The organism is Pseudomonas chlororaphis (assembly GCA_001023535.1).
GTDB lineage: Bacteria > Pseudomonadota > Gammaproteobacteria > Pseudomonadales > Pseudomonadaceae > Aquipseudomonas > Aquipseudomonas chlororaphis_E.
This window is the reverse complement of record CP011020.1, coordinates 6,097,591-6,155,261: the sequence shown is the minus strand read 5'-3', so window position 1 is coordinate 6,155,261 and position 57,671 is coordinate 6,097,591. Positions and strand designations below refer to the sequence as shown.

The 57,671-nt window shown below is 62.4% G+C and carries 36 protein-coding genes and 5 pseudogenes (1 of these 41 running past the window's edge); 27 read left to right on the top strand and 14 right to left on the bottom strand.

Annotated features, from left to right (window positions below; genetic code table 11):
- Positions 1-6,029 (bottom strand): annotated as a pseudogene (locus VM99_26865) (peptide synthase) (it extends 3,769 nt beyond the left edge of the window).
- Here VM99_26865 and VM99_26860 point away from each other — a divergent pair.
- Positions 6,030-6,521, top strand: a pseudogene (locus VM99_26860) (transposase).
- Positions 6,522-6,611: 90 nt separating this feature from the next.
- Here VM99_26860 and VM99_26855 read toward each other — a convergent pair.
- The 6 genes from VM99_26855 to VM99_26830 form a co-directional block, all read right to left on the bottom strand.
- Entirely contained in the window at positions 6,612-7,466 is an 855-nt protein-coding gene (locus VM99_26855; GenBank protein AKK01479.1) for an integrase, read from the bottom strand.
- Entirely contained in the window at positions 7,463-7,759 is a 297-nt protein-coding gene (locus VM99_26850) for a transposase (protein ID AKK01478.1), read from the bottom strand. Before VM99_26850 ends, VM99_26855 begins: the two co-directional genes overlap by 4 nt.
- 324 nt (positions 7,760-8,083) lie before the next feature.
- Positions 8,084-9,004: a LysR family transcriptional regulator gene (locus tag VM99_26845; protein ID AKK01477.1), complete on the bottom strand. Its 921-nt coding sequence runs from the start codon at positions 9,002-9,004 to the stop codon at positions 8,084-8,086.
- A gap of 22 nt (positions 9,005-9,026) precedes the next feature.
- Positions 9,027-9,587, bottom strand: a complete 561-nt coding sequence (locus VM99_26840) for a hypothetical protein (GenBank protein AKK01476.1) — start codon at positions 9,585-9,587, stop codon at positions 9,027-9,029.
- Positions 9,588-9,625: 38 nt separating this feature from the next.
- Positions 9,626-10,429 carry a hypothetical protein gene (locus VM99_26835; GenBank protein ID AKK01475.1) on the bottom strand — a complete coding sequence of 268 codons (804 nt, stop codon included), beginning with the start codon at positions 10,427-10,429 and terminating at the stop codon, positions 9,626-9,628.
- An 86-nt stretch (positions 10,430-10,515) separates the two neighbouring features.
- Positions 10,516-11,457 (bottom strand): LysR family transcriptional regulator, encoded by a 942-nt coding sequence (locus VM99_26830; GenBank protein AKK01474.1) that lies wholly within the window; start codon positions 11,455-11,457, stop codon positions 10,516-10,518.
- Between the two features lie 251 nt (positions 11,458-11,708).
- On the opposite strand from VM99_26830, the gene VM99_26825 reads away from it, so the two are divergent.
- From VM99_26825 to VM99_26805, 5 genes and pseudogenes are all read left to right on the top strand, one after another.
- On the top strand, positions 11,709-12,950 hold the full coding sequence (locus VM99_26825; GenBank protein ID AKK01473.1) for a porin: 1,242 nt from the start codon (positions 11,709-11,711) through the stop codon (positions 12,948-12,950).
- Positions 12,951-13,124: 174 nt separating this feature from the next.
- Entirely contained in the window at positions 13,125-14,201 is a 1,077-nt protein-coding gene (locus VM99_26820) for a nucleoside hydrolase (protein AKK01472.1), read from the top strand.
- A gap of 342 nt (positions 14,202-14,543) precedes the next feature.
- A complete protein-coding gene (locus VM99_26815) occupies positions 14,544-15,986 on the top strand; it encodes an aldehyde dehydrogenase (protein ID AKK01471.1) in 1,443 nt (480 codons plus the stop codon).
- Between the two features lie 18 nt (positions 15,987-16,004).
- Positions 16,005-16,946 carry a lipase gene (locus VM99_26810; GenBank protein ID AKK01470.1) on the top strand — a complete coding sequence of 314 codons (942 nt, stop codon included), beginning with the start codon at positions 16,005-16,007 and terminating at the stop codon, positions 16,944-16,946.
- A 91-nt stretch (positions 16,947-17,037) separates the two neighbouring features.
- A pseudogene (locus VM99_26805) lies at positions 17,038-17,262 on the top strand (hypothetical protein).
- 445 nt (positions 17,263-17,707) lie between these two features.
- Here VM99_26805 and VM99_26800 read toward each other — a convergent pair.
- A complete protein-coding gene (locus VM99_26800; protein AKK01469.1) occupies positions 17,708-19,537 on the bottom strand; it encodes a Fis family transcriptional regulator in 1,830 nt (609 codons plus the stop codon).
- A 276-nt stretch (positions 19,538-19,813) separates the two neighbouring features.
- Here VM99_26800 and VM99_26795 point away from each other — a divergent pair, with 276 nt between their 5' ends.
- From VM99_26795 to VM99_26775, 5 genes are all read left to right on the top strand, one after another.
- On the top strand, positions 19,814-20,581 hold the full coding sequence (locus VM99_26795; GenBank protein AKK01468.1) for a 3-alpha-hydroxysteroid dehydrogenase: 768 nt from the start codon (positions 19,814-19,816) through the stop codon (positions 20,579-20,581).
- A gap of 105 nt (positions 20,582-20,686) precedes the next feature.
- Positions 20,687-22,333 (top strand): hypothetical protein, encoded by a 1,647-nt coding sequence (locus VM99_26790; protein ID AKK01467.1) that lies wholly within the window; start codon positions 20,687-20,689, stop codon positions 22,331-22,333.
- A gap of 18 nt (positions 22,334-22,351) precedes the next feature.
- Positions 22,352-23,713, top strand: coding sequence for a hypothetical protein (locus VM99_26785; protein AKK01466.1), 1,362 nt, complete (start codon positions 22,352-22,354; stop codon positions 23,711-23,713).
- A gap of 85 nt (positions 23,714-23,798) precedes the next feature.
- Complete coding sequence (locus VM99_26780; protein AKK01465.1) at positions 23,799-24,881, top strand: glycosyl hydrolase; 1,083 nt, start codon at positions 23,799-23,801, stop codon at positions 24,879-24,881.
- Positions 24,882-24,938: 57 nt separating this feature from the next.
- Positions 24,939-27,374 (top strand): RND transporter, encoded by a 2,436-nt coding sequence (locus VM99_26775; GenBank protein ID AKK01464.1) that lies wholly within the window; start codon positions 24,939-24,941, stop codon positions 27,372-27,374.
- 23 nt (positions 27,375-27,397) lie between these two features.
- Here VM99_26775 and VM99_26770 read toward each other — a convergent pair whose 3' ends face one another.
- Complete coding sequence (locus tag VM99_26770) at positions 27,398-28,276, bottom strand: LysR family transcriptional regulator (GenBank protein ID AKK01463.1); 879 nt, start codon at positions 28,274-28,276, stop codon at positions 27,398-27,400.
- 131 nt (positions 28,277-28,407) lie between these two features.
- Here VM99_26770 and VM99_26765 point away from each other — a divergent pair, with 131 nt between their 5' ends.
- From VM99_26765 to VM99_26755, 3 genes are read left to right on the top strand one after another with little or no spacing between them, the layout of a single operon-like run.
- Positions 28,408-29,700 (top strand): citrate transporter, encoded by a 1,293-nt coding sequence (locus VM99_26765; protein ID AKK01462.1) that lies wholly within the window; start codon positions 28,408-28,410, stop codon positions 29,698-29,700.
- On the top strand, positions 29,701-31,062 hold the full coding sequence (locus VM99_26760; protein ID AKK01461.1) for an ABC transporter substrate-binding protein: 1,362 nt from the start codon (positions 29,701-29,703) through the stop codon (positions 31,060-31,062).
- Positions 31,059-31,385 (top strand): beta-lactamase, encoded by a 327-nt coding sequence (locus tag VM99_26755; GenBank protein AKK01460.1) that lies wholly within the window; start codon positions 31,059-31,061, stop codon positions 31,383-31,385. Before VM99_26760 ends, VM99_26755 begins: the two co-directional genes overlap by 4 nt.
- Positions 31,386-31,392: 7 nt before the next feature.
- Here VM99_26755 and VM99_26750 read toward each other — a convergent pair whose 3' ends face one another.
- Both VM99_26750 and VM99_26745 read right to left on the bottom strand, forming a co-directional pair.
- Positions 31,393-31,611: a hypothetical protein gene (locus tag VM99_26750; GenBank protein AKK01459.1), complete on the bottom strand. Its 219-nt coding sequence runs from the start codon at positions 31,609-31,611 to the stop codon at positions 31,393-31,395.
- A gap of 409 nt (positions 31,612-32,020) precedes the next feature.
- The gene (locus VM99_26745; GenBank protein ID AKK01458.1) at positions 32,021-32,344 is read right to left on the bottom strand and encodes a hypothetical protein; all 324 of its coding nucleotides are present in this window, start codon (positions 32,342-32,344) and stop codon (positions 32,021-32,023) included.
- Between the two features lie 709 nt (positions 32,345-33,053).
- Here VM99_26745 and VM99_26740 point away from each other — a divergent pair.
- The 3 genes and pseudogenes from VM99_26740 to VM99_26730 all read left to right on the top strand — a co-directional run bounded on the left by VM99_26740 (position 33,054) and on the right by VM99_26730 (position 39,451).
- On the top strand, positions 33,054-36,287 hold the full coding sequence (locus tag VM99_26740) for a hypothetical protein (GenBank protein AKK01887.1): 3,234 nt from the start codon (positions 33,054-33,056) through the stop codon (positions 36,285-36,287).
- Between the two features lie 474 nt (positions 36,288-36,761).
- Positions 36,762-38,711: a hypothetical protein gene (locus VM99_26735; GenBank protein ID AKK01457.1), complete on the top strand. Its 1,950-nt coding sequence runs from the start codon at positions 36,762-36,764 to the stop codon at positions 38,709-38,711.
- Between the two features lie 113 nt (positions 38,712-38,824).
- Positions 38,825-39,451: pseudogene (locus VM99_26730) on the top strand (hypothetical protein).
- 379 nt (positions 39,452-39,830) lie between these two features.
- Here VM99_26730 and VM99_26725 read toward each other — a convergent pair.
- Positions 39,831-41,522 (bottom strand): acetolactate synthase, encoded by a 1,692-nt coding sequence (locus VM99_26725; GenBank protein AKK01886.1) that lies wholly within the window; start codon positions 41,520-41,522, stop codon positions 39,831-39,833.
- 361 nt (positions 41,523-41,883) lie between these two features.
- Between VM99_26725 and VM99_26720 the strand changes: the two genes are divergently transcribed.
- Positions 41,884-43,992 (top strand): alcohol dehydrogenase, encoded by a 2,109-nt coding sequence (locus VM99_26720; protein AKK01885.1) that lies wholly within the window; start codon positions 41,884-41,886, stop codon positions 43,990-43,992.
- Positions 43,993-44,057: 65 nt separating this feature from the next.
- Positions 44,058-45,494 (top strand): aldehyde dehydrogenase, encoded by a 1,437-nt coding sequence (locus VM99_26715; protein ID AKK01884.1) that lies wholly within the window; start codon positions 44,058-44,060, stop codon positions 45,492-45,494.
- 74 nt (positions 45,495-45,568) lie between these two features.
- Here VM99_26715 and VM99_26710 read toward each other — a convergent pair whose 3' ends face one another.
- Positions 45,569-47,437 (bottom strand): Fis family GAF modulated sigma54 specific transcriptional regulator, encoded by a 1,869-nt coding sequence (locus VM99_26710; protein ID AKK01883.1) that lies wholly within the window; start codon positions 47,435-47,437, stop codon positions 45,569-45,571.
- 309 nt (positions 47,438-47,746) lie between these two features.
- Between VM99_26710 and VM99_26705 the strand changes: the two genes are divergently transcribed.
- From VM99_26705 to VM99_26690, 4 genes are all read left to right on the top strand, one after another.
- Positions 47,747-48,253, top strand: coding sequence for an RNA polymerase subunit sigma24 (locus VM99_26705; GenBank protein ID AKK01456.1), 507 nt, complete (start codon positions 47,747-47,749; stop codon positions 48,251-48,253).
- Positions 48,250-49,176 (top strand): hypothetical protein, encoded by a 927-nt coding sequence (locus VM99_26700; GenBank protein AKK01455.1) that lies wholly within the window; start codon positions 48,250-48,252, stop codon positions 49,174-49,176. Before VM99_26705 ends, VM99_26700 begins: the two co-directional genes overlap by 4 nt.
- 132 nt (positions 49,177-49,308) lie before the next feature.
- Positions 49,309-51,708 (top strand): TonB-dependent receptor, encoded by a 2,400-nt coding sequence (locus tag VM99_26695; protein ID AKK01454.1) that lies wholly within the window; start codon positions 49,309-49,311, stop codon positions 51,706-51,708.
- A 142-nt stretch (positions 51,709-51,850) separates the two neighbouring features.
- On the top strand, positions 51,851-52,141 hold the full coding sequence (locus VM99_26690) for a hypothetical protein (GenBank protein ID AKK01453.1): 291 nt from the start codon (positions 51,851-51,853) through the stop codon (positions 52,139-52,141).
- A gap of 298 nt (positions 52,142-52,439) precedes the next feature.
- Here the strand turns inward: VM99_26690 and VM99_26685 are convergent, their stop codons facing one another.
- The gene (locus VM99_26685) at positions 52,440-53,387 is read right to left on the bottom strand and encodes an AraC family transcriptional regulator (protein AKK01882.1); all 948 of its coding nucleotides are present in this window, start codon (positions 53,385-53,387) and stop codon (positions 52,440-52,442) included.
- 172 nt (positions 53,388-53,559) lie between these two features.
- On the opposite strand from VM99_26685, the gene VM99_26680 reads away from it, so the two are divergent.
- From VM99_26680 to VM99_26665, 4 genes and pseudogenes are all read left to right on the top strand, one after another.
- The gene (locus tag VM99_26680; GenBank protein AKK01452.1) at positions 53,560-53,988 is read left to right on the top strand and encodes a hypothetical protein; all 429 of its coding nucleotides are present in this window, start codon (positions 53,560-53,562) and stop codon (positions 53,986-53,988) included.
- A gap of 3 nt (positions 53,989-53,991) precedes the next feature.
- Positions 53,992-55,284, top strand: a pseudogene (locus VM99_26675) (hypothetical protein).
- A 72-nt stretch (positions 55,285-55,356) separates the two neighbouring features.
- Positions 55,357-56,025, top strand: a complete 669-nt coding sequence (locus VM99_26670) for a hypothetical protein (protein AKK01451.1) — start codon at positions 55,357-55,359, stop codon at positions 56,023-56,025.
- A 336-nt stretch (positions 56,026-56,361) separates the two neighbouring features.
- Entirely contained in the window at positions 56,362-57,444 is a 1,083-nt protein-coding gene (locus VM99_26665) for a restriction endonuclease or methylase (protein AKK01881.1), read from the top strand.
- Positions 57,445-57,671: the final 227 nt, after the last annotated feature.

Genomic DNA, 57,671 nt, shown 5'->3' with positions numbered 1-57,671 from the left:
ACGATGGAATCGCCACCCAGCTCGAAGAAATTGTCCCGCAGGCCCACCTGCCCCAGCTTGAGCACGTCCTGCCAGATGGACGCCAATTGCTGTTCCAGCAGGCTGCGCGGCGCCACGTAGGCGTGTTGCAGTTGGCTGACGTCGGGCTTGGGCAGGTTCTTGCGATCGAGCTTGCCGTTGGGGGTCAGCGGCAGGCGTTCGAGCACCAGCAGATAGGCCGGGACCATGTGCGCCGGCAGGCTCGCCTTGAGCTGCGCGCGCAGATGTTCGGCGAACGCTTCGTCCCGAGGGGCTGGCGCGTCGGCGACCACGTAGGCAACCAGGCGCTTGCCGCTGCCGGCGGTGCCTTCCTGGGCCACCACGACCGCCTCGCGCACGCCGGCCAACGCTTGCAGGCGGGCTTCGACCTCGCCCAGCTCGATACGGAAGCCGCGGATCTTCACCTGGTTGTCGATACGATCCAGGTAATCGAAGGTCCCGTCGGCGCGCTGGCGCACCAGGTCACCGGTGCGGTACAGCAGGCCGCCGCGGCCACCAAACGGATCGGCGACAAAGCGCTCGGCGGTCAGGCCCGGACGGTTCAGGTAACCCCGGGCCAGCCCGCTGCCGCCCAGGTACAGCTCACCGGCCAGGCCTTGGGGCAACAGGTTCAGGTCGGCGTCCAGCACGTAGGCGCTGCGATCGCCGATGCGGCTGCCGATGGGCGCGTAAGCGGCGCCACAGCTCACCTCGCGGCCGGCCTTCCAGATCAGCGGCGTGACCACGGTTTCGGTCGGGCCGTAGCCGTTGATGATGCAGTCCGGGTCCAGGGCGCGCTTGACCCGCTCGAAACTGGCGTTGGGCACCGCGTCGCCGCCGAAGCAGTAGATGCGCACCTTCGGTGGGTTGCCTTCGCGCTCAGCGTGTTCGGCCAACTGTTGCAGGTACACCGGCGGGAACGCCACCACCGTCACGCCGTGTTCACGCATGGCGTTGTAGGTCTGCTCCGGGGTCCACAGGCTGTCGTCGCGAACCAGCAGCGAAGCGCCGTGGGTCAGGCTGGTGAGCCAGCGTTCATGGGCGCCGTCGAAGGCGAAGGACATGAAGTGGAACTCGCAATCGCTGGCCTGCATCTCATAGCGCTCGCCGATGGCCTGGCAGTGCATCGCCAGCGGACCATGGGCCACGCTCACCCCTTTGGGGTTGCCGGTGGAACCGGAGGTGTAGATCACGTAGGCAAGGCTTTGCGGATCGATGGACACGACAGGGGCGTCCATCGGTTGCCGGCTCAGGTCGAGGCCATCGAGTTCCAGCACCTGGGCGACGCCTTCGAGGGGCAGTTGCGCCGACACCCGGGAATCGGTGAGCAACAGCGCCAGCCCGCAATCCTCGATCAGGTAGGCCAGGCGCTCACGGGGATAACCGGTGTCCAGCGGCACATAGGCAGCGCCGGCCTTGAGCACCGCCAACAGTGCGACGATCACCCCTTCGCTGCGCGGCAAGGCAACACCGACCCGGCTTTCCGGGCCGACGCCACGAGCCATCAAGGCATGGGCCAATTGGTTTGCCCGGCGATCGATGTCGCCGTAGCTGAACGATTCGCCGTCGAACTTCACTGCCGTACGCTGCGGGCTCAACGCGGCCCACTGGGCGATGCGCTGGTGCACGGCGACGTCGGTCGGGTACGGCTGTGGCGCATTGGCCGCCAATTGTCGGGCCTGCTCTTCGGCGCTGACCAGGGCAATGTCCCCCAGTTGGCGCACGGCTGACTCGGCGAAGCGCTCCAGCAGGTGCACCAGTTGGGCGGCGATGCCCTCGATGGCGGCCAGGCTGAACTGCATGCGGTCGAAACACAGGTGCAACGCCAGCGTCTGGCCGAGGGTCACGGCCACGCTCAACGGATAATGGGTCTGCTCCAGGTGGCTGACCTCGCCGAACACCACACCGTCTCCGGCACCTTGTTGCAGGGCCTGGGCAATTGGGTAGTTCTCGAACACCAGGATGTTGTCGAACAGGGCCTCGCCGCCCTGCCCGGCCCAGCGCTGGAGATCGGCCAGGGGCGTGTGCTCGTATTCACGCAGGCTCAGGTTCTGCGCCTGCACGGCTTGCAACCAGGCCGCGACCGACTGGTCCGGGCGCGGCGCGGCGATCACGGGCAAAGTGTTGATGAACAGGCCGACCTGCTGCTCGATGCCCGGCAGTTCCATCGGACGTCCGGCCACGGTGGCGCCGAAGGCCACGCTGGCATGGCCGGTGTAGCGCTGCAGCAGCAACAGCCACGCCGCCTGCACCAGGGTGTTGAGGGTAACTTTCTGCGCGCGGGCGAATTGTTCCAGGGCCTGGGTTCGCGGGGCATCCAGGGTCAGGTAATGATCGCCATGACCGCTCTCGGCTTCAGCACCGGGCAGCACCCGCGCCAACCGCGTCGGCTCTTGCAAGGTGGCCAGTTGCGCCGTCCAGAACGCTTCGCTCTGGTGCGCGTCCTGGCGTTGCAGCCAGGCGATGTAGTCGCGATAGCGTCCGCCACTGGCCACGACTGGGCGAGCGCTGTAGCGCTGGAGCACTTCACCCAGCAATTGGGCGTTGCTCCAGCCGTCCATCAGGATGTGGTGATGGGTGTAGATCAGGTGCCAACGATCGGCAGCGGTCTGCACCAGCACCAGGCGCAGCAACGGCGCCTGGGCCAGGTCGAAACCCTCCCGGCGTTCGGCTTCGGCGCGTTCATCCAGGGCATCGGCCAGCCGCTCGTGCCCGCGCCAGTCGAGGTGCGTGAACGGCAATTGGACCTGGCGCAGGACGATCTGCACCGGCTGTTCGAGGTCACCCTGCCAGGCAAAGCCGCTGCGCAGGATGTCGTGGGCCTGGAGCGTGGCCTGCCAGGCCTGGCGAAACCGTTGCGGATCGATGCCGTGCACGTCCACCCGCAACTGGTTGATGTACGCCCCCGCCGTCTGCTCGTACAGGCTGTGGAATAACAAGCCCTGCTGCATCGGCGAGAGCGGGTAGAGATCGTCCAGTTGCCCGGCGTCCACCGGCAGGCTGTCGAGCTGCGCCTGGGTGAGGCGCGCCAGGGGGAAGTCCGACGGGGTCGCTTGCGGCGCTTGCAGGCCACAGCAATGCTCGATCAGCGCGCTCAGCTCGGCGCGATACGCCGCCGCCAGGGTTTCGATGGTCTGGTGCTTGAACATTCGCTCGCTGAAGCCCCAGTTCAGCGTCAGCTCGCCGCCGTAGACCTGGCCTTCGACCGTCAACCAGTTCGCCAGCGGCGCCCGGGCATGCTGGGCGGCACCGCTGCCTTCGCTGGACGGCACGAACAGCGCGCCGTCGTCGAACTGACGGTCGAACTGGCCCAGGTAGTTGAACGTGATGCGCGGCGCCGCCAGGGCCGCCAGCTCGGCGCGCACCGCCGGTTCGCCCAGATAGCGCAGCACGCCATAACCCAGGCCCTTGTCCGGCACGGCGCGCAGTTGCTCCTTGATGGCCTTGAGCGAGGCGCCCAGTTCGGCGGCCGGTCGCAGGCTGACCGGGAACAGGCTGGTGAACCAGCCGACGGTGCGGGTCAGGTCAACGCCGTCGAACAGGTCTTCGCGGCCATGCCCTTCCAGTTGGATCAGCGCGTGGTCCTGACCGGTCCAACGGCACAGAGTGCGCGCCAGGGCGGTCAGCAACAGGTCGTTGACCTGAGTACGGTAGGCCTTGGGGGCCTGTTGCAGCAGTTGGCGCGTCTGTTCGGCGTCCAGCTTCACCTGGACCTTGCGCTCGTCGCGAGCCTGCAGGGCCACCTGCGGGTAGTCACACGGCAAGTCATTGGCGATGCTCGCCTGGGCACGCCAGTAGTCGAGGCTGTGCATGAACCGGTCGAGGTCGCCGTGCAGCCGGCTCGACCACGCCCCGTAGGCGCTGGTCCTCGCGGGCGCCTGGAGCGGCTGGCCGGCGTGTAGCTGGGCGTAGAAACGTTGCAGGTCGTCCAACAGCACGCGCCAGGAAACACCGTCCACCACCAGGTGATGAATTGCTAGCAACAGGCGCTGGCTGCCGTCGGCCATGTCCACCAACAACGCCCGCATCAATGGCCCGTCTTCCAGGTCCAGGCTGCGCTGGGCGTCGTCACACAGGGCGTTGAGCTGTTCCACCGAGCTCGCCTGGCGTTGCCACAATAGGCTGGCCGCCGACGGTTCGACATAGGCCTGCTGCCACTGGCCATTCATCTGGGTGAAACGCAAGCGCAAGGCGTCGTGATGCCCGGCCAGGTGAGTCAGGGCCATGTCCAGTGCAGGTGCGTCGAGCCATTGGCTCGGCACCAGCAACAGCGACTGGTTCCAGTGTTGGCGCTCGGGGATGTCACGCTCGAAGAACCAATGCTGCACCGGGGTCAACGGCACCACGCCCGTGGCCGGGCCCTGCTCGACCACTTGCGGGTCGCCCGCGCCTGCCACCTGCGCCAGGCTACGCAGGGTCTGATGTTGAAACAGCGCCTTGGGGTTGAGCGTGATTCCGGCCTGCCGCGCGCGGCTGACCACTTGCATGGAGACGATAGAGTCGCCGCCCAACTCGAAGAAGTTGTCGTCCAGGCCGATCTCGGCGAGGTTCAGCACCGACTGCCAGATCGCCGCCAGGGTTTTCTCAACGGGGCTGCGCGGCGCCACGAACGCGCGCTGCTGGTCGCTGCCGTCCACGGCTGGCAGCGCCTTGCGGTCGAGTTTGCCGTTGGGGGTCAGGGGCAGGCGTTCCAGGAACACCAGGTACGTCGGCACCATGTAGTCCGGCAAGTGTTCGCGCAAGGCAACCTTGAGGGTTTCGCGCAGGTGCACCTGGGCTTCGGCCTGGGTCAGCACGGCAGCGTCGCTCGGCACGATGAACGCCGCCAGTTGCTGGCCCTGCTCGCTGTCCTGGGCCAGCACCGCCAGCTCGCGCACCTGGGATTGCTGCAACAACCGCGCTTCGATTTCCCCCAGCTCGATGCGGAACCCGCGGATCTTCACCTGATGGTCGATACGGCCCTGGTATTCGAGCACGCCATCGACGCGATAACGGCACAGGTCACCGGTGCGGTACAGCCGCTCGCCCGTGGTGGAAAACGGGTTGGGCACGTACTTCTCGGCGGTCAGCGCCGCCCGACCCAGGTAACCCCGGGTGATGCCGGCACCGCTGAGGTACAGTTCCGCCGAAACGCCTTGGGGCACCGCTTGCAGGTCGGCATCCAGCAAGTAACTGGCGGTGTGCTTGAGCGGTCGGCCGATGTTCGCCGTGCCACCGACAGTGCGCCGGGTCCAAGTGGAATAGGTGGTGTCTTCGGAAGGACCGTAGAGGTCGTAGACATGCTCAAGGGTCGGCGACTCATACAGCGCCTCCACCAGGCTTTGCTTCAGCGGCTCTCCCGCCAGGTTGATGATCCGCACACTGGCCGGAATCCCGCCGCTGCGCTGCAACGCGGCGATGGCCGACGGCACCGTGTTGATCAGGCGCACCTGATCCCGGGCCGGCAGTTGCGGCAGCTCCAGCGCATTGCGGGCGATGATCAGCGAACCGCCGTTGGCCAGGGTCACGAACAGCTCCCACACCGACAAGTCGAAGCACACCGAGGTGGACGCCAGCACGCCCTGGATATCTTCGCGACGGTACACCGCGCGCGACCAATCGATCAGCGCCAGCACGTTGCGATGGGCAATCGCCACGCCTTTGGGCAGGCCGGTGGAACCGCTGGTGTAGATCACGTAGGCCAGGTTGTCCGGGGTCACGCCGGTGCGGGGGGCAGCGAGGGAATAACCGTCCAGGTCGAGACGATCGAGCATCAGCACCGCCGTGGCCTCAGGCACCGACAAAGTCGCCGCCACTGCCTGTTCGGTCAGCAGCACCCGCGCACGACTGTCGTCGAGCATGTAGGCCACCCGCTCGGCCGGATAATCCGGATCGAGAGGCACATAAGCACCGCCGGCCTTGAGCACCGCCAGCAAGGCGATCAGCAACTGCTCGGAGCGCGGCATCGCCACGCCGACGCGGACTTCCGGGCCAACGCCCAATTCGATGAGCTTGTGGGCCAGGCGATTGGCCGGCTACAGCAGGCYTAGCTTCCGGCGGTTATCGAGGTGATCAAAGATCATATTCGCTACCTGCAAATCCAAATCAAGCAGTTTGGCAAAGCCATTAATCAAAGCATGCGTAAGCTGGATGCGGAGAAAGCCGACCGACTCACATCAGTTAAAGGGATCGGCACTGTGGCGACTGCTAGTTTGTTGGTTTACCTGCCTGAGCTCGGTGAGCTTGATCGCAGAGAGATCGCGTCCCTGGCGGGAATCGCCCCCTACAACGACGACAGTGGCAATCACAGCGGCAAACGTCAGATTTACGGAGGAAGAGCGCGGGTCAGACGTGCGCTTTATATGTCGTGCTGGGTTGTCATCCGCTATCACGCCGACTTCAAGGCCCGGTACGAAGCACTTCGAGGGCGAGGCAAGAGCGCGAAAGTCGCGCTCATCGCCTGCATGCGAATATTGCTAATCAGACTGAATGCCATGCTTCGAGACGGCACTGAATGGCGGTGACGGGTGGTAGAGGTAAGACAGTTGCTCCCACAATGATTGTGCGTCGGACTGAGGTGGTCAATTTTTTCCGGACACCTCAATCGGTGTTTTTCAGGCTGCTTGCCGCTCATACTGATTGGGCGGCAAATAGCCCAAGGATGAATGGATTCGCCTTCCGTTATAGAACCGCACGATGTAGTCCGTGATGTCTTTGATCGCTTCGCCATGGTTGGCGTAATCCTTGCGCCAAACACGCTCCATCTTCAGATTCAAGAAGAAGCGCTCCATGACCGCATTGTCCCAGCAGTTGCCCTTGCGACTCATGCTGCAACGCATTCCATGTCGCGTCAGCAAGTTCTGGTAATCCGTACCGGCATACTGGCTGCCTCGATCCGAATGAGCGATCAAGCCCGGTTCAGGTTGTCTCTGCGCGATGGCCAGTTGCATCGCACTGCATACCAACTCTGCTCGCATGTGGGGTGCCATGGCCCAGCCCACGATTTTGCGTGAGTACAGGTCCATGACGGCCGCCAGGTACAGCCAGCCGCTGCGGGTACGGATGTAGGTGATGTCAGCGACCCACGACTGGTTGATGCGCTCGGGATTGAACTGGCGATTGAGCAGGTTCTCAGCCACCGGAAAATTGTGATTGCTGTCAGTGGTATGAACGAACTTGCGCTTCCAAATCGGACGCAAATCCTGTTGTTTCATCAGGCGGCGGACCTTGTTCCGTCCAACGGAGACGCCAGTGTCACGCAGCGCTTTCACCAAACGACGGCTGCCATAACAGTGTTCATTGGACACGAAGGCAGCCTTGAGCTGAGCGGAAACCGAGCACACAGGTTTTGGCTTCAAACGCCGCTGACGAGCTTCGTAAAACCCCGAACGACTGATCCGCAACACCCGGCAGATACGCGCCACCGGGTAGGCCTTGCATTGGACTTGGTGAACCAACTGGTGGATCACTTCAACTCGCGGGCAAAGAAGGCCGTAGCTTTTTTTAATATGTCATTATCCGTCTTCAGTTCGCGGACTTGCTGTTCAAGCTGGCGAATACGCTGCTGGTCGCTGGTCAATGGTTTGCCAATCCCCGTACCGCCCGACTGCTCGGTTTGATACTGCTGAACCCAGCGGCGCACGGCGGTATCGCTCAGGCCTAAATCGGTACAAACCGAGTTCACGCTCAGACCTTGATCAACAACCATCTTGCAGACCTTCAGCTTGAACTCGGCGTCGAATTTTCTGTACTTCTTAGTCATGGAATATTCCTCAATGAGTGTAGTTTCACCCATTGAGGTGTCCGGGGCTATTAGACCAGCTCAGACATGCCATCCGGACCCGCCGAAGAACCTGTGGGAGCGGGCTTGCCCGCGAAAGCGGTGTGTCAGTCAACGAAGGTGTCGAATGTGCAGCCGCCTTCGCGGGCAAGCCCGCTCCCACAATGAATGGGCGTCGGACACGCCATCCGGACCCGCCGAAGAACCTGTGGGAGCGGGCTTGCCCGCGAAAGCGGTGTGTCAGTCAACGAAGGTGTCGGATGTACAGCCGTCTTCGCGGGCAAGCCCGCTCCCACAATGAATGGGTTAGTCGGCGGCCAGTTGGTATTCCGTGGGCAGTTCGGCGACGAATTCCGCCACCACGTCCCGGGTCAGGCTGATGACTTCTTCCACCCGCTCCATGCCCGCGCCGGTTCGCCAACTGGCAACGATGTCCATCACCGAAGGCAACGGCACGCCATCGACCCGTTTCAGCGTGCCCTGGGCCAGCTCACCCAGGACCAGCGCCGCCGGCATGGCGCCGATGCCGAAGCCGTCGCGAACCAGGCGGGTGATGGCCGACACCGAGTTCACGCAGTTGATGCGCGGCGAGACGATATTGGCCGAGTGCAGCAGGTTGAGGATGTCCTGGTGAGGCCGGGAATTGCGCGAAAAGGTCACGATGCGTTCCTGGGACAGGTCTTCCAGCGACGCGTAGTGACGGTCATAGGCCGAGCCGCTGCGCACCAGCCAATGCATCGGATAACGGGCCAGCCGTGCATTGCGTACGCTGTCCAGGCGCAGGATGTCGGTCTGGAAAATGATGTCCTGGTAACCCTTTTCCAGTTGCGAGCACAGGTTGCTCGCGGTGTCGGCCGACAGCTCGATCTCCAGCGCCGGGTAGTAGTCCATCAGGCGTGTCACCAGGGGGCTGAGCCAGGTGTGAATGACCGTGTCCATGGCGCCGATGCGAATTCGCCCGCGCACCTGGCGCGGGTCCTTGATCACGGCCTTCATGCTTTGCAGGGTGTCCATGATGCGTTCGGCATATTCCAACACCCGCTGGCCCTCGGAGGTCAGCGACACACCCTTGGCGTCACGCACGAACAGGCGCACACCCATCTCGTCCTCCAGGGCCGCGATGCGACTGGAGACGGAAGCCTGGGTGGTGAACAGTTTCTCCGCCGTCAGGCGAAAACTCTTCAGGCGTGCGACCCAGACGAAGGTTTCAAGAAACTTGATGTTCACGCGAGGCGGCTCCTTGGGTGGGTCACGGCCGTTGCGCCGCGCGTAGGTGTTCCCGGTTGGCCAGGTACTCGATCACGTCCCCAAGCTCGCCCAGGTTGGGGACGTCGCCCAGGGCGGCTTCGACGCTGCACCATGGGTAGTCCAGTCGCGAAACCCAGGCCATGATCGCCGGCAGGTTGTCCGGCGGCAGGGTTTTCATGTGTTCGAGGGTAATGGTCAATCGCTCGACCCGCTTGGACACCGGATCGAATTGCCAGTCATAGGTGCCACAGCCGACGCGCGCCTCGCCGCCGTCCTTGCCAGACATCGCCACCAGCCACGGGCATTGGAACTGGTCGAGGTTCGCTGCCGGTGGCGACCCCAGGCAAAAGGTGTAGATGTTTTCGAAGGTCTGGCCGAAACGACTGACCAGCACCTCGCCGATGGCCGCGCGGCCTTCGACGTGATCAGGAAACGAGATGGCGCCGGTGCGCACGATCATGTCGAGGATCGCCTGCGCCTCGAACGCTTGCTCCAGCAGGTGAGGGCGGTTGCCATCCTTGGCCTTGATGTACGCTTGAATCGATTGCTGGACGGTGTTCATCGTCTGTTCCTGTCAGGTGAGTGCGGCCTTCTAGACGCTTACAAGTCGCGGTTCCACAAATCGGTCACCAGCATGCAGCCAGGCGCATGGGTGATGCACAACGGTGGGCGCGACGCCTGGACCACCGACTGGGGTGTCACGCCACAGGCCCAGAACACCGGGATCTCGTCCGCTTCGACCGGCACGGCATCGCCATAGTCCGGTGCGTCGAGGGCGTGGATGCCGATCAGCGACGGGTCGCCGATGTGCACCGGGGCACCGTGGACATTGGGCATGCGTCCAGTGATCTGGATCGCCTGGATCGCCGCGGCAGCTTTCATCGGGCGCATGGTCACGACCATTTTGCCAGAGAGGCGGGCGGTGGGACGGGTGTCGATGTTGGTGCGGAACATCGCGATGTTGCGCCCCAGGTCAATGTGCCTGAGGTAGATGCCGGCTTCGAGCAACGGTTGTTCGAACGAGAACGAGCAGCCCAGGGCGAAGGCGACAAGGTCATCCTGCCAAACGTGTTCGATGTCCAGCGGCTCTTCGCTCAGTTCGCCGTGGCGATAGACCCGGTAGCGGGGCACCTCATGGCGGATATCGATGGCGGCGCCGAGGTTGCGAAAGAACGGATCACCCGGCTCTGTCACGTCGAGCACCGGGCAGGCCTGTCGATTGAGGGTGCAGTAGCGCAGGAACTCGGTGGCCCAATCACCGGGCAGTATCACGATGTTGGCTTGTACCCGACCCTGGCCCAGGCCACTGGTATGGCCTTGGTATTGGCCGGCGGCAATGCTCTGGCGCAGGGCGAGCGGGTCGTACTGGCGCAGTTGTTCGAAGGACGGGGCGGGTTGACTCATCGCGGTATCTCCAAGGGATGGGTGGCCCATTTTTTAGAGGGGCCGGGCGATGACGTCCAACAAGGAATAGTGGTACCCACAGACAACTAAACGTTATGACCGGCCAGGCCCGGTGCCGCGACCATGCGTTGCGGGCCGACATCGATAGCGTACTGACTGACAACCTGGCGACTCATCTGGACGATATTCTCGATCAGTTCCAACCCCACCCCGGCGCGCCAGGACGCCACCACGTCAAGCTGGGGCAGAGCCGTGCCGGGTTCCAGGGTGATCAATTCACCGCTGGCCAGCGGCTTGGCCACCAGGGCCGCGGGCAAGGCACCGATGCCGAAGCCGTCGCGAATCAGCCGGGTCATGGCCGACACCGAGTTGACGCAACTGACCCGCGGCGCGCCAACGCCATGGGCATACAACAGGTTGAGCACATCCTGGTGCGGCCGCGACTGCTTGACGAACGTGATGATGCGTTCGCTGGCCATCTCCAATAGCGAGGCATAGGGCCGAGCGTAGATCGAGTGGCTGGCGGCCACCCAGTGCATGGGGTAGTGCGCGAGTTCGAGGTTGCGCACGCTTTCGTGGCGGACCAGGTCGGTCTGGAACACGATGTCCAGGTAACCCTTTTGCAGTTGCTCGCAGAGGTTGCGCGCGGCATCGGCGGTTATTTCGATTTCGACGGCGGGAAAGGCCTGCATCAGCATCGACATCAACGGACTGAGCCAGGTATGGATCACTGTGTCCATCACGCCGATGCGCACCAGGCCTTGCTGAGGGCTGCGGGTGTCCAGCGATTGCTTCAAAGCGCGCTGGACCTCCAGCATCTGCTCGGCGTAGTCGAGTACCTTCAAGCCTTCGGGCGTCAGCGACACCCCTCGCGAGTCACGCACGAACAGGCGCAGCCCCAGCTCTTCTTCCAATGAGGCGATCCGGCTGGAGATCGCCGCCTGGGTGCTGAACATTTTCTCGGCGGTGAGGCTGAAGCTTTGCAGCCGGGCGACCCAGACGAAGGTTTCGAGGAATTTGAGGTTCATGAAGGCTCTCTTGGTACTTGTCGTTCTTATGGTTGCAATTGTTACTCCAGAACCGCTTGATCAGGGCATCAAATTTTCTTATGTCCGATGCGGCTTTTTTCCCGTTTGACGCTCCCAGAGCGCGGCGCAAAGAATCCGCTCCACGACGCAGGCTACTGCGTCCGTTTCCCAGCACAGCGCCTTCACAATAAAAACATCGGACGCAAACGACGCCCCGAGCGGGTTCGTTCGTGCCCGCAAAAGGAGCACCCATGCGACAGTTCACCTCCCTCACGTGGATCTATAAGCCCGTCGGTACACTGCTGGGCTTGAGCCTGGCCGGAGCGCCAAGCGCCCACGCGGATTTCATCGCCGACAGCAAAGGCAGCCTGGAAGCGCGCAACTATTACTTCAACCGCGACTTCCGCCAGACAGGGGCGCGGGACAAGGCCGAAGAATGGGCGCAGGGCTTCTTGCTGCGCCTGGAGTCGGGCTACACCGCAGGTACCGTGGGGTTTGGCCTGGACGCCCTGGGCATGGCGGGTTTCAAACTGGACTCCGGCGGCGGCACGGCGGGCACCAATCTGTTGCCTGCGGATTTGTCCGGCGGTTCTCAAGACCGTTATGGCGAACTGGGCCTGACTGCCAAGGTGCGCGTGTCCAACAGCACCCTGAAGGTGGGGACCTTGCAGATCAAGGACCCGGTGGTGAGCTCCAACGACACGCGCCTGCTGCCAGCAACCTTCAAGGGGGGACTGGCCAGCGTGCAGGAAATCGACCGGTTGAAGCTGACGGGCGGGCAGTTTACGCAGATCAATGTCGTCGACTCCACCGATTACCAGGACATGAGTGCCAACCGCATCGGCGGCAACAGCGACAAATTCCAGTTTGCCGGGGCGGATTATCAATTCTTGCCGAACCTGACGGCGCAGTACCGCTATGGCAAATTGCAGGACATCTACCAGCAAAACTACCTGGGGTTCGTGCATACCCTGGACCTGGGGGCGGGCCAGTCGCTCAAGAGTGATGTGCGTTACTCGCGCAGTACCGAAGATGGCAACTTCCGCAACCTCGACAACCAGGCCTTTGGCGCGCTGTTCACCTATGGCTTCGCCGGGCATGCACTGGGCCTGGGCTACCAGCGCATGAGCGGCGACGACCCGTTCCCCTACATCAGTCGCAGTGACCCGTACCTGGTCAACTTCGTGCAGATCGGCGACTTCGCCAACATCGACGAGCGTTCGTGGCAGGCCCGCTATGACTACAACTTTGCATCGCTGGGCGTACCGGGCCTGACCTTCATGACCCGCTACATTTCCGGCGACAACGTACAGCGCGCCGCACCCGGCGAAGGCAAGGAGTGGGAGCGCAACACCGACATTGCCTATGTCGTGCAAGACGGGACGTTGAAGGGGCTGGGGTTCAAATGGCGCAACGCATCGGTGCGCTCGAACTTCGGCAACGACCTGGATGAAAACCGCCTGATCGTCAGCTACACGATGACGCTCTGGTAAGTCGGGTCGCTCGTTGCGTGGTGAGGACGCCGGTGCCTCGTCACGTTGGTTGTCGCCCCAGGCAATCCACGCCATTAAGCGTTCGCTTTTTTCGGGAGGTGCTACTTTTAACTCGATGCCAGCATTTGCTGGCACATCAGGATGATCCCATCCATTGCCAGGAGGCCTGCCAACATGTCGGTACAACCCCTCACACACGTGCTCGTCGATACTGATGTCGACTTCGACGACTACCTGGCCATCGGCTATTTGCTCAAGCACCACGCGGTCAAGGTCGAAGGCATCACCGTCACCGGCGTGGGTGCCGTGCACCTGAGCCATGGCGTGGCGAACATCAGCCACTTCCTCACGCTGTTCGAAGACCCTGAAGTCGAGCGGATCCCCGTGGTCGCCGGCTTCCAGCGGCCCATGGTCTACAGCAACACCTTTCCATTCGAAACTCGCCAGGCGGCGGACCAGCATTACGACGCACGGTTTCCCCGGGCGAACCCCAACCCCACGAGAACGGATGCGGTGGCCTTTCTCAGGGAAACCCTGGAGAACGCCAAGCAACCCTTTACCGTGCTGATGATCGGCGGCGGCACGACCTGGGGGCATTTGTTTTTGCAGGCCAGGACGGACAGGACGCTGCGAGACCTGCTGGCCAGCAAGGTCGAGCGCATCGTCATGATGGGTGGCAACCTGCTGCCGGAGTACGTCCAGCCCGGTGCCGGAGGGAACATCATCGATACCCTGGGCGACACGCCGTACTACACCAACAAAGTCGCCGAGTGGAACATTTTCGTTGACCCACTCGGCGCGCAATACGTCTTTGGCGGCGGGAACCGGGTGCAATTGGTTGCGCTGAACGCCTGCAACCAGATCCCCATCAGCCAGGATTTCGTCGCCCAGCTCTCGCGCATCCAAAACCCGGTCGCGCAGTTCCTCACCCAGGTCCTGCAAAGTTCGACCATCGCCCCCGGCATCGGCAAGTACCTGTACTTCTGGGATCCGCTGGCGGCCGTCGCGGTCACCGATCCGCGGTTCGTGCAGTTCAAGCGGTATGGGCTGAAGGTGGAGCAGGAACTGAACGAGGAGCAGGACACGAGCGGCAAGTTGATCCCCGACAGCGTCAGCCCGCCCGTCGACGTCGCCTTGGCGACAGCGCCCGGGTTCGTGCTTGCGTTGTACCTGCAGACGCTTGCGGGGCGGTCGTTGGAAGCCACGGCTGAGCAGCAGGACCAGGCGCCGGTGTTTCCCTCGCAGCATTAGTGGGCTGCCATCCCGGCGAGGCCTCGTTGGCTTCGCTGGGTCATCATCTATGATTAATGTAATTAATCATTTATCAAGAGCTTGCGTATTGCGCCGCTGTCCACAACCCATCCGGATGGCTTCTTGCTTGCTGCGGCCACTGAACCGCGCGGCTATCCCTTCCAGCCATTAGCCTTCGTTTTATGGGGTTAAAGGCCTCATGTCGCTTTTTTAAAGTTAGGAAACTTAATGGTTTCCTTTGTCTGGTTTTTTGTCATACTCGCCCGGCGAGGCAGCAGAGGTGGCTGTCTTGCCGGGCATTTAGTACTGACTCATAACAATTAACCAGCAGGAAGATACGCCATGAGCATCCTCGGTCACCACGATACGGCCGTCAGCGCCGAACAACTCGCTGCGGCGCTCGCCCGAATGAAACGTGCCCATCTGGATGAGGGGCCGCCCAGCCTGGCGCTGCGCCGTGATCGACTTGACCGGGCGATCGCCTTGTTGCTGGACAACCGCGAAGCCATCGTCGCGGCGGTGTCGGCGGACTTTGGCCACCGCAGTCGCGAACAGACGCTGCTGACCGATATCGCAGGCTCCGTGGCAAGCCTCAAGCATTGCCGGGAGCACCTGGCCGAGTGGGCGCAATCCGAACCCCATCCGGCGCCGTTCCCGGGTTGCGAGGCACGGGTCGAGTATCAGCCGCTGGGCGTGGTGGGGGTGATCAGCCCGTGGAATTTCCCTGTCGTGTTGGCGTTCGGCCCGCTGGCCAGCATCTTCGCCGCCGGTAACCGGGCCATGCTCAAGCCGTCCGAGCTGACGCCGCGCACCTCGGCGCTGTTGGCCGAGCTGATCGCCCGTTACTTCGACGAACACGAGCTGACCACGGTGCTGGGTGGGGCCGAGCTCGGCGCATTGTTCAGTGCGCAGCCGTTCGATCACTTGATTTTTACCGGCGGCACGTCGGTGGCGCGGCACATCATGCGCGCCGCCTCGGACAATCTGGTGCCGGTGACCCTGGAGTTGGGCGGCAAGTCGCCGGTGTTGGTCTCGCGCAGTGCCGACCTGGCGACCGTGGTCCAGCGGGTGATGACGGTGAAAACCCTGAACGCCGGCCAGATCTGCCTGGCGCCAGACTACGTGCTGCTGCCGCAAGAGTGGCTGGAAGACTTCACCGTCGAGGCCATCCGCTTCGTCGCCCAGATGTACCCGACGCTGCGCGACAACCCGGACTACACCTCCATCATCAACCCGCGCAATTTCGGCCGCCTGCAAGGCTACCTGGTCGATGCCCATGCCAAGGGCGCGCGGCTGATCGAGATCAACCCGGAGCAGGAAGACCTGAACGATCGCGAGATCCGCAAGATCGCCCCGACCCTGGTGCTCAACCCCAACGAGCACATGCAGGTGATGCGCGAGGAGATTTTCGGCCCGCTGTTGCCGATCAAGACCTACCAGGATTTCGCCACGGCGATCGACTACGTCAACGGGCAACCCCGGCCCCTGGCGGCCTATTACTTTGGCGAGGACGCCAGCGAGCGCCAGCAGGTGCTGCAACGCACGACCTCCGGTGGCGTGGTGATCAACGACGTCATGAGCCATGTGCTGTTCGAGGCGTTGCCGTTCGGCGGCGTGGGGCACGCCGGCATGGGGGCTTATCACGGTGCCCATGGTTTCCGCACGTTCAGCCATGCCAAGGCAGTGGTGGTGCAAAGCCCGGTGGGTGAATCCAACCTGGCGATGCGCGCGCCGTATGGGCCGATGGTCCACGGCCTGCTGGATCAATTGTTGACGGCCCACTGAGCCGCCGGGAGCCTGATCATGACGTTGCCTCAAACCCTCAAGGCCAAGCTGTTGCGCGCCTTTGCCAAGCGCATGAAAGGCAAGTTCGTCTACGACTCGGCGCAGTACCCGCTGCGTGCGGTCGAGGCGCGGTTCATCCCGACGTCCTGGGGACCGGCGCGGGCGTTGTTCTACTGGCCGGCGACTTCGGACGGGGCGCGCTTGCCGGTGTACCTGAACCTGCACGGCGGCGGTTTCGTCGCTGGCGTGCCGGAGCATGACGACAGCTATTGTCGGCGTCTGGCGCACAATCTGGATTGCCTGGTGGTCAACCTGGACTACGTCCTGGCGCCCGAGCATCCATTTCCCGCGGGCTTGCGACAGAGCTTCGCGGTGCTTGAATGGTTGGCCGGGCAATCGGCAAGCCTGGGCATCGACCCCCAACGCATGGCCGTCGGTGGGCACAGCGCCGGCGGCAACCTGGCCACCGGGGTGGCCAACCTGGCACGGGGGCATCAGCGGCTGCGGGTGGTGCACCAGGTGATTGACTATGCGGTCCTGGACCTGCTCCAGGACCCCGGCCTGAAGCGTTCGAGCCTCGACAAACCATTGCTCGGGGCCGGGCTGGTGCGCTTTTTCAATGGCTGTTACCTGAGCGATCCCGATCACGCTCGCGACCCGTTGGTGTCGCCGTTGCTGGCGAGCGTCGAGGCATTGCGGGGCATGCCCGCGACCACGCTGATCACGGCCGAACATGACATCCTGCGCGCCGAAGGCGAGGCCTATGCCGAGAAATTGCGCCAGGCCGGTGTGGCAGTCAACGAGCGGATGTTCGCAGGCTGCGATCACATGTTCACCCACCTCGGCCCGGAGGCTTCAGCGCAGGAGGCCTGGGGGGTTATCGAAACTGCGCTGGGCGAGGCGTTTCGCGCAGCGGCGATGGCGCGGGAGGGTAGCGCTGGCGAGGGGGCCGTTGTTTGAGGGAGGGGCGCGAGCACGCGCCCTCGCCACAGGTTAGGTGCCCGATTTAACCTGTGGCAGACTCACCCGCTGCCACTCACCAGGACCCACCATGCCCGCAACCCCCTCGCAACCCGTCAAGCCCGTTCGCGGTCGTCCGCCGGTCCGCAGCCGTGAAGAGCAGATGAGCCTGTTGCTGGACGCCGCGGCGCAGATACTCGGCAGCGGTCATTTTGCCAACGTCACCATGGACGCCATTGCCCGTGCTGCCGGCATTTCGAAGAAAACCCTGTACCAACTGGTGGCGAGCAAGGAGCAACTGCTCTCGAAGTTGGTTGCGCGGGACCTGTCGACCCTTGAGCTGCTGCTGGAAAGTGGCATCGACAGCGCCGAGGATCTGCTCAGCGAGCTGCGCATGTACCTGACGTTATGGGCACGGTTGACGCTGTCGCCGTTGGCGCTGGGGCTTTACCTCATGGCCGCCCAGGGACGCGAACATGCGCCGGGGATTGCGCAAATCTGGTACCAGGAAGGGGCCGAGCGTTGCCTGGGCCTGTTGCGGGGTTGGCTGGGCAAGGCTGCGGGCAAGGGCTTGCTGGCGCAGCAGGATGTCGAGCCGGCCATCGAGTTGATCGACGCGCTGCTGATTTCGCAGCCGCTCAAGCTGTTCACCCTGGGCGTGCAACAAAGCTGGTCCGACGAGCAGATCGACCAACGGGTCGACGTGGCGCTTGGCATGTTCGGGCGTTGCTTCATCCCGCAATAAAGGGCCCTCGCCACGTTTAGTCACTGGCTGGGCGCCGCGACAAGCGATAGGACAGCTGTGCCCGAGTCAGGCCCAGGCGGCGGGCCGCTTCAGAGACGTTGCCTTTCACTTCGCTCAGGCAACGGTCGATCATCGCGTCCTCGACTTCCTGCAGCGACAGCCGGCTCAAATCCTTGCCGCCGAACAGTTGCTGGAGGGCTTCATCGCCGCTCCGGATCGGTGCGGCGGGAGCCTGAGGCGGCGCCGCTTGAGCGTTCGGTGCAGCCGCGAGTTGGCCGCGGGTGCCGATGGAGAACATCGGCAGAGCCAGGCGTTCGCCGCTGGTGAACAGGTGCGACAGGTCGATGGCGCCGCCGTCCGGGGCGCTGATCACGCCGCGCTCCACCAGGTTCTGCAATTCGCGGATGTTGCCCGGAAAATCGTAGGCCAGCAGGGTGTCTGCGGTGCGCGGGGTGAAGCCGCTGATCTGACGGCCATGGCGCTGGGTGAAGCGCTGCAGGAAATGGGTCATCAGCAGCGGGATGTCCTCCTTGCGTTCGCGCAGCGGCGGCAAGTGGATGGGGAACACGTTCAGTCGAAAGAACAAGTCCTCGCGGAACTCGCCACGCTGTGCCGCGGCGCGCAGGTCGACATTGGTCGCGGCAACCACCCGCACATCGACCTTGAGGGTGCGACTGCCGCCCACCCGTTCGACTTCACCTTCCTGCAAGGCGCGCAGCAGTTTGCCCTGGGCCACCAAACTGAGGGTGGCGATCTCGTCCAGGAACAGCGTGCCGCCATTGGCGCGCTCGAAGCGGCCGGCGCGCGATTGGGTGGCGCCGGTGTAGGCGCCGCGCTCGACGCCGAACAGCTCCGACTCCATCAGGTTTTCTGGGATGGCCGCACAGTTGATGGCCACGAAGGGCTCGTCGTGGCGCGGGCTGATGCGGTGCAGCATCCGCGCGAACATTTCCTTGCCAACACCGGACTCACCGGTGAACAGCACCGTCGCCTGGGTCGGCGCCACCCGACGCAGCATGTGGCAGGCCGCGTTGAAGGCTGAGGAAATACCGACCATGTCGCTGTCCTGGGCCGGTGTCGGGTCCGCCAGCAGGCGAGCGGGCAGGGCACCTTTATCGCCCCGGCCCTGGGGCGCCGCGCTGCGTCCGCCGGTGCTGACGAAGGGTTCGGCGTTCAGGTCGGCCAGGTCCTCTTCGGCGTCGTCCCATTCTTCGGCGGGCTTGCCCACCAGCCGGCAGATGCTCGATCCGGTGGAACGGCATTCGACCTCCCGATAGAGAATCAGCCGTCCAACCATCGCCGATGTATAGCCGATGGCGTAGCCGGTCTGCATCCAACAGGCCGGTTCGGTGCCGATGCCGTATTGGGCGATGTGTTCGTCGTCTTCGCTGGAGTGATGCCAGAGGAACTCGCCGTAGTAGGTGCCCAGGTTCATGTCGAATTCGAAATGCACCGGCTCGACCTTCACCGCGCCCTCGATGGCATGGATGATCGGGCCAGCGGCGAACAGCGCCAGGATGTCTGCTTCGGGGAAGCGCTCCTTGATCAGCGCCGCGTCCCGGGCACCGCAATGGTAGCCGGTACGCAGCATGATGCCCCGGGCGCGGGCCAGGCCCATGCTTTCGATCAGTTCGCGGCGCAAGGCACCCACGCCACTGTTGTGCATCAGCAGCATCCGCGCGCCGTTCAGCCAGATGCGTCCGTCGCCGGGGCTGAACATCAGGCATTCGGTCAGATCCTGCAGCGTCGGCGCGGCGCCGGGCGGCAACTGTTCACTGGCGCCGCGCGCTGGTTGCTTTTGCGTGCCCCGGGACAGTTCGGCCAGGGAGATCAGCTTATCTGCCATCGCAATTCCCTAATTCGATTAATCATATTGCGCATAGTGCAGCACGAAATTGCTGAAATCATCACTTTTCTAACGTCCTCATCCCTGCCCACCTGAGCCTTGATCCTTCTGAATTGCCTGGATGCCGCGTGCTTGAGCGGTCGGCGGTCGTTTGTCAGGAGATGGCATATCGCTTGCTACAACTAGTTACCGAGATTAACTAATTCGGCACAATAACAACATGGCTTGGCTGCCTCCGCCCGTACGGGCAGCACAAGCACGAATCGGGAGCCTGCTATGAAGTTGACCAACAAGACGATCGTGGTGACCGGCGTTTCCTCGGGCATCGGCGCTGAAACGGCGCGAACCCTGCGTGCTCACGGAGCGAGCGTCATCGGCATGGATCGCAATGCGCCCAACCTGAGCCTGGACCAGTTCATCCAGGCCGATCTCAGCCACCCGGATGCCATCGACGCCGCCGTGCAGTCACTGCCGGCGTCCCTCGATGGGCTCTGCAACATCGCCGGGGTTCCGGGCACCGCCGACCCGCAGTTGGTCGCCCAGGTCAATTACCTCGGGGTGCGGCACCTGTGCGCCGCGCTGCTGCCGCGCATCCGGGCCGGCGGCAGCATCGTCAACGTCGCATCGATCCTGGGGGCGCAATGGCCGCAGCGGCTGGCACTGCACAAGACCCTGGCCGCCATCGATGGCTTTGCCCAGGCCCAGGCCTGGCTGGACCAGCATCCGGTGCCGCAAGACAGTTGCTACCAGTATTTCAAAGAGGCGCTGATCGTCTGGAGCTATCAGCAGGCCCAGCCGTGGTTCTTGCAAACCTCGGTGCGCATGAACTGCGTGGCGCCGGGCCCGGTGTTCACGCCCATCCTCGGCGACTTCGTCAGCATGCTCGGCCAAGCGCGCGTCGAGGCGGATGCCCATCGCATGAAGCGGCCGGCCTACGCCGATGAGGTGGCGGCTGCCATCGCGTTTCTGTGTGCCGATGAGTCTCGCTGGATCAACGGCATCAACCTACCGGTCGATGGCGGCCTGGCGTCCACTTACATCTGAGGGAGAACGCTACCCCGCGCATTTTCGTGTAACCCGCTGCCGCTCGTGTCCCGGGCGACCCGCGTACAGAACAGGCTTCCCACAACAAGAACAATGAGGAACACCATGCACAATTCTCGATGCTATCCGGGCTTTACACGCAACGCTCTGGCCCTGTCGGTGTGTCTGGCCGGTTGGGCCACTCAGTCCCAGGCTGCGCAAATCGACCTCGGTGACAGTGACTGGCGCCTGCGCTGGGACAACACCATCAAGTACAGCCAGGCCTGGCGCTTGCAAGGTGCCGACAACCACCTGACCAATGCGTCGACGGCAGGCGGCCTGTACCCCTCGATCCAGGGCCAGGGCGACAGGAATTTCAGCCGGGGCCTGGTCTCCAACCGCCTGGACCTGTTCAGTGAAATGGACCTGAGCCGGCAGAACTACGGCCTGCGCATCAGCGGCGCGGCCTGGTACGACGATGTCTACAACAAGGACACCGACGACAGCGCCAATCCGCATTTCCTCGACGACACCCGTGAGCTGCACGGGCGTGACGCCGAACTGCTGGACGCCTTCGTGTTTCTGCGCGGCGACGTGGGAGACACCAGCCAGGGCACGGTGCGCCTGGGCCGGCACAGCCTGATCTACGGCGAGAGCCTGTTCTACGGCAGCAACGGCATCGCCGCGGCCCAAGGGCCCACCGACGTGGTCAAGTTGCTCAGCGTGCCGGGGACGCAGTTCAAGGAAATCCTGCGCCCGGTCAATCAAGTGTCCGGGCAATTGCAGATCAACCCACAATTGTCCGTCGGCGCCTACTACCAGTTCGAGTGGGAACGCTCCAACGTCCCGGGTGCGGGCAGTTACCTGAGCGACAACGATGGCATCGGCAAGGGCGCGGGTGACTGGACCGAGGTGTTCGGCAACACCACCGTGCACGCTTCGGACATCGAGGCCAGGAACTCGGGGCAGGGCGGCATGCAGCTGCGCTTCAAGCCTGAAGGCACCGAGCTGGAACTGGGCTTCTACGCCGCGAAGTACCACGACAAGACGCCGAGTGCGCTGTACGCCTACCTCGACGGCGCCGCGGCGGCGGCCACCGGATTGCCGATCCTCAATGCCTATCGCCAGGTCTACGCCGAAGACATCAAGACCGTCGGCGCCAGTTTCTCCACGGCCTATGGCCCGTTCAACTTCGCCGGTGAAACGTCGGTGCGCTGGGACGCGCCGCTGGTCAGCAACCTGCAGGTGGTGACCCCGGGCACTGCGGCGGACAACAGCGGTGACGCGCTCTACGCCAAGGGCAAGACCGCCCACGTCAACCTGTCGACGATCTACCTGCTGTCGCCCGGCACGTTCTGGGACGGCGGATCGGTGCTCGCCGAACTGGCCTGGAACCGCACCCTCAGCGTGACGGACAACCGCGCTGCCCTGGACCCCAACACCACCCGCGACGCCACCGCGCTGCGAGTGCTGGCCGAGCCGGCGTACTTCCAGGTGGCCGACGGCCTCGATTTGAGCGTGCCGGTGGGGTTTGGCGTCGGGCTTGACGGGCGTTCGTCGGCCGTCAGCAAAGGCGGTTTCGGCAACTCCCATGCCGGTGACTGGAGTGTCGGCGTCAAGGCCACGTACCTGCAGCGCTGGGACTTTGGCATCAACTACGTGAACTTCTTCGGCAAGGCCGCGGCGGGTCTGCGCGAAGACGGCAACTTCAGCTATGCGCAATCGCTGGCGGACCGCGACTTCGTTTCCATGTACGTGAAAACCACATTCTAATAAGAGGTTTCATCCGCTATGCAAAGCAAAATTTCCTTGCGTATTTCGGCCCTGGCCATTGCCTTGCTCAGTGCCGGCCTGGTGCAGGCGGCGGTGTCCCCCGAGCAGGCCGCGCGGCTCAACAGTGACCTCACGCCCATGGGCGCCGAGCGTGCAGGCAACAAGGACGGCAGCATTCCGGCGTGGACCGGGGGCTACACCACCGTGCCGGCAGGCTACAAGAACGGCGACAAGCGTGCCGACCCCTTCGCCGCCGACAAGCCATTGTTCTCGGTGACCGCCGCCAACATGGCGCAGTACGCCGACCAGTTGGCCGATGGCACCAAGGCCTTGCTGCAGAAGTATCCGGGCTACCGGCTCGATGTCTATCCGACCCACCGCAGTGCCGCCGCGCCGCAGTGGGTGTACGACAACACGCTGAAGAACGCGACCCGTGCCAGCCTTGAAGTGGAGACCGAAAAAGTCAGCGGCGCCTATGGCGGGATTCCTTTCCCATTGCCGCAGAACGGCGCCGAGGTGCTGTGGAACTACCGCCTGTCCTGGCAGGGCGCCGACACGTTCTACTCGCCGTTCGACACCTGGCTGATGACCGCGGGCGGCAAGAAGATCCAGGCCACTCGGGCGCGGTTCTGGTACCAGAATCCCTACTATTTCAAGGAAGGCAGCCTGGAGACCTTCGGGAGCAAGTTCCTGATCGGCAAACTGGCGACGGAACTGCCGTCCTCCAAGGCCGGCGAAGGCCTGATGACCCATTGGGACATGGACCCGGGCAAGCGTGCCGCCTGGCAGTACCTGGTTGGCCAGCGTCGGGTACGGCGGGCGCCGAACATCGCCTACGACACCCCGGACTTCGTCACCTCGGGCGTCGGCTTCTTCGATGAGGCGTTCATGGTCTTCGGTCCTACCGACCGGCACGACCTGAAGCTGGTGGGCAAGAAAGAGTTGCTGGTGCCCTACAACAACAACCGTGCGGCGGCGGCGAAAAGCGACGACCTGGTCAAGCCGAACTTCCTCAACCCGGACCTGGTGCGCTGGGAGAAACACCGGGTCTGGGTGGTGAGTGCCACGCTCAAGGACGGCAAGCGCCACGTGGTGCCCAAGCGCACCTACTACGTGGATGAGGATTCCTGGCAGGTGCTGCTGGTCGACGGTTACGACGCCCAGGGCAAATTGGGCCGCCACAACTACTCGCTGACCTTGCTGGCACCGGAAATGCCGGCGCTGACGGCCCAGATGTCGTGGGGCAGCTACAACCTGGAAACCGGGGCCTACTTCCTCAACTCGTCGGCCAACGACCTGAACGTGCAGTACCAGAGCTATCCGCGTCCACCAGCGGCGTTCTTCACCCCGGACGCCATGGCCAACGACAGCAGCCGCTGAGCCTTGGGGCAGGGCGCCGAGGCTGCGGCTTCGGCGCTCGCGGGCGGGCAGTTGGATCACTCTTCTTGGGCGGTTGGAGCGGACAATGATCGGTAAATTTTCACTCACGCGCACGCTGCCGGCGGCCCTGCTGCTGGCGGTCATGCTGATGCCGGGCTGGGCGATGGCGACTCCACGGGTTGCGTTGCTCGACCAGGCGGCGCTGCAAAGTGCCAAGGCAGCCCATTCGGTGTTGCTGGCGGTGACCCGGGCCGGTGAACGGTTGGTGGCGGTCGGCGAGCGCGGCATCGTGTTGCTGTCGGATGACTCCGGCGTGAGCTGGCGCCAGGCAAAGGTGCCGGTCAGCGTCAGTCTTACGGCGGTGCAGTTTGTGGATGCGCAGGAAGGTTGGGCCGTGGGCCACATGGGTGTGATCCTGCACAGCACCGACGGCGGCGAATCGTGGACCAAGCAACTGGACGGCGTCGCCGCCGCGCAGTTGGCCCTGGCCCAGGCTCGCGAAGGGGATGATCCCAAGGCGTTGAAGGATGCCGAGCGGCTGGTGGCCGACGGGCCGGACAAGCCTTTTCTCGACCTGTACTTCAGTGACCGGCGCACCGGCTACGCGGTCGGTGCCTATGGCCTGATCCTGCACACCCGTGACGGCGGCAGTCACTGGCAGCCGTGGATGCGGCAGCTGGAAAACCCCGAGGACCTCAACCTGTACGGCATTCGTGCGGCGGGGAGTGCGCTGTTCATCGTCGGCGAGCGCGGGTTGCTGCTGCGTTCACAGGACAACGGGCACAGCTTTCAGGCACTGGAATCACCCTATGAGGGCAGCTTCTTCGGCCTGCAAGGCAGTTCGACGGGAGAGGTGGTGGCCTTCGGTTTGCGTGGCAACGCCTATTGGTCGGGGGACCAAGGCGGCCGCTGGCAACCGATCGACACCGACCTGGAAGTGGCCCTGTCCGCCGCCACCCGATTGGCGGATGGCACTTGGGTCCTGGCCAGCCAGGCCGGCGACGTGCTGCTCAGTCTTGACCCGGGACGTCACTTTCGACGTTCACCGGCCCCGGCCGCGACCTCCATCGCTGGCGTGGTGGCGGCACCGGACGGCAGCCTGGTATGCGTCGGCCTGAACGGTCCGACCCGCCTCGACCATGTCCTTTTTTCTTCGGCGCAACGTTGAGCAACTCGCCAGCGCGCACTGTACCCGCGCCCCCTGTGGCCGTATTCGGAGTCCGATGTGAACGAGCATAATCCTGCCCTCGAACAGCAAGTGGTGATCGCCCGCCTGGAGGATTTCGATCCGCGTTCCGGCAACCTGGGCGAGCGGGCGATCTTCAATCACCGTCCCTGGGTGATCCTGCTCTGCCTGCTGGCGACCCTGGTGCTGGGCTACCAGGCCAGCAAGATCGGCCTCAATGCCAGTTTTGAAAAGACCATCCCGACCTCCCATCCCTACGTCGCCAACTTCCTGGAACAGCGCAGCGAACTGAGTGGCCTCGGCAACTCGGTCCGCATCGCCGTGGCGGTCACCGAGGGCAGCATCTTCGACAAGGACTACCTGGACACCCTGGCCAGGCTCAACGACGAAATCTACCTGCTGCCCGGCGTCGACAAGCCCTACATGAAGTCGCTGTGGACGCCGACCACGCGCTGGACCTCAGTGACCGAAGAAGGGCTGGATGGCGGCACGGTCATCCCCGACACCTACGACGGTTCGCCGGCCAGCCTGGAACAGGTGCGCACTAACGTGGCCCGCTCCGGCGAGATCGGCCAACTGGTGGCCGGCAACTTCCAGTCCAGCGTGATCTTCGTGCCGTTGCTGGAAATCAACCCGGAGACTGGCAAGGCCCTGGACGCAGGCGCGTTCTCGCGGCAACTGGAGGCCTTGCGCGACAAGTACCAGAACGAGCGCATCCAGATCCACATCACTGGCTTCACCAAGATCATCGGTGACCTGGTCGCCGGGTTGCTGCAGGTCATGCTGTTCTTCGTGGTCGCGGTGCTGGTGACCGTGGCCGTGCTCTACTGGTACACCCGTTGCGCCCGCAGCACCGCGCTGGTGGTGCTGTGCTCGCTGGTGGCGGTGCTCTGGCAGATGGGTTTGCTGGCCACGCTCGGTTATGACCTGGACCCTTATTCGGCGCTGGTGCCGTTCCTGGTGTTCGCCATCGGCATGAGCCACGGTGCGCAGAAGATGAACGGCATCATGCAGGACATTGGTCGCGGCACGCACCGGGTGGTCGCTGCGCGCTATACCTTCCGCCGCCTGTTCGCCGCCGGCATGACCGCGCTGCTGTGTGACGCGGTCGGGTTCGCCGTGCTGATGGTGATCAAGATCCGGGTCATCCAGGACCTGGCGATCACCGCCAGCATCGGTGTGGCGGTGCTGATCTTCACCAACCTGATCCTGCTGCCCATCCTGCTCAGCTACATCGGCGTTGGCAGCCAGGCGGCGGCGCGCAGCCTGCGGGCGGAAACCGCCGAGGTGCAGGCGAACGTCAAGCACCCGTTGTGGCGCTTCCTCGACCTGTTCACCCAACGGCCCTGGGCTTATGTAGCCTGCCTGGTAGGCCTGCTGCTGGCGGTCGGCGGGTTCGCGATCAGCCTGCACTTGAAGATCGGCGACCTCGACCCGGGTGCCCCGGAGTTACGTCCCGACTCACGCTACAACCGCGACGCGGCCTTCATGACGCAAAACTACGCGGCCAGTTCGGACATCTTCGTGGTCATGGTCAAAACCCCAGAAGACCAGTGCACCCGCTATTCGACCCTGGCCGCCGTGGACGCCCTGGCCTGGCAACTGGAGCAACTGCCGGGCGTCGAGTCGACCAACTCCATGGCCGCCCTGAGCAAGATCGCCGCCGCCGGCTACAACGAAGGCAACTTCAAGTGGTACGAATTGATTCCCAACGACGGTGCCCTGGGCGCGGTGCAGACGCGGGCGCCACGGGAGCTGTTCAACCAGGGCTGTTCGCTGCTTTCGCTGTACGTCTACCTCGCCGACCACAAGGCCGATACCCTGGAGCGGGTGGTGCAGACCAGCGAAGCCTTCATTGCACAACAGCAACTGCCGCAGGTGAAGTTCATGCTCGCCGCGGGCAGCGCCGGGATCGAGGCCGCGACCAATATCGTGGTCAAGAAAGCCATGCGCGAAATGCTGTTCTGGGTCTATGGCGCGGTCATCCTGCTCTGCTGGGTGACGTTCCGCTCCTGGCGCGCGGTGCTCGCCGCCGTGCTGCCGCTGATGCTCACCTCGATCCTCTGCGAGGCCTTGATGGTGGGCCTGGGCATGGGCGTCAAGGTGGCCACGCTGCCGGTGATCGCCCTGGGGGTGGGCATCGGCGTCGACTACGCCCTCTACGTGCTGAGCGTGATCCTCACGCACATGCGTGCCGGCGCCTCGCTGTCCGAGGCGTATTACCGGGCGCTGCTGTTCACCGGCAAGGTGGTCCTGCTGACGGGCATTACCCTGGCGATCGCCGTGGCGACCTGGGCGTTCTCGCCGATCAAGTTCCAGGCCGACATGGGTATCCTGCTGGCGTTCATGTTCCTGGTGAACATGCTCGGCGCGCTGATCCTGCTGCCGGCGTTGGCGTACTTCCTGTTGCCACAGAGGTTGTTCGCAAAAAAGCCTGAAGCCAGTGGCGCGTTGCAAACGGTGGTGCAGCGGTGAGCCTACGCCTGCATGCCTAGGCTTTAGAAAAACGCCTTGGCCATCGCGATGAACTGCTCGGCGGCCGGCGACAGCGCCTGGCCGGTGCGGGTGATCAGGCCAAGCTGGCGGGTGACGTCCGGGTGGTCCACGGGGATCTTGACCAGTCCCGCCCGGTCATCGTCCGCCGATTCCGGCAGCAGGCTCACCCCCAGGCCCTGGCGCACCAACGCCAGGACCGTCGACATGTAGTTGGCCTCCAGTCCCGGCATGAGTGTCAGGTTGGCGTCGGCGAACAGTTGCTCCACCAACTCGCGCACGCTGCTGTCGCGTCCGGTGAGGATGATCGGTTGGTTCGTCAATTCGCTAGGCTTGATCGTGCGTCGCCGGGCCAACCTGTGACCGGCCGGTACAAACAGGCACAGCCGATCTTCCAACACCGTTTCAAACGCCAACCCATGGTTCGTCCGCGCGCGCACGCCGAGGCCGAAGTCCACTTCGCCGTCGCGCACCAGGGTGTCGATCCGGCGTGCCACGACATCCCGCAAGCGCACCTCGATTCCCGGAAACTGCTCACGAAACTGTTTCAACAACGGCGGCAGCGCACCGGCACACAGCGAGGGCAGGGCGGCGAGGGTGACGACGCCTCGGCGCAGCGCCGCCAGGTCCCGGGAGGTGTTGACGATGTTGTCCAGGTCCAGCAGCAGTTTCTCCATCGGCAGCAGGTTGTTCTGCCCGGCACTGGTCAGGGCCAGGTGACGCGGGCTGCGTTCGAGCAAGGCGACGCCGAGCCAGTCTTCCAATTGTTGGATCTGCACGGTCAGCGCTGAAGGCGAGAGGTTCAGGGCCGCCGCGGCCTTGGCGAAACTGCCGGTTTGCGCCACGGCAAGGAAGGCGCGGATGTGCTGGATCGAGTTCTTCATTTTGTTTTTCCGAATGCAGGTCACCGAACATTTCAATTTACAAAGAATACCGGCAATTCCAATACTCGGGGAAAACAACAACAGCGCATCTCATCGCCACCGCGAACAGAGATGCCGAACAGGACCTCCCCATGCTCGCCATACTCGGTGTCGTCACCATCCTCTGTCTGCTCGCCTGTGTGATGAGCAAACGCCTGTCCCCCCTGGTCGCCCTGATCGCACTGCCGATCATCGCCGCGCTGATCGGCGGTTTCGGCCTGCAAACCAGCGCATTCATCATCACCGGCATCAAGAACGTCGCCCCGGTGGTCGGGATGTTCGTGTTCGCGATTCTGTTCTTCGGCGTCATGACCGACGCCGGCATGCTCGACCCGATCATCGACCGTATCCTCAAGCGTGTCGGCACCCGGCCGACGCGTATCGTCATGGGCACCGCGTTGTTGGCGCTGCTGGTGCACCTGGACGGTTCCGGCGCGGTGACCTTCCTGGTGACCATTCCGGCCATGCTGCCGCTGTATACCCGCCTGGGCATGGACAAGCGCATCCTGGCCTGCGTCACCGCCATGGCCGCCGGGGTCAACTTCCTGCCCTGGACCGGCCCGGTCTTGCGCTCCTCGGCGGCCTTGCATGTGCCGGTGGCCGATCTGTTCCAGCCGCTGATTCCCGTGCAACTCGTCGGTCTGGTCTTCGTCTTTGCCTGCGCCTGGTACCTGGGGCGTCGCGAAGAAAAGCGCCTGGGGCTGGGCGCCGGGGCAACCGTCGAGGTGGTCGCGCAGCGGGTGCTCAGCGAGGCGGAAGTCGCCTTGCGCAAGCCACGCCTGTTCTGGCTCAACCTGGTCCTGACCGTGGTGGTGATGGGCGTGATGATTGCCGGCGTGGTGGATCCGGTGGTGATGTTCATGCTCGGCACGGTCCTGGCGTTGTGCATCAACTACCCGAACGTCGATGCCCAACGCGCCCGCATCGACGCCCATGCGAAAACCGCCCTGACGATGGCGAGCATTCTGCTGGCTGCCGGGGTCTTCACCGGCATCATGCAGGGCAGCGGCATGCTCAAGGCCATGGCTGAGGTGGCGGTGGCGCAGATTCCCGCCGGGCACGGCAAATTGATCCCGATGGTCGTGGGGTTCATCTCCATGCCCCTGAGCCTGCTGTTCGACCCCGATTCCTTCTATTTCGGCGTGATGCCGGTGGTGGCCGAAGTCGGGCGCGCCCTGGGCGTTGATCCATTGCAAGTGGCCCAGGCGTCACTGCTGGGCGTGCACACCACCGGTTTCCCGGTCAGTCCGCTGACCCCAGCGACGTTCCTGCTGGTGGGGCTGTGCAAGATCGAATTGGCCGATCACCAACGCTTCACCATTCCCTTCCTGTTCGCCGCCTCGGTGCTGATGACCGTGACGGCGCTGCTCATTGGAGTCTTTTGAATGAGAACCTTACGCATCGGCTCCGGTGCCGGTTATTCGGGCGATCGTATCGAGCCGGCGATCGAGCTGGCCGAGCACGGCGAGCTGGATTACCTGGTGTTCGAATGCCTGGCCGAGCGCACGATTGCCCTGGCCCAACAAGCGCGGCTTGCTGATCCGCAGGCCGGCTACGATCCGTTGCTCAGTGAGCGGATGCTCCGGGTGCTGCCCTTTGTCGGCCGTGGCACCGAGGGTCGTCGCCGATTGCGGGTGATCACCAACATGGGCGCGGCCAATCCCTTGGACGCGGCCCGGGAAGTACGGCGCATCGCCCGGCAGTTGGGCTTGTCGGGGCTGAAGGTGGTCGCGGTGACCGGCGACGATGTGCTGGCCACCGTGCTGGAAGATTCGAGGCAGACCCTGGATAACGGCCAGACCTTGGCGTCATTGGGCAAGCGCCTGATATCGGCCAACGCGTACCTGGGGGTGGACGGCATCATCGAGGCATTGCAGGCCGACGCCGACGTGGTGATTACCGGTCGGGTGGCCGATCCGTCGTTGTTTCTCGCGCCGCAGGTGTTCGAGTTCGGCTGGGCGGCGGACGATTGGACCCGGTTGGGTCGCGGCACCCTGGTGGGGCATCTGCTCGAATGCGCGGGGCAGCTCAGCGGAGGCTACTTTGCCGATCCGGGGTTCAAGGACGTGCCTAACCTGGCGCGCCTGGGCTTTCCCTTGGCTGAAGTGGACGCGACGGGCCATGCAGTGATCAGCAAGGTCGCAGGTTCAGGTGGGCGCATCGACCCGGCGACCTGCACCGAACAGATGATTTATGAAGTGCACGACCCCGCCGCGTACCTCACCCCCGATGTCAGTGCCGATTTTTCCGGTGTCTCGTTCACGGCGCCCGGGCCGGACCAGGTCGCCGTCCAGGGGGCTGATGGCCAGGCGCGACCCGCCGATCTCAAAGTATCGGTGGGTTACCTCGATGGCTGGATCGGCGAGGGCCAGATCTCCTATGGCGGGCCGGGGGCCCTGGCGCGCGGCCGTTTGGCCCGGGAGGTGGTGCTGGAGCGCTTGAAACTGACCGGCGTGGTCTATGAAGAGATCCGCGCCGAGCTGATCGGGGTCGACGCGCTGCACGGCACCGAGCTGGGCGCACGCTCGGACAGCGAGCCTTGGGAAGTGCGTTTGCGGGTCGCGGCCCGTTGCGCTGACCGCGCCGCGGCCGTGCGCATCGGCAACGAAGTGGAAACCCTCTACACCAATGGGCCTTACGGCGGTGGCGGGGCGAACAAATCGGTGCGTCAGGTGGTGGCGGTGGCTTCGTTGTTACTGCCGCGCGACGCGGTCAGCGTGAAGATTCATTCGGAGGACCTGCAATGAGTCGCCTCAAACTGCGAGACCTGGCCCATTCCCGCACAGGGGACAAGGGCGATACCTCCAATATCTCCGTGATTGCGTTCAACGCCGAAGATTATCCGCGCCTCTGTGAGTGGCTCACGGTGGAGCGCGTTGCCGAGCATTTTGCCGGGCTGCTGGACCCGCAAGGGCCGATGATCCGTCGCTATGAACTGCCCAATGTGCGGGCGCTCAACTTTGTCCTGCCTGGCATCTTGCGGGGTGGGGTTACCCGTTCGCTGGCGCTCGATGCGCATGGGAAGGCACTGGGGGCGGCGTTGCTGGACCTGGAGATGCCGGGCTCCTGAGGAACGATCACGGGTGCGCCTTGACGTCGGTCGAGACGACACGCTCCTGGCCGCTCGCGCCCGACGCAGTGCTCGGCACCCACGACCGCTCGCTGCGGCATTTGAACTTCACGCCTTTGCGCGCCGCCATGTGCCTGGCCGATTCCACGCACATCGCTTTAGTGGCGTAGGTGGGCTCGTGCTTGCGTTCTTCCACGCAGCCTTCGCCGCCGGTGCAGATGGTCATAACCATAACGTAGACGGTCATCATCCTGATATTGCTCCCATCGAAACGATGCGATTGATGCACCTTGCATTGGCCCCGAAAGGCCCAGGCGAGAAGCAATGACAAGCGGATGATGAGCCTTCCCTCAAACCTCCAGCAATGGCACGGCGATGCCTTCCGTCGGAAAAATGTCACTTATTGTCTGCGTTGATGATTTGGTCAAAATCGACGCCATTATGTTGGCGTTTCTGCAAGGCGGAGCGATTAAATGCTATTGAGAAAATCGGGCACGGCTGGTGCTACGCCTATTCGTGACAGTTGAGGTGAAATGGGCGAGCTCCTATCGCATAATTGGCCGCCATACGCAGCATTGAATGCCTTTTGCGCGGAGGGAAACGTATCGTCCAATCAAAAGGGAATTTCACTCGTGTCAGAACCACGCATTCGCCCCCTCGCTCTGTGTATCTTCCATCACCAGGGAAAGATACTGGTCAACCAGTTCTACGACGCCGTTGCACAGCAGACGCTCTTTCGCCCTGTTGGCGGCGGCATTGAGTTCGGTGAAAGAGGGATCGAAGCCATTGCCCGAGAAGTGCAGGAAGAACTGGCGCTTTCGATCAGTGATGTTCGATTGATCGGCACGTTGGAAAGTATCTTCACCTACGCAGGCAAACCAGGGCATGAGATCGTCCAGGTCTTCGATGCAAGGTTCGATGATAAAAGCGTCTATGAACGTCCTTGGCTGGATGGCCATGAAAGCAATGGTGCTCCGTTCAGAGCCAAATGGTGCCTGGGCTCCAGTTTTACCGCGACATCCCCACTGGTACCTGAGGGGCTTTTCGAGCTGCTCAAACAGGCTTCGCTGTTGGATTGAATGACTGATGTGAGGGGGTAAACGTCCTCACAACGTTGCCCTGGCGACTCGAAACTCTGAGTGATCACGCTTTCTACCTGTCACGCTGGAGGCGGAGCGGCTCAGCTACAATGCTGTAGACCGCGCCCAGCCCCCACATACAGCGGTTTGAATATGCAAGCGGACAAGCTGGTGAACGGTTTCGATTCGATATGAGGCGCGGTGCTACGCGTCTACAAAATCGAACGGGAACCGACTCCGGATGTCATGGCTTACATTGCCTCAATGAATCACATTTATTTCAGCCAGTCCGGGAAGAGAACACTTGGCCGGCATTTGGAGACTCAGTTTGTCTACTGTACCGGTTGATTTGGAAGGCGAGGACCGCCTGTTTCATGTGCTCGATGCCAGTGAGCGATTGGCTGCCGCTGGATCGGTAGAGGACGTGGTTGCAGTGCTCCGCGACACCGCACGTGCCGCCGTCGGGGCTGAGGGCATCGCGGTCGTCATTGAGCATGACGGGCGTTGTCATTACGTCGCGGAGGATGCGGTCTCTGCGCTTTGGCAGGGCCAGAGCTTTGCCGCCGACCAGTGTGTTTCAGGGTGGGCGATGCACCATCGCGAGACGGTCGTCATCCGTGACGTGCTACTGGATCCGCGCGTTCCCAAGGACGCTTACGCCGCGACGTTCGTCCGTAGCCTCATCATGGTGCCCATTGGCCGGCCCGTTGCGGTTGCAGCGCTGGGCGCGTACTGGTCGCAGGTTCACACCCCCGATCGCGATACGATCAAGCGGCTGGAAAGCCTGGCGAGCCTGGCGACGATTGCGCTCGAGAACGCGCGCCTCACCCAGGCACGCAATCGTGCGGCGGCGCTTGGGGAGGCACAGAACCGCATTTTGAAACTGTCTGTTGAAGATACCCCCCTCGACGTCGCGCTGGATGCGATCGTTCGCGAGGTCGAGGCGTTGTCCATGTCCCGATTTCTGGGAAGCATCGTGGTTCTCAACGACGATGACCCGAATCTGCGGTATTGCGCAGGTCCCAGTCTTCCCCGCGCCTACAATGACGAGGTAAAAAAACTGATCGCGGGCTTGAGCGGTGGCGCCACCCGTATCTCGCCGTTGCCGAGCGATATCGGCCTTTTACCTGGGGCACTCAACGATCTGCTTTCGGCCAAGTTACAGGCGCTGGCTACCGCTTATGGCCTGCACACGTGCTCCTCATTCCCGATTCTTTCAGCCCAAGGCGCTGTGCTGGGTGTTTTCATGTTGTATCACCCTGAACCACATGAGCCTTTATCGACGGATGTCGAGATCCTCGGCTTCATTGTCCAGACAGTCGGGCTGGTCCTGGACCGTGAGCAAACAAAAGCCAAGATGCGCATTAGCGAGGCGCGCTATCGCCAGATCGTCGAGGGCGCGGAAGACTTCGCAATTATCACGTTCGATGCGCAAGGCACGGTCACGAGCTGGAGCACCGGTGCACAGCGCATCGTCGGCTACGTCGCCGAGGAGGTAGTGGGGCGTAAGGGTGACCTCTTCTATACCGCCCTGGACCAGGCCGAGCGGGTGTTTTACGGCGAACTCCACATCGCCCAGGATCACGGCCGGGCTGTCAACGAGCGCTGGCACGTGCGCAAGGACGGTACGCGTTTCTGGGGTTCGGGGCTGATGATGCCATTGGCCCTGGATCACGGCGGTTTTGTAAAGATCTTCCGCGACCGTACGGTCGAGCATCAAGCGGAAGCGGCGCTGGAGAAGAGCGCGTCGCGACTGCGCTTTTTCGATGAACTCGATGGCCGTCTCTTTCACGTCCACCAGGCCGAAGACGCGATGATCGCCGCGACCGGCTTGCTGGGCGAGAAGCTCAACGTATCGCGCTGCGCTTATGCAGATGTCGATGGCGATCATGACCGTTTCTGGATTCGCAGTGACTACAGCGCGCCCGGCATCGAGAGCTCGGTCGGGACGTACAGCCTCGATGTTTTCGGACCACGGGCTGCTGCCGACATGCGCGCCGGGCGGACCTTGATCATACGTGACGTCGCCGCGGAGCTGACTCACGGCGAAGGGCTGGAGACCTTTCTGTCCATTGGCATTCACGCGATTATTTGCTGCCCGTTGGTCAAGGACGGTCGTCTGACCGCGATGATGGCCGTTCATCAAAATTCGCCCAGGGATTGGTCACAGTCCGAAATATCGTGGGTGAGGGAGGTGGCCGAACGTTGCTGGGCGCACGTGGAGCGGGTAGGCGCCGAAATGCGCTTGCGTGAGAGCGAGGAGCGACTGCGACTGGCCGTCGAGAACGCCGATATCGGCTTCTGGGACGTGGATATCGTTCACAACACGCTGATCTGGCCCGCTCAAACCAAGGCGATGTTCGGCATCTCTGCTGATGTGCCAGTCACGTTGCAGGATTTCTATGACGGCTTGCACCCGGCGGACCGAGAGGCAACGATCGAAGCATTCGCGGCGGCCATCGATCCGCAACGGCGTGCACTCTATGAAGTCGACTACCGCACGATTGGTCGCGAGGATGGCATCGTTCGCTGGGTGGCGGCCAAGGGCCGAGCCGTATTCGATGCGTCCGGCCGCTGCTTGCGCTTCACCGGTACGGCGGTAGATGTCACCCCTCGCAAGGTGGCCGAAGAAGAACTGCGCGAGCTCAACGCCACGCTTGAATTGAGGGTGGCCCATGCCATCGCCGAGCGGGAAGAGGTCCAACAGGCATTGCGTCAAAGTCAGAAAATGGAAGCGATGGGACAGCTCACCGGCGGTGTGGCCCATGACTTTAACAATCTGCTGACCCCGATCGTCGGCACGCTCGACATGCTCCAGCGCAGAGGTGTGGGCGGGGATCGGGAACAGAGGCTGATTGGCGGCGCGCTGCAATCGGCTGATCGCGCAAAAACCCTGGTGCAGAGATTGCTCGCCTTTGCCCGCCGCCAACCACTCCAAGCCGTTCCCGTGGACGTGGCAAAGCTGGTTGGCGAAATGGGTGATCTGGTGGCCAGCACGACCGGGCCACAGATCAAGGTGGTCGTCGAAGCGCCAATGGAACTGCCGGCGGCAATGGCGGACCCGAACCAGCTCGAAATGGCGATTCTCAATCTCTCCGTGAATGCGCGCGATGCGATGCCGGAAGGTGGAACGATGAGGATATCGGCGAGCACCGAGGTGGTGGGTAACGGCCACCGTTCGCATCTTCCTGCAGGTCACTACGTCTGCCTTTCGGTGGCGGACACGGGCATTGGCATGGACGCGACCACACTGGCCCGGGCGGTGGAGCCGTTCTTTTCGACGAAGGGGATCGGAAAGGGCACGGGGCTCGGCCTCTCGATGGTCCATGGCCTGGCATCCCAGCTGAACGGCGCGCTCACGATTCAGAGTTCACCCGGCTTAGGGACAAACGTCGAGCTTTGGCTCCAGCGCAGCATGACCCTGCCGACAGCGGCCTTGCCTTATACCGAGGCCCTGGATCGACAATCGGTGCGAGGCACTGCGCTGCTAGTCGACGATGAGGAACTGGTACGCGCAACGACCTCGTACATGCTGGCAGACCTTGGTTACCACGTCATCGAGGCCGCATCAGGCGAAGAGGCTCTGCAATTGCTGGAGGCGGGGCAACAATTCGACCTCATTGTCACCGACCACCTGATGCCTGGTATCAGCGGCACTGAACTGGCCCGGGCGGTCCGCGTTTCGCGGCCCGGTACTCCGATCCTGCTCGTTTCTGGTTACGCCGAACGCAGAGGACTTGACCCGGATATCCCGCGCCTTAACAAGCCGTTTCGCAAGGATGAGCTGGCGGCAAGCCTGTCCAGGTTGGGTGGCTTGTTCTAGAAGGGCCGTCATATTCGGTACGCCTCGCCAGGATGGAGCAGGGAGGGGCGTTTTTTGCGACGGGATCAATGATGTCGTTGTGCCTGCTTTCCATTCATCAAACGTGCTAGATTTCACTCGGCGGTGCGAGCCAGAGCTCGCGGTCCAGAGCGATTTTCAGCGTTGGCTGGATGGCTGATGGATCTTTATGCCTTCTAAAGTTAAAAGGAACTGACTTTGAGATTTGTATGGCGGGATCCCAGCAGTACACCTGTTTCGCTCACAGCCGAGGCGTTGGTCGATGAAATGGCGCTCCTGCGGGAGCACTTTGATATGGCAACTGCCTCCCGGTTGACCCGACGCCCAAAGCTGAACCGACGAAAATGGAGTTCCCGGGAAGTAAAGTCAGCGCTGGTCGCGGCCTTCCAGGAGAAGTGCGGTTACTGCGAGAAGGACACCGGCCCCTTCGATTTCGAAGTCCATCACCACCGTCCAATGCTCAACGCCAAGAATCGGTTGGGTTATTCGGCCACTCCGAGCCCTGACCATTACGCCTGGTATGCCTATGAATGGGCCAACCTGGTATTGGCCTGTTCCGTGTGTGCGCGCTACAAGAGTTCACAGTTCCCCACGCAACACGAGCGTGTCGCGCCCTTTACCCCGCTGGCGCTGGCCGATCAAGAACGCCCCGTCCTGATTGACCCCTCGAACGACCAGCCTTTTGAGCACCTGGCATTCACCGTCGAAGGGATCTGCCTGGGCAAAAACGACCGCGGCAAGGAAACGATCGACGTCTTGAAGCTCAATCGAAGCGAACTGGTCGGTCGACGTGCCGCCATTTTTTCTGAATGGGTGGTCTTCTTCGAAAAGCTGCGCGGCAAGGACTATGCACTAATCCTCAGCGAGATCGAGAACCGGCTGGATGATCGCCGTGCTCATGTCGGGGCGGTCAGGATTTGGATCAGTGACTCGTTGCTGGCGACCTCAGAGAGGAGCACACCGCCACGCGAGGCTGAGTTTTTCAGTGAGCTGGCAGGTTTCATCAGCCTCTGCAATCCGCCGATGTGGCGCCGGTTCATCGATCACCTCAAGGGTGAACACGTGCCCCGGCGCATGCTGCGGTCGGATCTCGTCGACGCGGTGGGCGAGGTGCAGACGACCAAGTTCGCCCGTATCCGCTCGATCGATGTCAAACACTTCAAAGGGTTCAAACGCTTTACCCTGGATTTTTCCAGTCGGTCCGTGGCCGAGCAGGGCATCGCGCCGGCGGTGGTGCTGCTAGGGGAGAATTCGGTGGGCAAAAGCTCTCTGCTCCAGGCCATTGCCTTGGGCACAATGGGTCGGCATTTGCGCAGCCAGGTCAAGACAGACTTCGATGCCTTTCTTCGAAAGCCGCAAGGCCGCGCAGACCAGGTTTGGCAACAGCTCTCCGGCAACAAAGGCGCGACTCAGGCCAGTATTCGGATCGAATTTGACGACGGCAGCTTCAATGAAGTGCACATCCTGCGGGGTGGCGAGATCCATGACGTGTCTTTCGAGAGTGCGCTGGTGCTTGGTTATGGGGCCCATCGACAGTTCAGCGAACAACCGACGAACTACAAGAACATCAAGCCAGTCTCGAGCATCGTTTCGTTATTCAACAAACAACGCGTGCTACCACATTCGGCCGATTGGCTCGAATCACTTGACGAGAAAATCTTTCCAACGGTGGCCCGAGCACTTCGGGAAATCCTCAACTTGACGGACGAGGACGAGATCATCCGCACGGAGCGCTCCGGGCTGATGATCAGCAAGCACGGCGAAGACATACCACTGTCGAGGTTGAGCGATGGCTACCGATCGTTATTCGCCATGGCGCTGGACATCATCCGCAACATGGTGAAGCGATGGGGTGACCTGGAGAACTCACGGGGCATCGTGTTGATCGACGAAATCGAAATCCATCTGCACCCACGCTGGAAAATGCAGGTAGTCGGCGCCTTGCGTCGTGCGTTGCCGCAGGTCCAGTTCATCTTCACCACCCACGATCCGCTTTGTTTGAGGGGGATGCTCGATGGTGAAGTGCATGTACTGGTCCGCGATGAGGACCGGGCCGTCGTTGAAATGACCGGGTTGCCCGATGTCAGTGCCATGCGGGCCGAGCAACTGTTGACGTCCGAATACTTCGGCCTCGCCAGTACCGCCGAGCCCGAGACTCTTCGGCGTATCGATCGGTTGCTGCTTTCCGAATCCCGTAGCCTTGAGCCACAAGAGCAGTTTTCCGAGCGGCTGGACGCGTTCTCGATGATTGGCGACACCCCGGAACGCCAGGTCGTGAATGAAGCGTTGCGCCGGCACATCGTCGAACAGTTTCACTCCAATCGGCTTGACCGGGCAGAAGTGCGTGAGGAATCGGTCCGCCTGATCCTGGAGACGCTTCGCGAAGCTGGCGAGGCCGGACAATGATTTATGTTAAGCGCGAGGATGTCGACGAGCCCTTATCGCTTGCCGAATTGAACAGCCCGGCGGCCAAGGAGCGTACCCGAGCGGCCGCTTTTTATGCGGCCCGAGCCACTCAGCCGGCGCCTCCGAAAACGAATGCCAAAGCCAAGGGGAAGACGGCCAAACCAGCTAAAAAAACCAAGAAATTCAACTTCAAGGCCTATGGGGCAAAAGACGTAAGGCAGGCGTTGAATACGCTGTTCCATAAAAAATGTGCCTATTGCGAATCCAGTTACAAAGCGGTGGGCCCCGTCCAGGTCGAACACTTTCGGCCCAAGAACCGGGTGATCGACCATCCTGGCCATACGGGCTACTGGTGGCTGGCGTCCGATTGGACCAATCTGCTGCCCAGCTGTATCCACTGCAATAGTTCCGAGTACCATGAAGTTCAAACCTTCACGGCTGAACAGCCCTACACGCAAAAAATGCAGGGGAGCGCCTATAAGCTCGGCAAATATGATGCCTTCCCGATTCGTGGGCAGCGTGCCATGGCTAAAGGCGATGATCTGAAGGCCGAGGATGCCTGCCTCATCGACCCCACTCAACGCAACCCGGATATGCACCTGCAATGGATCGTCGAACGGGGCCTGAGTCTGATTGCTCCGCTGAAAGTGGGGAATGACTGGGACCCTTACGGACTTGCCACCTATCAAATATTTGGCTTGAACCGAGTGTACCTGGTGGAGGCGCGCACCGAGCTGATGCTGGAGGTTCAGAACCAGTTGATGAAGGCGGAAAACGCGCTCAGGAAAGCAGCCCCAATGGATCACAGGGAACCATTCTTCCAACACCTGCGCAATGAAGCCAAGACCATTTTCGCTGAACTGCAAGCCCGGGCTGCACCCTCGAAACCCTACTCGGCCATGGTCAAGAAGCTGGTCACTGATAATCGCGACCGGATGATCGCCGAGTTCGAAGCCGCGGTGCTTGGGGCATCTCGCAGCTCCCATCCCCCAGGGAAATCGACTCACTTTTGGGATAGCTGAGGGCCGTAAGGGCTTCACCAATAAAGGTCGGGGTGCGCCGCCTGCCGCTTGATGTCGTTTTCTTCAGCGGTGGATTCGCTTCGAGGTTGGGCAATCTTCAGGCCATGATCGGCAATTCAATGAGGTTCGGGACGCCTGAACGAATGCCTTCTTCCACCGCGCCGGCAATATCGCTGGCGCGCTCGATCCTGCGCGAAGCGATCCCCAGGGAGGAGGCGAGGGCCAGGAAATCGATCGCCGGATCGCGCAGGTCCATGCCGATGAACTGGTCAGTGCTCGCATTCAGGTAGTGCGCCTGGCCACGAGCGTAGTTCTTCAAAATGTTGTATTCGCCGTTGTTCATCACAACGAACGTGACCGGCAGCCGTTCATGCGCCGCCGTCCAGAGTGCCTGCGGTGAGTACATGGCAGAGCCATCACCGACCAGACAAACGACCGGGGTTCGGTCCAGGCCAAGCGATGTTCCGACAGCCGCCGGCATGCCCCAGCCGAGGATGGCGCTGCGGGTAAAAAGATATTGGCGGGCCGAATGGGAATCCAGGCAGGCGCGGACATGGGGAATCGTGGCGGGGGCTTCGTCGACAATCCAGACGTCTGGCCCGATGGCCCGGACGGCCTCGTGGGCAGCCACGAAAGGTGTTGTCACCGGCGCGCTGAATTCGCGACTGAAGCGAGCGGCGACGTCGGCGCGACGTGCATCGCGTGCTTGGCTCGCGACGTGTCGCAGCGTCGCGATGGTCTCCCGGTGTGGGGCCAATCGCTTGTCCAGTATCGGCAACAGCGTTTGCAAGGAAAGTCTTACATCGCCGATCAGCCCTAGCGCGGTCTCGTGGACTCTGCCCAGTTGGTGTCCATCGCTGGTCAATTGGATAAGGCGACAGTGAGAAGGGATAGCGGGGCCCTGGGAGTATTGATAGCTGATCAGCGAATGGCCGCCGAGCAGGAAGACCGCGTCGAAGTCGGAGAACGTCTCCCTGATGTCGGAAGCTTTTGCAGGCAGCGTTCCCCGCCACTGCGGATGGGCCGTCGGGAACGGAATATGCCCGGGCCAGGAAGGCCCGTAGACCGGTGCGCCGAGTGCCTCGGCAAGCCTCACGGCTTCAACTTCCGCGCGCGACTGGATCACTTCTTCTCCAACGAGAATCGCCAGGCGACCGGGGGTGATGTTCGCCAGGGCAGCGGCCAATTCCTCAATCGCCCCGGTCACGGCACCGCGCTCGATTCGCGATGGCGGGCCGACCGTGACATCCGTGTGTTGCTCCATCACGTCAATCGGCAGGGAAAGGAAAACCGGGCCGGCCGGCCCCGTGCGACAGTCCTGAAACGCACGGCGCAGCAGCATCGGAATATGTTCGGGATGATGAATTTCCTCCGCCCATTTGACGCTCGGTCGGGCGAGAGCGACGAGGTCTCCGTGGAGCAGCGGGTCGGTCACGCCATGTCGCGTGTCTTGTTGACCGGCGGTGATGACAAGCGGGGTGTTCGCCATCCTGGCGTTGAGCATGGCGCCCATGGCATTGCCCAGTCCACCGGCCGTATGGAGGTTGACGAAGGCGGGGCGACCGGATGCCTGCGCATAACCGTCGGCCATCGCGACGACTGAGGCCTCCTGCAGGCCGAGGATGTATTGGAGGTCCGGGGCGCCTGAGAGGGCGTCGAGCAAAGCCAGCTCGGTTGTTCCCGGATTGCCGAAGACGTAGCGCACACCTTCGCTGCGAAGCACTTCTACGAACAGGTCTGCGCCGCGTTGCCCGCGGCGGTTGAGAAAGACATCGGACTCTAAAGGCATGACGCAGAACCTCATCAGGTCTGGAGGCGCTAATTTAGCGGGTTCCTGTGGCGACTGTCGTGGGGCGATCGGATTTTAACCACATTCCTATTAATAAAACCCAAGTGTGCCAAGGGTGGGACAGATGCCCCATGGGTGCGACACCTGTCGCAGGTTGACGCAGTCAGCGATCCGGCTTGCAAGCCTTGTAGGGCGTGGCTTGCAGGTCTTTGGCGAAGGCTGGCACAGGGGTTGCTCTTGTCCCCCTGCGCAGCGCAATGGCTTCGCTACTAATAAGAATCAGGAGTTCCCCATGACACAGTTTGGTCTCGCCGTGCCTCCCGCCCCCCGAACCGCGCCCATCGGCGCTCCGCTCAAGAGCCTGTTCGTCGCGTTAGCTCTGAACCTGAGCGTCATGCCGGCCTGGGCGCAGGACATGCCGGCCAATGTCGATGGCAAGCGGATCATTGCCGCCAACCAGGAACCCGGTAACTGGATGAGCACCGGTCGTACCTACGATGAGCAACGCTACAGCCCGCTCAACAAGATCAGCGACCAGAACGTCAGCCAGCTCGGCCTGGCGTGGAGCTACAAGTTGGATCTTGACCGTGGTGTCGAAGCCACGCCCATCGTGGTCGACGGCGTGATGTACACCACCGGGCCGTTTTCGGTGGTGTACGCCCTGGATGCACGCAATGGCAAGCTGATCTGGAAGTATGACCCACAGTCCGACCGCAACCGCGCCGGTGAGGCTTGCTGTGATGCGGTCAACCGCGGTGTTGCGGTGTGGAAGGGCAAGGTCTACGTGGGCGTGCTCGACGGGCGCCTGGAAGCCATTGATGCGAGGACCGGCCAGCGCGCCTGGTCGGTGGACACCCGGGCCGATCACTCGCGCAGCTACACCATCACGGGTGCCCCTCGGGTGGTCAACGGCAAGGTGGTGATTGGCAACGGCGGCGCTGAATTCGGCGTGCGTGGCTACGTCACCGCCTACGATGCAGAAACCGGCAAGCAGGCCTGGCGCTTCTATACCGTACCGGGCGACCCCAAGCTGCCGCCGGAAGACAAGGCCATGGCCATCGCCGCCAAGACCTGGCACGGCGACGCGTTCGTCGAGCAGGGTGGCGGCGGCACCGCCTGGGACTCTTTTGCCTTCGATCCTGAGCTGAACCTGTTGTACATCGGCGTGGGCAATGGTTCGTTGTGGGACCCGAAATGGCGCAGCCAGGCCAAGGGTGACAACCTGTTCCTGTCCTCGATCGTCGCGGTCAATGCCGACACGGGAGAATACGTCTGGCACTACCAGACCACGCCGGGAGATGCCTGGGACTACACCGCCACCCAGCACATGATCCTGGCGGAACTGCCGATCAATGGAAAACCGCGCAAGGTGTTGATGCAAGCGCCCAAGAACGGTTTCTTCTATGTGATCGACCGCGCCACGGGGGAGCTGTTGTCGGCCAAGGGCATCGTGCCGCAGAGCTGGACCAAGGGCATGGACATGAAGACGGGCCGGCCCATCGTCGATGACGAGAACGCCGCCTACTGGAAGGACGGCAAGCGCAAACTGGTGACGCCTGCGTTCTGGGGCGCCCATGACTGGCAGCCGATGTCGTTCAACCCGAACACGGGGCTGGTGTACATCCCGGCGCACATCATGTCCGCCTATTACGAGCACATCCCCGAGGCGCCGAAGCGCAATCCATTCAAGAGCATGTACCAGTTGGGCCTGCGCACCGGGATGATGCCGGAGAACGCTGACGGGCTGCTGGAAATGGCCAAGGGCTGGTCTGGCAAGCTGATCGCCTGGGACCCGGTCAAGCAGCAGCCGGCCTGGGAAGTGCCCTATGTGACGATCTTCAACGGCGGCACCTTGAGCACTGCCGGCAACCTGGTGTTCGAGGGCAGCGCCGATGGCCGGGTAATAGCCTATGCCGCCGATACCGGCAAGAAGCTGTGGGAACAACCGGCGGCCAGCGGCGTCATGGCCGCGCCGATTACCTACAGTGTCGACGGTGAGCAATACGTCACCTTCATGGCCGGCTGGGGCGGAGCCTTCTCGACCTTTGCCGGTGCCTTGTCCCTGCGCGCCGGGGTCCGTCCGTTTTCCCAGGTATTGACCTACAAACTGGGTGGCACCGCGAAACTCAACGAACCGGCACCGCTTGCCGAGACCCCTAAGCCGCCGCCGTTGACCGGTGACACCGTCGCGGTGGACGCGGGTGGCAAGCTCTATGACGGCTACTGCTCGCAGTGCCATGGCATTCATGCGGTCAGCGGTGGCGTGCTGCCGGACCTGCGCAAGCTGACGCCGGAAAAACACCAGATGTTCCTCGGCATTCTCTACGGCGGCCGGGTGCCTGACGGCATGCCGTCCTTTGCCGACGCCTTCACGCCGGAGCAGGTGGAGCAGATCCACCAATACCTGATCAAGCGCGCCCACGACCTGCAGCAGGAAGGCGGCGTCTGGAAGACCTTCAGCGCCCAATGAATACCCGTGATGCAGGGGCGGGGCGCCGCTGCATCGTTTTCGACACTGTCCGCGAGAGCAAGCACATGACCGAAATCATCCATTACCAGAACTTCATCGCCAATGCCTTCGTTCCCAGCGACCCCAGCATCGAAGTGCGCAACCCGGCCAACAATCAACTACTGGCACGCGTGCCCGAAGCCAGCGGCGAGCAGGTTGAAGCGGCCATTGCCGCGGCGCGCCACGCGCAGAAAAATTGGGCGGCCCGTCCGGCCATCGAGCGCGCAGGTTACCTGCGCAAGATCGCCAGCAAAGTGCGCGACAACGCCGAACGACTTGCCCACCTCATCACTGCCGAACAAGGCAAAGTGCTGGGACTGGCGCGGGTGGAGGTGAACTTCACCGCCGATTACCTGGATTACATGGCCGAATGGGCACGGCGTCTTGAAGGGGAGGTGCTGACCAGCGACCGTGTCGGCGAAAACATCTTCCTGCTGCGCAAGCCCTTGGGCGTAGTGGCCGGCATTCTGCCGTGGAATTTCCCGTTCTTCCTGATCGCTCGCAAGATGGCGCCCGCGCTGGTGACCGGCAACACCATCGTGATCAAACCCAGCGAAGAAACCCCCATCAACTGCTTCGAGTTTGCCCGCCTGGTGGCCGAAACCGACCTGCCGCCCGGGGTATTCAATGTGGTCAGCGGTACGGGAGCGACGGTCGGGCAACGCCTGACCCGTCACGCCGGCGTCGACCTGATCAGCTTCACCGGCAGCGTCGATACGGGCTCGCGGATCATGGCCGCGGCGGCGCCGAACATCACCAAGCTCAACCTGGAGCTGGGTGGCAAGGCGCCGGCCATTGTGCTCGCGGACGCCGACCTGGAACTGGCGGTCAAGGCCGTCACTGCGTCGCGGGTGATCAACACCGGACAAGTGTGCAATTGCGCCGAGCGGGTGTACGTCGAACGCAAGGTCGCCGATCAGTTCATCGAGCAGATGGCCGCGTCGATGGCCGCGACCCGGTACGGCGACCCGCTGGCTGAAGACGACCTGGACATGGGGCCGCTGATCAACCAGGCCGCGCTGGACAAAGTCGCGCAGATGGTCAGGACCGCCACAGGGCAGGGCGCTGAAGTGGTCACGGGCGGGGCGGTGGCGGACAAGGGCGCGGGCTTTCATTATCAGCCAACGGTGTTGGCTGGCTGTGGCAGCGACATGGCGATCATGCGCCAGGAAATCTTCGGCCCGGTGTTGCCGATCCAGATCGTGGAGGACCTGGACGAAGCCATCGCCCTGGCCAATGACAGCGAGTACGGCCTGACATCCTCGGTCTACACCCGTAGCCTGAGCGCGGCCATGCGCGCCAGCAATGAGTTGGATTTCGGCGAGACCTACATCAATCGCGAGAACTTTGAAGCGATGCAGGGCTTCCATGCGGGGGCGCGCAAATCCGGCATTGGCGGCGCGGACGGCAAACACGGCTTGTATGAGTACACCCACACCCACGTGGTCTACATTCAGATCTGATCCATAGTCTGCCCCTGGAAAATGCCGACGCCTGCAACGGGCGCCGGCATTTTCATTGGCCGCGGGACCCGCTGTCAGGGCAGGTCGTTGGGCGCGACAAGACCGTGCTTTTTCATCTTGCGATACAGCGTCGAGCGCGAGATGCCCAGGTCCGTCGCGGCGGCGCTGATGTTCCAGCGATGCCGGCGCAGAGTACCGAGCAAGTGGCGGGACTCCTCACCGTCCAGTTGCGCCTCCAGGTGGTTGGCCTGCGCGACGGCGCTGATTGACGGCGACGGCTTTTGCGGCGCCAGCAATTCACAGGGCAAGCACTCCCGATCAATCACGCCGCCTTCGGCCAGGGCGACTGCGTAGCGCAGGCTATTGAGCAACTGACGAATGTTGCCGGGCCAGGCGTAATCAAGCAGGCATTGGCGGGCATCGGCGTCAAGCTGTAACCCTTGGGCGCCGGGCTGGGCTGCGAGCAGCGTATCGATCAGTTCGGCTCGGTCACTGCGCTCGCGCAGGGCCGGCAGTGCCAGGTTCATGCCGGCCAGGCGGTAGAACAGGTCTTCGCGAAAGTGTTTGTCGCGGATCATCGCATGCAGATCCTGGTGAGTGGCCGAGATCACCTGAACATCCAGCGTCACCGGCGCCTCGGCCCCCAGCGGCGAAATTTCTCGCTCCGCCAGCACCCGCAGCAAGCGGGTTTGCAAATGGGCAGGCATGTCGCCGATCTCATCGAGAAACAACGTCCCGCCGTTGGCTTGTTCCAGCTTGCCTTTCATGCCTTTTCGGTTAGCGCCCGTGAAGCTGCCGGCGCGATAGCCGAACAGCTCGCTCTCGATCAGCGTCTCGGGGATCGCCGCGCAGTTCAACGCCACGAAAGGCCCGGCGCGGCGATGGCTTGCATGGTGGATCGCACGGGCAAACGCCTCCTTGCCGGTGCCGGTTTCACCGGTGATCAGGATCGGTATGCCCTTGTCGATCACCTTGCGCACGCGCTGGGTGTTTTGCTGCAGCCGGGCATCCAGGCCGGCGAGTTGCTGAAGATCCGGGTGAGCCCGAAGAGCAGGGCGGGCGACGGGGAGCGGGCGGTGCCGTTCAGAGGGGATACGCAGGCCGACGTCCAGCAGGGATTCGTGCCGAGGGCCCCGCAGACGCACGCCACGGGCGCCGCCGTTGGTGAGCTGGAGCAGCTCATCCACGGTGATCGAGAGCAGGCGCTCGATGGAGGCACCGATCAATGTTGGTGTGTCGGTCGCGTCCAGGGCGATAAACGCGGCCCGGTTGGCCCCAATGACGCGCCCGCTTTCATCCAGGGCGAGCAATTGTTCATTGCCCAGGTCGGCGATCTCATCGATGGGTACGAGAGACAGGGTCAAACGGTCGCGGTAGCTCTGGCGAAAGTGTGCATTCTCGATCATGCGCGCGTACATGATCACCAGTTGCAAGGTGAGGTATTGGCTTTCCCGAGGACCGTCGCTGTTCATGCAGGTCGCATTCAGGCAACCGCGCAACAGGCCCTGGGCATCAAAGATGGGCGCTACCGAGCAACTCAGGCGGGAATTGGCCGCCAGGAAATGCTCGTCACGGTGGATGATCAATGGCTGCGTCGCTGCCAGCGTGGTACCGATGCCGTTGGTGCCCACCACTGATTCGTCCCATCTCGCCCCCACCACCAAGCCTGATTGGGTGTAGGCATCGTGCTGGCTAGGCAATCGAGAATCTAGGGTAATGCCGTATTCGTCGCTCAACAGCACCGCAAAGCCGGCCGGCACCACGCGCCGCGCCAGTCCGCTGACGCCCTGGCTGGCGATGGCCAGGTATTGCTGATGGTGTTGCTGATGGCGACGGATGTCCTCGGCGCTGAGGATGTTCTTGCGGCTTGCCGCGCCAGGGTCGAGGCGGTGCTCAACGACGCTGCGGTACCAGGACTGGGCGATGACGCCGTCCGGCCGGATCCCGCGCCCCGAAAAGTGGTCGTTGACGAACGCTGCAAGTTCGCTGGGAGTTGCCTGCGTGCTATGCGGGGTCATGAAATGCTCCAGTCAGGCGTGAAGTCCGCAAAGTGCCACCACTGCGACGCGCCATTCAGACGCTGAACGCAGCTGCAACTGTCTACCATAGACGTTGGCACGAGAATTTTCAGCCTAAGTGCAATAAGCTTCGCCCATCGCGGCAGGTAAAGGGCGAGGCGCGAACATCGCAGCAATTGCAAATCATTATCATTTTATATAACCTCGCGGCTCTTTCCAGTTCGAGTCGCTTGCGTGTCCCGGCCCTCCGATCCTCATTCTGCCGACGGCCAGTTCGAAAACCATTCGAGCGAACTGCTGCGCTTCCTTACGCGACAGGTGAAGTGCGAAGAGCTGGCGGCCGACCTGCGCCAGGAGACCTGGTTGCGCTTCCGCCGGCGAGCGTCCGGCGAGGAGATCGGCAATCTTCGCGCCTTCCTCTATCGCATCGCACGCAACCTGATCATTGACTACCGCCGTCAGCAGAAAGCGCGCCCCATCGAGGAGGAGATATCCATCGAATTGGTCAGTGCCCAGCCAGGGCCGGAGCGAGCGGTAAGCGACGCCCAACGCCTGGAGCGACTGCAGCGCGTCGTTCAGGATTTGCCGCCGCACCTGCGCCAGGCGTTGTTGTGGAATCGCCTGGATGGGCTGACCCAGCGTGAGATCGGTGAACGCCTGGGGGTCTCGGAAAGCATGGCCGGACGCTATATCTTGAAGGCCCTTGAACACTGCCAGCAGCAAATGGACCCGCAGCCGTGACTCATCCTTCACTACTCGATCAGGCCCGGCAATGGCAGGTGCTGCTGCATTCCGGCCGTGCCACCGCTGCCGATCGCAATGCCGCGCAAGCCTGGCGCGAGGCGGCGCCCGAGCACGAGCAGGCGGCGCGTGAGGTGGAAGGGCTGTGGTCGTTGCTCGGCCAGATAGAACGTCCGGCGGAGCAACCTCAGGCACGCGTGGTACGTCGCCATCGACGCTGGGCGACGCCGCTGGCCTGCGCCGCGATGCTGTTGCTCGCGTTGTGGTTACCGCGCGGTACCTGGATCGGGCTGTATGCCGATATCAGCACCCGACCGGGCGAGGTGCGCGAGTTGCGCCTGGCTGATGGTTCGCTGTTGACCCTCAACGGCGATTCGGCGCTGGACTGGCAGTTTGTCGACGGTCGCCGCGAGGTCAGGCTGTACCGCGGCGAGGCAGACTTCCAGGTCGCCCATGACCCGAACCGGCCGTTCATTGTCAGTGCCGGCGAGGCGCGCATACGCGTCACCGGCACACGCTTTGATGTGCGGCTGGAGGAGGGCGGTGTCGACCTCGCGGTCAGCGAGGGCCGAGTGCTCGCCTCCAGCGACGGGCGCGAGCCGCTGCCGGTGGTCGGCGGGCAGCAGGTGCGGTGGCGCGGCGCGGAGTTGCAGGCGCCGCAGGCACTGGATGCGCGCCAGCGCTTGGGCTGGCAGCGCGGCAAGCTGGTATTGCGCGACCGCCCCCTGGAGCAAGTGTTCGCTGAGCTTGAGCGCAGCCAATCTGCACGGGTGCTGTTTGTCGACGAAGCCGCTCGCACACTCCAGGTGACCGGTGTATTCGCCCTGGACGATCCACAGGCCGTATTGAGTGCCGTGGAGAGCACCTTGCCTGTGCGCCTGGTGCGCTTGCCGGGGTTGATTCTGGTCGCCTCACGCCACTGAGACCCGCGTCGCACCTGGCCCCTCAAGAAAAAAAGCAAATATTTAGGCGGCGATGGTTCAGAAATCATCGCCGCCTTCGTCTTCCGTTCCTGCAAATGCGACTTCTTCGTATTGATAGCCAAGGACATCAGCATGCGGTCGACTTCCTTCCTCGCGGCGCTAGCCGTTCTACCCCTGGCCATGGCTGCTGCAAAGGCGCACGCCGTCGCGCTCGACGTGCCTGCCCAGCGGCTCGACGCGGCGCTCACCGATTTTGCCGAGCAGGCCGACGTGCGTCTGCTCTATGACGCCGGCCTGACCCGTGGCAGCGGTGTGGTGCCGGCGCTCAAGGGCGATTATTCGGTGGTCGACGGCCTGCAGCGGTTGTTGGCGGGCAGCGGCCTGACCTTCCAGACCGGCGATGACGGCACCTTCACGCTAGTACCGCTGCCGGAGCAGGGCGTGTTGGATCTGGGATCGATCACTATCAGTGGGACCGCCGAAGGCCGTGTCGACCTGCCGGCCGAGTACGCCGGCGGGGAAGCGGCGCGGGGTGCGCGCATCGGCGTGCTGGGCAACCAGGACATGCAGGATGTGCCTTTCGCTTTCTCCAGCTACACCTCCGAGCTGATCGAGAAGCGCCAGGCGCAGACCCTGGCCGATGTGCTGGCCAGCGATCCGGGCGTGCGGCAGTCGTTCGGTTTTGGCAACTTCTCTCAGGTGTTCGTCGTGCGCGGGTTTCAACTGTTCAGCGACGATATTGCCTTCAATGGGCTGTACGGCATTTTGCCGCGCCAGATCATTTCCACCGAGTCGGTCGAGCGGGTCGAAGTGTTCAAGGGCGCCAACGCCTTCGTCAATGGTGTATCGCCGTCGGGCAGCGGTGTCGGCGGGGCGATCAACGTGGTGTCCAAGCGTGCCGAGGACACTCCTACCCGCAGCGCCACCCTGGACTATGCCAGCGACAGCCGAGTGGGCGGGCACCTCGACCTGGGCCAGCGCTTCGGCGAGGACAACCGCTTTGGCGTGAGGGTGAACCTGGCCCAGCGTGAGGGCGAGACAGCGGTGGACGATGAGCACTCACGCTTCAGCCTGGCCACCCTCGGTCTGGACTACCGCGGTGACGATCTACGTTTGTCTGCCGATGTCGGGTACCAGAAGCAACGGGTCAATGAAGGGCGCTCGGTGGTCTATCTGACCACGACGGGGCCTACCAGCACACTCAACGGCAAGACGCCGTCGGTACCGGACTCAGACCACAACTACGCGCAGCCCTGGAGCTGGTCGCAGTTGGAAGACACCTATGGCATGTTCAGCGCCGAATACGACCTGTCGCCCAGTTGGACCGCCTACTTGAGCGCAGGCGGCAAATACACGCGGGAGAACGGGGTCTACGCCTCCAACTACGTCTACGGCGAAAATGGCGACGCACGTATCGGCCGCCTTTATTCGCCGCTGGACCAAGAGACCCTGAGCGCCGTCACGGGGCTGCGCGGCGAACTCATGAGCGGGCCGGTCAGCCATCGCATCAACCTGGCCGCCAACGGCATCTGGCAGGAGAAGCGCAACGCGTTCGAGTCCACCGCGGCGGGCAGTCGTGGCTTCGGCAATCTGTATGAGGGCCAGCCCGTCGCCGAGCCGCCGGCCACCAGCGTTTCCGGCGACATCCACGACCCGGACACCGTCGCCAAGGTGCAGAACCGCAGCCTGGCGGTGTCCGACACCCTGGGCTTTCTCGACGACCGCGTACTGCTGACCCTGGGCCTGCGCCGCCAATCCATCGGCGCTGATGCGTGGAGCGCGGCCAGCGGTGCCCGCACCGCCAGCTACCAGGAAAGCATCACCACGCCGGCCTATGGCCTGGTGATCAAGCCCACTGAGTACTTGTCGCTCTATGCCAACCGCGTCGAGTCTCTGCAACAGGGGCCGACCGCGCCGGTCGCCGCGCTCAATAACGGCGAGATGTTCGCGCCCTATCGCTCCAAGCAGACGGAGGTGGGCGCCAAGCTGGATTGGGGCACCTTCGGCGGGAGTCTTAGCCTGTTCCGCATCGAGCAGCCTCAGGGCGTGCTCGGCGGCGACGGCTACTACCGGGTGGATGCCGAGCAGCGCAATCGCGGCGTGGAACTGAGCGTGTTCGGCGAGCCGCTGGACGGCCTGCGCCTGCTGAGCGGCGCCACCTGGACCAAAGCCGAGCTGCGCGGCACCGCTGGCGGTCGCGACGATGGCAACCAGGCGGTGGGTGTGCCGCTGTTCCAGTTCAATCTGGGCGCCGACTGGGATGTGCCCGGTTTGCCCGGGGTGAGCCTGAACGGCCTGCTACTGCGCACGGGCGGCCAATTCGTGGACAGCGCCAACGAATACAGCATCCCCGCCTGGACCCGCGTCGACCTGGGCGCCCGCTACCGGACCCACCTGGATGGCCGCGCCCTGACCTTGAACGCAATGTTGGAGAACGTCGCCGACGAAAATTACTGGGCCTCGGCCAACGGTGGTTATCTGACTCAAGGTGCGCCGCGCACGCTGAAGGTATCGGCCACTGTTGATTTCTGATGTGGCTGCATGGAAGGCAGGAGAGGGGGCCCACTTAAATCAGGCGGGCTTCACCGCTCTTTCGCGTAGAGGCCAGGCATCTGCAATCCAGCCGTTGGATATGCTCCAATGACGCCCCTCATTTGCTTATCGGAGCCTTATCATGGCCGACGCCACCGACCACGCCTTCTACGACCGCGCAGACGCCCATATTGAGCTGTCCAACGAACAGCTGAAAACCTATGGAAACCTCGGCGAGATCAGCGCGTCAATGCTGTTTGGCACATCGCGTTTCAACGCCTGGGCCAGCGCGCAGAACTTCAAATCTGCTGCGGAAATGGCCGATGCGAGGGAGGCATTGCTGAAGTATTTCTGTGATCAGTACCGGATGATGCTTGAGGATAACCTGGATGATCACATCAATAATTTCGGTCAGTACGTACTGGGCAAGTAGGGCGCCGAGATGGAAAGGGATAAGCGCTGGCATCTTTCGGCTACGCTGGTCCGGTCACTCATTCGCGTAGTATCAGCTTAGGCGATGGTCTCTGGGCCGTGTGGGCGGTGACGCTGATCCTGACTCACTCGCGAGGAGTACAAGCTCGGGTTCCAGGACTGACGGCTGCAGGTAGCGATGATGTTCATGACAAGCCCTCCACGTGTGGAAAGAAAAGGATGGCTAATCAGAGCGACGGTCGCTAACCGGCCAAAAGCGGACGTATGGATGCAGGGCGACAGAGCAAGTGTCGCCGACCTCAGACTTCAGCCCCTGGCGGATGGCCGAAATACGCCTTGTAGGCATGGTTGAAATTGGCAGGATTGGAGTAGCCCAGGCGGTGGGAAATCTGCGCCACGTGCCATTTGCGCTGGCGCAACAGAGTGCGCGCCAGTTCCAGGCGCTGTTGGCGCACGTAATCGAGCATCGACTGGCCGTACACCCGGCTAAAGGCACGTCTCAGGGTGGTTTCACCCACGCCCAGTTCCCGTGCCAGCGCCGGAGTGCCAGGTGGGTTCATCAGGTTGGCGTCGAGCTTGAAGCGTGCTTCGTGTGCCAGGTCCGAATGGCTGCGCGACGTGGCCACCTGCTCAGCTGGCTGTGGCGCCAGGTGCATCGCCAGCTCGACCAGCACGGCCAGGCTCAGGCTCTCCTGATTCAGCCGTTCCAAGGCGCCCTGGTAGGGTGAGTGATAAAGGCGCTCGAACAAACTCCCGATGGCGCGACAGCCGCGCAGTTCGGAAAAGTGCATGCCATCGTCGAGCAGCCTGGCCAGCGATTGCAGTGACGGGTCTTCTTCAGCCAATTCGCGTAGATAGTCGCCGCCGATGCGCAGCCCGGCCATGCGCGCACGGCTGCCGGCAGGCATCTGGTCCATGGCTTCCATACTTTCACTCAATCCCAGCACATGCGGCGCGCCGGGCGTGTATTCATTTAGCCGACCGTCAACCCGATGCTGCCATTGCCCACCCAGTACCTGCACGATGCACACGCTGTCGGGCAGCACCTTGTGGATGCGCAACGGTTCGGGGAATTGCAGATCGCAGTCGAAATACTGCAGCTGCGACCGCAGCGTCTGCGCGCGGTAATGGCCGATCGCGCTGCCCATGACCTGCCGCGCGCTGTCATCGAATACACCGGCCTGGTTCAGGGCCTCTGGGTGATCGAAGCAGAAGTGCGTGTCCAGATAGGGGTTGCGGCGGTCCATTGGCAAAGTGTCCGTCAGGGCTGGTGGGCAGCGTTGCATGATATCGACATTGGGCAGCCCGATCATTTGTTGTGCGTCACGGCCTTATTGTTGTGCGCCACGGCCACGCCGCTTGGCAGGCGCCTGAGCGTTGATTTCAATGGTGGCCTTTGAACTGCCGAGGAAACCCTAAATGTTGATGTATCGCAAGTGGGCAGCGCTGCTGTGCCTGGCTCTGGCCGTGATCGCGGGTGGCGTCCAGGCTGAAAACCGCCCGGAAGTCGCAGAAAAAGTGCTGGCCTATGCCGGCGAAGGCGGCGTGAAAGTCTGGACTCTGCGCATCGGTGCGCGCAATGACAATCAGGCGCTGGTGCAGTTGGAGGGTGTCGACCACGACTGGAACATGAAGATCCAGAAGATGACCGTAGAAAAGACCAGTAAGGACACCCGCTATTCCACCACCGTGGACGGCCAGAAATTCGTGGTACTGGTGCTGCAACAAGGCTGGGGCGAGCTGTACCTGCCTGGCGAATCGCAGGCGCTGAATGTCGGCTATGACGAGTTCCTGTCCAGCCAAGGCAATGCACAGGCGTTTTTGACCGATTATTTGCAGGCCAATTGAGCCATGAGCCGGTTCGCGCGGTGGTCGTGGCCGCTGACGATATTGCTGCTGCCGGTGGTGCTCATGACCTGGGCCAGTGTGCAAAGCGGACGCGTCGATGACGTGCTGCGCGAAGCACAGAATATCGGCGGCTACTACGCCTGGCTCCGCGTGCGTCAGGTGTTGGCAGGGTTGGCCTACTGGCTGGCCCTCGCCGCGTTGGTGGCCGGGCCTGCGACGTGGCTCAAGCTGAGGCTGGATGCCTGGCGTGCGCTGAAGTCCAGGGATTTTCTCTACGACCGCCTGTTCCTCTGCTGGCGTGCCTTGGGCCATTGGCTGTCGGCTTACGCCGGGCTGTTGATGGGCGCGTTGGCCCTGAGTCTGTTGTATGAGCTGAGCTGGGGCTGGAGCCATTTGAAAGCCGGTGGCTGGCTCATACTGCTGGTGGCGGTGCCGCTGATTGCCGTGCTATGGGCGGGCTGCCTCTTGATCGGGCGTCTGCGCCAGCAATGGCACGCGCTGGATAGCCCGTCCTCGGCGTTCCTGGGGCACCGGATGGGGCGTGACAAAGCCCCGGCCTTGTGGGCATGGATTGAGCAACTGGCCACAGCCACCGGTGCGCCGGTGCCCGACCATATAGTGGTGGGCATCGACCAATCGTTTTTCGTCACCAGCGTTGATGTGGCCCTGCAACCGGCCGGCGACTTGCTCCGCGGGCGCACCCTTTACCTGCCGCTGACCTACCTCTCGACCCTGAGCCAGGCCGAGGCCGCGTCGATCATCGGTCATGAGCTGGGCCATTTCTGTAGCCGTGACACCGAGCGGGGCAGCGAGATCGGTGCGCATTTCAGCCTGATGTGCCTGCACTTTGCGTTTATCCGTGCCGAGGATGCCGACCCGGCCTGGATCGAGCGCCCGGCGATCTGGATGACGCAACGTTTCCTGCATTACTTTCAACTGGCGGTGCATCACTGGGGCCGCGCTCAGGAATTGGCGGCGGATCGGGTGGGCGGCAACATCGGCGGTGAGCGCCTGTTCTGCCAGGCGCTGTTGCGGGTGATCGCGCTGGACGCTGAAATCAACACGCTGCTCGCCGAGCGCCACTCCAACCTGATCCAGGCCCTGGCCGACCACCTGCGACACACGCCACTGCGCCTGAACGACGCGGCGCTGAACCACACCATCGCGCACCCGTTCGATACACACCCGCCGACGGCACTCCGCCTCCAGCAACTGGGCGTAACCCTGGATGACGCGCTGCTGGCCGAGGCCACCCGCGTACCCACCGAACACGACCGACACTGGTTCAGCCAACTCATCCATACGGCGTCGTCGGCTGCCACGCAGCCCGTATCACCGCCGATACCCACTGTCCAAGGAGAATGATCCATGACCCAACCTTCGGATCCGCTGTCGGATCTCGCCAGCGCACTCAGCCAGGAATACGCCGACTCCCGCGACGCCCAGCGCGAGCGTGCGATCGCCGAACTCGAGCAGGTTATCCAGCGCGTACCCGAGCAGACCGAATTCACTAACTCGCGCCGCTACAAGGTGCGCAGCCCGCTGTTTTTGCTGGTTGCCCTGGGCTTGCTGGGGTACGCCCTGAATAGCGGGGCCACCAGCCTGGCCGTGTGTGCTGCGGTGATGGCGGTGGTGTTTGCATTGATCACCTGGCAGCACCGCAACGCCGGGCAACACGTGTTTATGCGCTTGACCCGCCGCCAGCTGTTTGCGGACACGCTGAGCGCACCGGTGGACCTGCTGGACATTGTCGACGTCTCCATCAATGACGAAGGCTGGCTGACGGAGCAGAAACTGATGTTGCGTGCCGATGCGCCCCTGCCTGTTCATCGCTCCGCGCGACAGATATTCGGCAACCAGGCCATGGCCCTCAAAAAGCCCCAGCCGCAGATCCGCATCCTGTCTGCCGGCCTGGTGCATGAAGGCATCACCCTGGATTGCGACCAGATTGCAGATATCCTCAACGCCTACTGCCAGGCTGCCCATGCACAGCAACAGCTTGATGCGCTGCGCCAAGAGGCTCAGCGCGATTCCTGAGTGGTTTCAGGGTAGAGCCGGTTTGTGGTGTAGAAATACGTCACTGAAGAGTGGGGGGGCGCTCGAGATTTTGCCTGGGTGCTATTCGTGACCGATATGAATTGGTCGTTTTGGGCGGATAAATATTGGCAGAAATCGGCCAGAAGCGGACATCGGCAAGCGACCGCTGTCGGCCAGTAGGACAGCTTAACAGGAGGTGACAAAGGAGGTTCTAAATCACTCACAGCTGGTCAGGCATCCAGCATGGATGGAATGTCAGTAGCTGAATTAGATTTAGGCGTAGTAGCGTTGCGCCTCTACGATCCCGATCGGGTGAACTGGCAACGGAGCAAGGAAATGGATTTTGTAGAATGCTTGAGCGCAATGTCAGCGAAGGTTAACCAGCTAGCGTCGACCATACAGACGGAAGAGGCAACGAAGACTGCTTTCGTCATGCCGTTTATTCATACCGTACTTGGCTATGATGTGTTCGATCCCTCCGAAGTCGTTCCAGAATACGTCTGCGATGTTGGCACGAAAAAAGGCGAAAAGATTGATTATGCGATCTTGAAGGGCGGCCAGATCCAGATATTGATCGAAACGAAAAAGGTCGGAGAGCCACTTAATATCAACCATGCGAGCCAACTCTTCCGCTACTTCCACGTTACCACTGCGCGAATTTCTATCCTCACGAATGGCAGGTTTTATCGGTTCTATACCGATCTAGATGCACCGAATAAAATGGATGAAAAGCCATTTTTAGAGATCGACCTGCTTAACATTGATGAACACGTCATGCCTGAGCTTCAAAAGCTTACGAAATCCGCATTCGACGTTGATTCGATCATCAATGCCGCAGGGGAACTGAAATATGTGGGAAACATAAAAAAGGAAATGGCTAAGCAGTTTGCCCAGCCTGATGATGATTTCATCCGTTTCTTCGCGTCGCGTGTTTACGAAGGAGTTATCACTCAAAAGGTCCGAGATCAATTTACTTTGCTTACAAGGAAAGCTGCTTCTCAGTTTCTCAGTGATCAGATCAACGACAGGTTGAAGTCAGCGATGAGTAAAGCCACCTTTCCAACGTTTGCTGAATCGGTCGTCGCTGAGAATCAGGTTGAAGCCCAAGAAGAACCTGAAGATCGTATCCTAACGACAATGGAGGAGTTGGAAGGTTTTCATATCATCAAAGCAATTGTCCGGACTGTTATAGACGCAAAGCGCATTGCTAGCAGAGATACGCAGAGCTACTTCGGCATCCTCCTAGATGACAACAATAGAAAGCCTATCGCAAGACTTCACTTCAATCGAAGCCAAAAATATCTTGGTCTTTTCGATAAAGATAAAGTCGAAACCCGCCATCCAATCAACTCGCTGGACGAGATTTACGAGTTTTCGGCCTCGCTGAAAGAGACTATCTCTTTTTACCAAGAGGCATAAGTGAAGTATCTCAGTCCCTCCTGGAATTCAAAGGATTGTGATAGCTGCCGTTCCGACCGTCCGCTTCCGACCAGAGGCGGACATTTACGTATCTAGGGGCGCACCCTAAGGTGAGCATAGACAGAATGCGAACGAGTTCGTCGCCTTCGAGCATTACTTGTCACTCCATCTCATTGAGCGTGCGGTTCTCCGTCATGACACTTAAACGACTCAAGCCATTACGTTTA

Excerpts from the sequence above, each read along its gene's own strand:
- VM99_26850 (AKK01478.1), bottom strand. The coding sequence starts at position 7,759 with ATGACTAAGAAGTACAGAAAATTCGACGCCGAGTTCAAGCTGAAGGTC.
- VM99_26840 (AKK01476.1), bottom strand. The coding sequence starts at position 9,587 with ATGAACACCGTCCAGCAATCGATTCAAGCGTACATCAAGGCCAAGGAT.
- VM99_26835 (AKK01475.1), bottom strand. The coding sequence starts at position 10,429 with ATGAGTCAACCCGCCCCGTCCTTCGAACAACTGCGCCAGTACGACCCG.
- VM99_26830 (AKK01474.1), bottom strand. The coding sequence starts at position 11,457 with ATGAACCTCAAATTCCTCGAAACCTTCGTCTGGGTCGCCCGGCTGCAA.
- VM99_26825 (AKK01473.1), top strand. The coding sequence starts at position 11,709 with ATGCGACAGTTCACCTCCCTCACGTGGATCTATAAGCCCGTCGGTACA.
- VM99_26820 (AKK01472.1), top strand. The coding sequence starts at position 13,125 with ATGTCGGTACAACCCCTCACACACGTGCTCGTCGATACTGATGTCGAC.
- VM99_26815 (AKK01471.1), top strand. The coding sequence starts at position 14,544 with ATGAGCATCCTCGGTCACCACGATACGGCCGTCAGCGCCGAACAACTC.
- VM99_26810 (AKK01470.1), top strand. The coding sequence starts at position 16,005 with ATGACGTTGCCTCAAACCCTCAAGGCCAAGCTGTTGCGCGCCTTTGCC.
- VM99_26800 (AKK01469.1), bottom strand. The coding sequence starts at position 19,537 with ATGGCAGATAAGCTGATCTCCCTGGCCGAACTGTCCCGGGGCACGCAA.
- VM99_26795 (AKK01468.1), top strand. The coding sequence starts at position 19,814 with ATGAAGTTGACCAACAAGACGATCGTGGTGACCGGCGTTTCCTCGGGC.
- VM99_26790 (AKK01467.1), top strand. The coding sequence starts at position 20,687 with ATGCACAATTCTCGATGCTATCCGGGCTTTACACGCAACGCTCTGGCC.
- VM99_26785 (AKK01466.1), top strand. The coding sequence starts at position 22,352 with ATGCAAAGCAAAATTTCCTTGCGTATTTCGGCCCTGGCCATTGCCTTG.
- VM99_26780 (AKK01465.1), top strand. The coding sequence starts at position 23,799 with ATGATCGGTAAATTTTCACTCACGCGCACGCTGCCGGCGGCCCTGCTG.
- VM99_26770 (AKK01463.1), bottom strand. The coding sequence starts at position 28,276 with ATGAAGAACTCGATCCAGCACATCCGCGCCTTCCTTGCCGTGGCGCAA.
- VM99_26765 (AKK01462.1), top strand. The coding sequence starts at position 28,408 with ATGCTCGCCATACTCGGTGTCGTCACCATCCTCTGTCTGCTCGCCTGT.
- VM99_26760 (AKK01461.1), top strand. The coding sequence starts at position 29,701 with ATGAGAACCTTACGCATCGGCTCCGGTGCCGGTTATTCGGGCGATCGT.
- VM99_26755 (AKK01460.1), top strand. The coding sequence starts at position 31,059 with ATGAGTCGCCTCAAACTGCGAGACCTGGCCCATTCCCGCACAGGGGAC.
- VM99_26750 (AKK01459.1), bottom strand. The coding sequence starts at position 31,611 with ATGACCATCTGCACCGGCGGCGAAGGCTGCGTGGAAGAACGCAAGCAC.
- VM99_26745 (AKK01458.1), bottom strand. The coding sequence starts at position 32,344 with ATGGCCATCCAGCCAAGGACGTTCATAGACGCTTTTATCATCGAACCT.
- VM99_26740 (AKK01887.1), top strand. The coding sequence starts at position 33,054 with ATGCACCATCGCGAGACGGTCGTCATCCGTGACGTGCTACTGGATCCG.
- VM99_26735 (AKK01457.1), top strand. The coding sequence starts at position 36,762 with ATGCTCAACGCCAAGAATCGGTTGGGTTATTCGGCCACTCCGAGCCCT.
- VM99_26725 (AKK01886.1), bottom strand. The coding sequence starts at position 41,522 with ATGCCTTTAGAGTCCGATGTCTTTCTCAACCGCCGCGGGCAACGCGGC.
- VM99_26715 (AKK01884.1), top strand. The coding sequence starts at position 44,058 with ATGACCGAAATCATCCATTACCAGAACTTCATCGCCAATGCCTTCGTT.
- VM99_26695 (AKK01454.1), top strand. The coding sequence starts at position 49,309 with ATGCGGTCGACTTCCTTCCTCGCGGCGCTAGCCGTTCTACCCCTGGCC.
- VM99_26690 (AKK01453.1), top strand. The coding sequence starts at position 51,851 with ATGGCCGACGCCACCGACCACGCCTTCTACGACCGCGCAGACGCCCAT.
- VM99_26685 (AKK01882.1), bottom strand. The coding sequence starts at position 53,387 with ATGGACCGCCGCAACCCCTATCTGGACACGCACTTCTGCTTCGATCAC.
- VM99_26680 (AKK01452.1), top strand. The coding sequence starts at position 53,560 with ATGTTGATGTATCGCAAGTGGGCAGCGCTGCTGTGCCTGGCTCTGGCC.
- VM99_26670 (AKK01451.1), top strand. The coding sequence starts at position 55,357 with ATGACCCAACCTTCGGATCCGCTGTCGGATCTCGCCAGCGCACTCAGC.
- VM99_26665 (AKK01881.1), top strand. The coding sequence starts at position 56,362 with ATGGATTTTGTAGAATGCTTGAGCGCAATGTCAGCGAAGGTTAACCAG.